General features: G+C 34.8%; 48 protein-coding genes, 3 pseudogenes and 2 CRISPR repeat arrays (1 of these 53 cut by a window edge). Of the genes and pseudogenes, 44 read left to right on the forward strand and 7 right to left on the reverse strand.

Annotated elements, in window-relative coordinates; all coding sequences use genetic code 11:
- Position 1, forward strand: a 1-nt sliver of a protein-coding gene (locus BMW29_RS14095) for a hypothetical protein (protein WP_245706203.1). 167 nt of this gene lie to the left of the window's left edge; a 1-nt sliver of its 168-nt coding sequence is all that appears in the window; its start codon lies beyond the left edge, outside the window; its stop codon straddles the left edge of the window (only 1 of its three bases is visible, at position 1).
- Positions 2 to 25: 24 nt separating this feature from the next.
- Entirely contained in the window at positions 26 to 289 is a 264-nt protein-coding gene (locus BMW29_RS14100) for a GNAT family N-acetyltransferase (protein ID WP_281241486.1), read from the forward strand.
- 194 nt (positions 290 to 483) lie between these two features.
- On the opposite strand, the pseudogene BMW29_RS01435 reads toward BMW29_RS14100, so the two are convergent.
- Positions 484 to 579 (reverse strand): annotated as a pseudogene (locus BMW29_RS01435) (CHAP domain-containing protein); the annotation flags it as partial.
- 333 nt (positions 580 to 912) lie between these two features.
- On the opposite strand from BMW29_RS01435, the gene BMW29_RS01440 reads away from it, so the two are divergent.
- The 4 genes and pseudogenes from BMW29_RS01440 to BMW29_RS01460 all read left to right on the forward strand — a co-directional run.
- Positions 913 to 4326, forward strand: coding sequence for an AAA domain-containing protein (locus BMW29_RS01440; RefSeq protein WP_177165632.1), 3414 nt, complete (start codon positions 913 to 915; stop codon positions 4324 to 4326).
- Between the two features lie 116 nt (positions 4327 to 4442).
- The gene (locus BMW29_RS01445) at positions 4443 to 4631 is read left to right on the forward strand and encodes a hypothetical protein (RefSeq protein ID WP_092649517.1); all 189 of its coding nucleotides are present in this window, start codon (positions 4443 to 4445) and stop codon (positions 4629 to 4631) included.
- Between the two features lie 582 nt (positions 4632 to 5213).
- Positions 5214 to 5639, forward strand: a complete 426-nt coding sequence (locus BMW29_RS01455; protein ID WP_092649522.1) for a hypothetical protein — start codon at positions 5214 to 5216, stop codon at positions 5637 to 5639.
- Positions 5640 to 5885: 246 nt separating this feature from the next.
- Positions 5886 to 6386: pseudogene (locus BMW29_RS01460) on the forward strand (AAA family ATPase); the annotation flags it as partial.
- A gap of 475 nt (positions 6387 to 6861) precedes the next feature.
- On the opposite strand, the gene BMW29_RS01465 reads toward BMW29_RS01460, so the two are convergent.
- The gene (locus BMW29_RS01465; RefSeq protein ID WP_092649526.1) at positions 6862 to 7779 is read right to left on the reverse strand and encodes a hypothetical protein; all 918 of its coding nucleotides are present in this window, start codon (positions 7777 to 7779) and stop codon (positions 6862 to 6864) included.
- Positions 7780 to 8125: 346 nt separating this feature from the next.
- On the opposite strand from BMW29_RS01465, the gene lepB reads away from it, so the two are divergent.
- The 5 genes from lepB to BMW29_RS01490 are packed head-to-tail and all read left to right on the forward strand — an operon-like array spanning position 8126 to position 14084.
- Positions 8126 to 8593: a signal peptidase I gene (lepB, locus tag BMW29_RS01470; RefSeq protein ID WP_245706204.1), complete on the forward strand. Its 468-nt coding sequence runs from the start codon at positions 8126 to 8128 to the stop codon at positions 8591 to 8593.
- A 40-nt stretch (positions 8594 to 8633) separates the two neighbouring features.
- Positions 8634 to 11276 carry a leucine-rich repeat domain-containing protein gene (locus BMW29_RS01475; RefSeq protein ID WP_177165634.1) on the forward strand — a complete coding sequence of 881 codons (2643 nt, stop codon included), beginning with the start codon at positions 8634 to 8636 and terminating at the stop codon, positions 11274 to 11276.
- A gap of 54 nt (positions 11277 to 11330) precedes the next feature.
- Positions 11331 to 12497: a DUF7601 domain-containing protein gene (locus tag BMW29_RS01480; RefSeq protein ID WP_092649534.1), complete on the forward strand. Its 1167-nt coding sequence runs from the start codon at positions 11331 to 11333 to the stop codon at positions 12495 to 12497.
- A 32-nt stretch (positions 12498 to 12529) separates the two neighbouring features.
- Positions 12530 to 13453 (forward strand): class B sortase, encoded by a 924-nt coding sequence (gene srtB, locus BMW29_RS01485; RefSeq protein ID WP_092649536.1) that lies wholly within the window; start codon positions 12530 to 12532, stop codon positions 13451 to 13453.
- Complete coding sequence (locus BMW29_RS01490) at positions 13446 to 14084, forward strand: Spy0128 family protein (RefSeq protein ID WP_177165635.1); 639 nt, start codon at positions 13446 to 13448, stop codon at positions 14082 to 14084. Before srtB ends, BMW29_RS01490 begins: the two co-directional genes overlap by 8 nt.
- Before the next feature lie 136 nt (positions 14085 to 14220).
- Here BMW29_RS01490 and BMW29_RS01495 read toward each other — a convergent pair whose 3' ends face one another.
- The gene (locus BMW29_RS01495; RefSeq protein ID WP_092649540.1) at positions 14221 to 16659 is read right to left on the reverse strand and encodes a tetratricopeptide repeat protein; all 2439 of its coding nucleotides are present in this window, start codon (positions 16657 to 16659) and stop codon (positions 14221 to 14223) included.
- A gap of 309 nt (positions 16660 to 16968) precedes the next feature.
- Between BMW29_RS01495 and BMW29_RS01500 the strand changes: the two genes are divergently transcribed.
- From BMW29_RS01500 to BMW29_RS01580, 17 genes are all read left to right on the forward strand, one after another.
- Positions 16969 to 17262: a hypothetical protein gene (locus tag BMW29_RS01500; protein WP_092649542.1), complete on the forward strand. Its 294-nt coding sequence runs from the start codon at positions 16969 to 16971 to the stop codon at positions 17260 to 17262.
- A gap of 28 nt (positions 17263 to 17290) precedes the next feature.
- Positions 17291 to 19291 carry a WG repeat-containing protein gene (locus BMW29_RS01505; RefSeq protein WP_177165636.1) on the forward strand — a complete coding sequence of 667 codons (2001 nt, stop codon included), beginning with the start codon at positions 17291 to 17293 and terminating at the stop codon, positions 19289 to 19291.
- Between the two features lie 231 nt (positions 19292 to 19522).
- Entirely contained in the window at positions 19523 to 20035 is a 513-nt protein-coding gene (locus BMW29_RS01510; RefSeq protein ID WP_092649546.1) for a MarR family transcriptional regulator, read from the forward strand.
- Positions 20036 to 20222: 187 nt separating this feature from the next.
- Complete coding sequence (locus BMW29_RS01515) at positions 20223 to 21023, forward strand: MurR/RpiR family transcriptional regulator (protein ID WP_177165637.1); 801 nt, start codon at positions 20223 to 20225, stop codon at positions 21021 to 21023.
- A 211-nt stretch (positions 21024 to 21234) separates the two neighbouring features.
- A complete protein-coding gene (locus BMW29_RS01520) occupies positions 21235 to 22320 on the forward strand; it encodes a tyrosine-protein phosphatase (protein WP_092649550.1) in 1086 nt (361 codons plus the stop codon).
- Entirely contained in the window at positions 22317 to 22751 is a 435-nt protein-coding gene (locus BMW29_RS01525) for a PTS sugar transporter subunit IIA (RefSeq protein ID WP_092649552.1), read from the forward strand. Before BMW29_RS01520 ends, BMW29_RS01525 begins: the two co-directional genes overlap by 4 nt.
- Positions 22732 to 23202 carry a PTS sugar transporter subunit IIB gene (locus BMW29_RS01530; protein ID WP_092649554.1) on the forward strand — a complete coding sequence of 157 codons (471 nt, stop codon included), beginning with the start codon at positions 22732 to 22734 and terminating at the stop codon, positions 23200 to 23202. Before BMW29_RS01525 ends, BMW29_RS01530 begins: the two co-directional genes overlap by 20 nt.
- Positions 23203 to 23991, forward strand: a complete 789-nt coding sequence (locus BMW29_RS01535) for a PTS mannose/fructose/sorbose/N-acetylgalactosamine transporter subunit IIC (RefSeq protein WP_092649556.1) — start codon at positions 23203 to 23205, stop codon at positions 23989 to 23991.
- Positions 23991 to 24815, forward strand: a complete 825-nt coding sequence (locus tag BMW29_RS01540) for a PTS system mannose/fructose/sorbose family transporter subunit IID (protein ID WP_092649558.1) — start codon at positions 23991 to 23993, stop codon at positions 24813 to 24815. Before BMW29_RS01535 ends, BMW29_RS01540 begins: the two co-directional genes overlap by 1 nt.
- Positions 24816 to 25101: 286 nt before the next feature.
- Entirely contained in the window at positions 25102 to 26037 is a 936-nt protein-coding gene (locus BMW29_RS01545) for an ROK family protein (protein ID WP_092649560.1), read from the forward strand.
- A 116-nt stretch (positions 26038 to 26153) separates the two neighbouring features.
- Positions 26154 to 27260 (forward strand): alpha/beta hydrolase, encoded by a 1107-nt coding sequence (locus BMW29_RS01550; RefSeq protein ID WP_092649562.1) that lies wholly within the window; start codon positions 26154 to 26156, stop codon positions 27258 to 27260.
- 5 nt (positions 27261 to 27265) lie between these two features.
- Positions 27266 to 28090, forward strand: coding sequence for a phosphatase PAP2 family protein (locus tag BMW29_RS01555; protein ID WP_092649563.1), 825 nt, complete (start codon positions 27266 to 27268; stop codon positions 28088 to 28090).
- 39 nt (positions 28091 to 28129) lie between these two features.
- Complete coding sequence (locus tag BMW29_RS01560; protein WP_092649565.1) at positions 28130 to 29044, forward strand: AraC family transcriptional regulator; 915 nt, start codon at positions 28130 to 28132, stop codon at positions 29042 to 29044.
- A gap of 133 nt (positions 29045 to 29177) precedes the next feature.
- The gene (locus BMW29_RS01565) at positions 29178 to 29687 is read left to right on the forward strand and encodes a hypothetical protein (protein ID WP_092649567.1); all 510 of its coding nucleotides are present in this window, start codon (positions 29178 to 29180) and stop codon (positions 29685 to 29687) included.
- 79 nt (positions 29688 to 29766) lie between these two features.
- On the forward strand, positions 29767 to 30114 hold the full coding sequence (locus BMW29_RS01570; protein ID WP_092649570.1) for a winged helix-turn-helix transcriptional regulator: 348 nt from the start codon (positions 29767 to 29769) through the stop codon (positions 30112 to 30114).
- A gap of 136 nt (positions 30115 to 30250) precedes the next feature.
- Positions 30251 to 31516 carry an alkyl/aryl-sulfatase gene (locus tag BMW29_RS01575; protein ID WP_092649572.1) on the forward strand — a complete coding sequence of 422 codons (1266 nt, stop codon included), beginning with the start codon at positions 30251 to 30253 and terminating at the stop codon, positions 31514 to 31516.
- A gap of 197 nt (positions 31517 to 31713) precedes the next feature.
- Positions 31714 to 32586, forward strand: coding sequence for a DUF5131 family protein (locus BMW29_RS01580; RefSeq protein ID WP_092649574.1), 873 nt, complete (start codon positions 31714 to 31716; stop codon positions 32584 to 32586).
- Between the two features lie 233 nt (positions 32587 to 32819).
- Here the strand turns inward: BMW29_RS01580 and BMW29_RS01585 are convergent, their stop codons facing one another.
- Together BMW29_RS01585 and BMW29_RS01590 are read right to left on the reverse strand one after the other, a co-directional pair.
- Positions 32820 to 33341, reverse strand: a complete 522-nt coding sequence (locus BMW29_RS01585) for a PadR family transcriptional regulator (RefSeq protein WP_092649576.1) — start codon at positions 33339 to 33341, stop codon at positions 32820 to 32822.
- Between the two features lie 14 nt (positions 33342 to 33355).
- Complete coding sequence (locus BMW29_RS01590) at positions 33356 to 34204, reverse strand: sialate O-acetylesterase (protein WP_092649578.1); 849 nt, start codon at positions 34202 to 34204, stop codon at positions 33356 to 33358.
- A gap of 206 nt (positions 34205 to 34410) precedes the next feature.
- Here BMW29_RS01590 and BMW29_RS01595 point away from each other — a divergent pair, with 206 nt between their 5' ends.
- The 3 genes from BMW29_RS01595 (at position 34411) to BMW29_RS14060 (ending at position 35958) form a co-directional block, all read left to right on the forward strand.
- Positions 34411 to 34785, forward strand: a complete 375-nt coding sequence (locus tag BMW29_RS01595; RefSeq protein WP_092649580.1) for a hypothetical protein — start codon at positions 34411 to 34413, stop codon at positions 34783 to 34785.
- 472 nt (positions 34786 to 35257) lie between these two features.
- A complete protein-coding gene (locus tag BMW29_RS14055) occupies positions 35258 to 35419 on the forward strand; it encodes a hypothetical protein (RefSeq protein ID WP_218139623.1) in 162 nt (53 codons plus the stop codon).
- An 80-nt stretch (positions 35420 to 35499) separates the two neighbouring features.
- On the forward strand, positions 35500 to 35958 hold the full coding sequence (locus BMW29_RS14060) for a hypothetical protein (RefSeq protein WP_218139624.1): 459 nt from the start codon (positions 35500 to 35502) through the stop codon (positions 35956 to 35958).
- An 82-nt stretch (positions 35959 to 36040) separates the two neighbouring features.
- Here the strand turns inward: BMW29_RS14060 and BMW29_RS01605 are convergent, their stop codons facing one another.
- Positions 36041 to 36793: a MurR/RpiR family transcriptional regulator gene (locus BMW29_RS01605; protein ID WP_092649582.1), complete on the reverse strand. Its 753-nt coding sequence runs from the start codon at positions 36791 to 36793 to the stop codon at positions 36041 to 36043.
- Between the two features lie 136 nt (positions 36794 to 36929).
- Between BMW29_RS01605 and BMW29_RS01610 the strand changes: the two genes are divergently transcribed.
- From BMW29_RS01610 to BMW29_RS01630, 5 genes are all read left to right on the forward strand, one after another.
- On the forward strand, positions 36930 to 38915 hold the full coding sequence (locus tag BMW29_RS01610) for a fructose-specific PTS transporter subunit EIIC (protein WP_092649584.1): 1986 nt from the start codon (positions 36930 to 36932) through the stop codon (positions 38913 to 38915).
- A gap of 124 nt (positions 38916 to 39039) precedes the next feature.
- Positions 39040 to 41637 carry a glycoside hydrolase family 38 N-terminal domain-containing protein gene (locus BMW29_RS01615; RefSeq protein ID WP_092649586.1) on the forward strand — a complete coding sequence of 866 codons (2598 nt, stop codon included), beginning with the start codon at positions 39040 to 39042 and terminating at the stop codon, positions 41635 to 41637.
- A complete protein-coding gene (locus BMW29_RS01620) occupies positions 41638 to 43317 on the forward strand; it encodes a sugar phosphorylase (RefSeq protein WP_092649588.1) in 1680 nt (559 codons plus the stop codon).
- The gene (locus tag BMW29_RS01625; RefSeq protein WP_092649590.1) at positions 43314 to 44441 is read left to right on the forward strand and encodes a glycerate kinase family protein; all 1128 of its coding nucleotides are present in this window, start codon (positions 43314 to 43316) and stop codon (positions 44439 to 44441) included. Before BMW29_RS01620 ends, BMW29_RS01625 begins: the two co-directional genes overlap by 4 nt.
- Before the next feature lie 212 nt (positions 44442 to 44653).
- Positions 44654 to 45085: a hypothetical protein gene (locus BMW29_RS01630; RefSeq protein ID WP_092649592.1), complete on the forward strand. Its 432-nt coding sequence runs from the start codon at positions 44654 to 44656 to the stop codon at positions 45083 to 45085.
- A 69-nt stretch (positions 45086 to 45154) separates the two neighbouring features.
- On the opposite strand, the gene BMW29_RS01635 is transcribed toward BMW29_RS01630, so the two are convergent.
- Entirely contained in the window at positions 45155 to 46834 is a 1680-nt protein-coding gene (locus tag BMW29_RS01635) for a MucBP domain-containing protein (RefSeq protein ID WP_092649594.1), read from the reverse strand.
- A 654-nt stretch (positions 46835 to 47488) separates the two neighbouring features.
- Here BMW29_RS01635 and BMW29_RS01640 point away from each other — a divergent pair.
- The 8 genes and pseudogenes from BMW29_RS01640 to cas2 all read left to right on the forward strand — a co-directional run bounded on the left by BMW29_RS01640 (position 47489) and on the right by cas2 (position 56514).
- The gene (locus BMW29_RS01640) at positions 47489 to 47689 is read left to right on the forward strand and encodes a hypothetical protein (protein WP_092649596.1); all 201 of its coding nucleotides are present in this window, start codon (positions 47489 to 47491) and stop codon (positions 47687 to 47689) included.
- Between the two features lie 166 nt (positions 47690 to 47855).
- Positions 47856 to 48363: direct repeats of the CRISPR family, unit length 33 nt; unit sequence GTCTAGCTCTATTTAGAGCTAGTGGATTGAAAT.
- 242 nt (positions 48364 to 48605) lie between these two features.
- The gene (locus tag BMW29_RS01645; protein ID WP_092649598.1) at positions 48606 to 51020 is read left to right on the forward strand and encodes a CRISPR-associated helicase/endonuclease Cas3; all 2415 of its coding nucleotides are present in this window, start codon (positions 48606 to 48608) and stop codon (positions 51018 to 51020) included.
- Positions 51021 to 51035: 15 nt separating this feature from the next.
- Positions 51036 to 51770: a type I-C CRISPR-associated protein Cas5c gene (gene cas5c / locus BMW29_RS01650; protein ID WP_092649600.1), complete on the forward strand. Its 735-nt coding sequence runs from the start codon at positions 51036 to 51038 to the stop codon at positions 51768 to 51770.
- Positions 51767 to 53662: a type I-C CRISPR-associated protein Cas8c/Csd1 gene (gene cas8c / locus BMW29_RS01655; RefSeq protein WP_092649602.1), complete on the forward strand. Its 1896-nt coding sequence runs from the start codon at positions 51767 to 51769 to the stop codon at positions 53660 to 53662. Before cas5c ends, cas8c begins: the two co-directional genes overlap by 4 nt.
- Before the next feature lie 4 nt (positions 53663 to 53666).
- Positions 53667 to 54530, forward strand: coding sequence for a type I-C CRISPR-associated protein Cas7/Csd2 (gene cas7c / locus BMW29_RS01660; RefSeq protein WP_092649604.1), 864 nt, complete (start codon positions 53667 to 53669; stop codon positions 54528 to 54530).
- Position 54531: 1 nt separating this feature from the next.
- Positions 54532 to 55185, forward strand: a pseudogene (gene cas4 / locus BMW29_RS01665) (CRISPR-associated protein Cas4).
- Positions 55182 to 56213: a type I-C CRISPR-associated endonuclease Cas1c gene (cas1c, locus tag BMW29_RS01670; protein WP_092649606.1), complete on the forward strand. Its 1032-nt coding sequence runs from the start codon at positions 55182 to 55184 to the stop codon at positions 56211 to 56213. Before cas4 ends, cas1c begins: the two are co-directional and overlap by 4 nt.
- A 10-nt stretch (positions 56214 to 56223) precedes the next feature.
- Positions 56224 to 56514 carry a CRISPR-associated endonuclease Cas2 gene (cas2, locus tag BMW29_RS01675; protein ID WP_092649608.1) on the forward strand — a complete coding sequence of 97 codons (291 nt, stop codon included), beginning with the start codon at positions 56224 to 56226 and terminating at the stop codon, positions 56512 to 56514.
- Between the two features lie 169 nt (positions 56515 to 56683).
- Positions 56684 to 57661: a CRISPR direct-repeat array (repeat unit 33 nt; unit sequence GTCTAACTCTATTTAGAGTTAGTGGATTGAAAT).
- Positions 57662 to 57671: the final 10 nt, after the last annotated feature.

Here is a 57671-nt window from a genome sequence, read left to right on the forward strand (position 1 = left end):
AGGTGTAATAATTGAAAATGAAATCATTGCTTCAAGTTCCTTATGTTTATTTAATCGCATTCCATATCAAGAAAATTTAACAGGAAAAGAAGGCTATATTTTAAATATCTATACTTGTCCAAATTATCGAAAGCAAGGTATTGCGTCACAACTTTTAAATGAGATGAAGACATATGCCAAACAAAATCAAATTAATAGATTATGGTTAAGTAGTAGTGAGAATGGACTAGCATTATACAAAGAACATGGATTTATTGAAAAGAGTAATGAGATGGAGATATTTTTGTAAGGGTGAACATTGTTGAAGAATTTATAAAGTTTAAACTGAATAAAAAAGTAAAATCAAAAATCCCCTAGTTGTGTAATGACAGATCCCAAAAAGTATATCTAAGGGGATTTTGATTTTATTGATATTTTATTATTTTCATTGAAATGAGTAATTTCTCTTCAATTGAATATTTCTACAAAACTATTAGCAATAAGTTAAGGTGCTCCATAGCCCATTATATAAGGGCTATTTTTTTCGTAATTTTGTTTTGCAATTTTATCTCCTGAATTACCTTCGATTGTGTAAATTATCCTTTGAGATAATAGTCTTAAAATGTTATATTTTCCTGCTGAGATTTAGTTTTTACTAACATTATATGATATATCTAAGTATAATTCATTTCGAGTATTTGTGAATAACATTGTTTGTTTGTATTTTACTTTGCTAAAATGTCAGTGTATTGATTATATCTTAGCGTTAGAGTTTAGTACATAAAAGAATATCATTCATTAAAAAAATTCTATTCCCAAAAATCTAAGAATAAATCGTCATTTCCTATATTATTATCTCTCAATCTGTTATATGATTTAATTGGAGATGATTCAACAAGATATTTACTACATATTGATAGGATGAAAATAAAAATGAAAAAAATTATTGAGTATTATACAACAAGTTTAGAACAAGCTTCTTTATCAGAGGTAAAACCAACAAAAAATAAATCACTTCAAATTTCTTTTCAAGACTATCTAAATGGAGAAGTCAAAGGACTGGATACCAAGATAATGAATCGTTTGTTTGAAGAGGATGAAGAAGAAATCGAGGTGTTTCTTTTTCCAATTCAAATGCAATCTGGATCCGGTAGAACTGAGAAAAGGCTATATCCTTTAATTGTACCAGCATGTCTTTCAAAGAATGGTGAGTTGAAGCATGTTGCATACGGAGTTCCTTGGATTCCCAGAACATTACTTGCACCAGTTGAAAATTCAAAACTAGATGTGATTGGGGAAAATGATGACTATCTTCAGTTTATAGAAAGTCATTCATTTCGTGAATTAGCTTGGGATGAATATGTTCAATTGACAAGCGAACTATTTGAATATGTAACCAATCAAAAAATAACTGAGTTAAAAAAGATTTCATGGTTTAAAAAAGTAGATAATCATACTTTAGTATTTAAAGGAACCTCGAATGGTGGAGCAGCTCAAAGAATTGTAAAGCTCTATGATTCAATAGCTAAGTATAATGGTGATTTACCACTATTAGAAAATTTTTTAAGTGAGATGGATAATGCAACAGAGCCTAATCTGTTGGCAGAAGATAAACAAATAGAAATGGATAAATTTCATTTTGGTCAAATGAAGCCAACATTTGGTCTCTCAATTAGTCAACGAGAAGTCGTTCGCCATATGAATACATTAAATACAGGGGAAATGATAGGTGTGACTGGCCCTCCTGGAACAGGAAAGACTACGTTACTACAAAGTATTATTGCCACAAATTGGATTAAAGCGGCTATTGAGGGGAAACAACCACCAATCTGTGTTGTTTCCTCAACTAATAATCAAGCTGTAACCAATGTCATTGAAAGTTTTCAAATGGATGGAAGCCAAGGAACGAGCTTTGACTTAAATCAACTCCCAAATTTTCCAGAGTTTCATCCATTGAAAGAAAATTTTTGCTTGTTTGAAGAGCGATGGATCCCTACATTAGACAGTTATGGATTATATATTGTCAATAAAAAGAAATATTCTGAGGAATCACTAGCTTCAATGCATGCCAAAATTAGTAGTGAGAATACTGAATACTTAGATAGAATTGAATCAATAGAATTTTTTGAAAATGCAAAAGCTCATTTTTTGTCATGTTTTGAAGATACCTTTAATAAAAAAGGGTGTACTGTTCAACAAGTAAAAGAAGAAATGCATTCTTGGTTAGTAAGGTTAGCTAATGATTTGCAAAAACTTGTTGCATGCAACCCCAAAAAAGGAACATATAACAAGTCATTAGAAGAAATAAATAATCAGTTACAGAAGGAAGAGCAATTAATAAGTAGGAGTCATCAAAATATTGATACATTAAAAGCGATTTGCACTGAATGGGAAGTATTTAATTCTAAATCAGGTAGTATTTTAGATATCATTCCATACTTGAAACAAAAACGTGAAAAAGAAAGAAAACAGAAATTCTGCCAGTTAAATGAACTTGAATCAATCGAGGAGTTAGAAAACTTATTAGAAAAAGAAAGACAAATAATAGATGCTTCACTAACTAAAAGAAATCAGTTGAAAAAAGGCTATGAAGATTTAAAAATAGAAAAACAACACTATCAAAAATTGTTAGGAGAATATCATATAGCAACAGCTATGGATGACATTGAATTTAATGAACAATTAGATAAAACAATTCGGTATTTGTTGTTTGTATTCACAACGCATTATTGGGAAGCAGAATGGCTTATATCTATCGGAAAGTTAAAAGAAAAGGGAAAATTGTCTAATTCTATCCAAAATATGAATGAATATCAACAAAGATGGGTAAGAAGCGCTATGTTAACCCCTTGTATTGTTGGTACACTTTATCAAGTACCAGTATTTTTTTCTTATGACAACAAACCAATGTTTAATTTTATTGATTTATTCATTACAGATGAATCAGGGCAAGTCAGTCCGGAAATAAGTACGGCTAGTCTTTCTTTAGCAAAGAAATATTTAGCTGTTGGTGATACGAAGCAAATTGAACCTATTTGGAATATGACGAAAGAGGTAGATAAGGGGAATATCCTTAACTTGCTTACTGCTAGTCAAGAAGGAATGTCTCAATTCATAAATAGTGGATTATCTACATCTTGTGGTAATTTGATGGAAGTTGCCCAAAGAAGAAGCAAGTTTCATAAATATGCACACTTAAATGGCGGCTTATTTCTAAGTGAACATCGGAGATGCTTACCTGAAATTATTGCTTACTGTAACACTCTAGCTTATGATGGGAAATTAGAACCAAAACGTGAAGAAAAAGAAGCCTATTATGACGGGAAATTGCCACCAATGGGTTATGGGCACATTGGTGGAAAAATGATACGAAAAGATAATAGCATGGCGAACATAATCGAGGCAAAAGCAATTGCCAGTTGGATTAAAGACGAGAAAGACAACTTATTGAAAATGTATCATAAGCATACAATTGGGGATGTTGTAGCAGTTGTTACACCTTTTAAAGCACAGAAAAATATAATAAGCAGTGAACTAAAAAAATTGGGTTTTAAAGAAGATGAGATTGTTGTTGGAACAGTCCATGCTTTACAAGGTGCTGAAAAATCTGTGGTGATTTTTTCAACAGTTTATGATATTGCTTATAAAGGTACTTACTTTTTTGATCGTAGTGTTCATATGTTGAATGTTGCTGTGTCTCGTGCGAAAGATAGCTTTTTAATTTTTGGAGATACAAATATCTTTAATTTAGAAGGGAATCTACCTTCCACTCAATTAGCAAAAATTATTTTTTCTTCAGAAAATAATGCGATTCATGGGTTAGAAAAATACACTAGAATATCAGAAGGGAACATTCAAAGAATAGAAGGTGTTCCTGCTCATGATAAGTATTTAGTGCAGTTATTAAATAGAACAGAAGAAATTATCCATATCGTTTCACCTTACATCTCTTATTATACTTTAGACAATTACTGTCAAAAGTTACTAAATTTGATGAAACAAAAAGTTAATGCAGGAAAAGAGATTTTTATCTACACTACTCCAGCAATTAATCAAAGTAGAAAATCAAGTTACACGGCAGGTAGAAAGTTATTGGAGGAAACAGGTGCTCGGTTAATTGATTTGAATCGTGTGCATAGTAAAATGATTATTATTGATAAGCTTGCTTTAGTGGATGGCTCATTCAATTGGTTTTCTGCTAGTAGAGAAGAAGATTATCCGTATTATAATTGGGATACTTCTATTGCTTTTTATGGTGAGGATATTGGTGAAATGATTGAGAATAGACTTGGGTTATTAGAAGAAAGAGTGATTAATAAAAGTTCTCTGAAATCTACTATAGATTGAAGTTTGATTATTAAATGAATATATAATTAGTTTTGCAATCAAGGGCGTATCTACTGAAAATTCACTCAAAATCTAGTATAAAAGAAATTAACTACTAATCAAAGGATGTATGTGCTATGTCATTAAATAAAGATAAATCAAATTTAACAATTATGGGTGTGCAATTTGATTCTCAAAAAGATTTTAAAGGCGTCTGGTATGCTTTGAGTACTAATATGATTGAAGGCTGGAAACCTAAAAAAGACGATGTAGAAGAGATGAAACAATATATTGACAGAAAAAATAAAGAGCAACTCCATGAATAAATTTCCTGTATATAACACGTATTAATATGTTGATCTTGATTCTTCTATTCTAAAAAAAGTTGAATATAGAAAATGTTAATGAGCTGATAGAAAAGGAATATCAGTTAGTAAAATTAAGACGATTGACCACTTTCCTTCGCCAATTATGGTTCATTCAATGAAAGAGGTTTGTAAAATTCATCGTGAATTATTTTCAGAATGATATATTTGGGCTGGAAACTACAGAAAAGTAAATATCTCAAAGTAAGGAAAAGCTTTTATGACGATGTAATCTTTAGGTGCTGGAGAGCAGTATATAGATTCTTTGATTGAAGAATATCATAAGAATGCGCAAAGAAAAGAACAAATCGCAAGTCAGTTAGCAAATATTTTGGATAATCTTAATTATATGCATCCGTTCAGAGATGAAAATGCACATTAGAGCATCTATTAAAATACAGAAAATAGTAGTAAATGGTTTTATAAAAGGTTAATAATAATTCAATGTATATTTATAGTACCCATTTTCAAATTATTTTATATTACTTTGTATTATGAAAAAAAACTGTGTTGCTATGATGATAAAAAAGGAGATATTATTTTATGACAATAGATGAAGCAAAATACTTTTTATCATTTCACTCTTCGAGAAATGAAAATATTGAAAATCCATTATGGGATAGGGGCTTTGTTCGTTTATTAAGACCATTTAAAGATTATAAAAGTTTAGAAAGAGCTTTTCACGAAATAATGCAAATTATTTTTGTTTTATCAAGTTATTTAGAAGAAAATATGTTAGAGAAAGAAGTTGTATCAGACATTTTCGGAATTATTCATTTGGGAAAGATGTGGGGATATTCCAATGATGACGTTTTTAATAATGAAGAAAGAAAACAATTGGAACACATTGTAGACCATATATCATATGCCTTTTTTTGTCTGCTAGATGGAACAGGGATAGATGTAGCCTTTGAAATGTATTATCATGATTATCCTGATTTTAATTTTGAAAATCGAAAGTCGCATTAAAATTCTAGAATGATCTTAGTCAAATATTATCAGAAGGAGACAGTAGAGCACAACGTGAAGTCATTTGCGCGAGGTGTTGATTAATGTTGATGGTCAAGATGAAGTTTATAAATAATACATGGATGGAACTGTATACTTAAACGTGAAACTCTTGGTATAGGCTGATGTTTTAATCTATCATAATCAAAAATCAGCATTAAAAGGTCGGTTGTGTACTAATAAAAAAGAAGCTATAAATGCTGTAGTATTGTAGGCTCTTTTCTAGATAGTTGCCAGCCAAATCCTTCACGGACAGGTTTAGGTCATCTCAGATGGATTGGATTAGCTTGTGGTGCTAACAAGAGAAGATGTTTAGATTGTCTAGAGATAGTTGGTTTGACTGGAGTAGGAAATAAAAGAATTAAAAACTATTCTTTGGGAATGAAGCAAAGATTAGGGCTGGCTACAGCTATTTTGGCAGATCCGCAAATATTAGTTTTAGATGAGCCCATTAATGGATTGGATCCAGAAGGAATAAAATGGGTTAGAGGCTTTCTAAGAGGGTTTGTTGACCAAGGAAAACAGGTTTTGATATCTAGTCATTATATGGGTGAACTAGGGTTAACGGTGGATAAAGTAGTTGCCTTATCTCAGGGAAAAATTGTCTTACATTCCGATAGGGATACGGTTATTTCCGAATATGGTTCCTTTGAAAAGGCCTATTTTGAATGTACAAAAATGCAGAAAGAGGAGGGGGCTAAATATTGAGTAAAATCATAAAAAGTGAGTGTTATAAAGTTCTCTGTAGGGATATTATTGCTTTTTCCATTAATCATCATTCCTTATTTAGAAAGGATGTTCCCAAATGTAGTACCTATTATTGCCTATAGTACTGTTGCTGATAGTATAAATAATTCAGTATTTTGCATGGCGCATTTGTATTTATTTTTTTGATTATTGCTTGTCATGGTGCTAACTTATTTACAAATTAGAAAGCAGGCTTGAAAATCAAAAAAACTAAATTAGCTTAATTGCCTCTGCCAAAATGTGCCCAGCAGTATATAATCATTCAATCTTTTTTTATTTGAAAAAAGATTAAAAAATGTTCACTAACTAAATAGAAATAGTTCGTCTTAATGAATCTAAAAAAGCATAACAAGCTGTAACTCACCGATAAAATATCGGAAATTTACAGCCTATTATGCTTTTTTAATGATGCCTTATGACATTAAGTCAGTTCTGTTTAATCGATTAAATAGCTTTCTATCAGGTTAAGTTGGTTTTGTATATGATTTATTTGTGTAAGTGGCACGAATATGCTAAGAGATGAAAGGATATCTTGCTTAAATGAATGCCATTTTGAGGGAGTCAGCTCTTTTTGCTGCATCCCTTTTTTGATATAGTCTGCAATTTTTTTCCACATGAACATGTACCAATTGTGATCAGAAATGACATAGCTTTCAAATAGTTGAACGGTTAATAAAACATTCGAATATTTTTTTGTTCGAATAGAATTAAGGAGCATGTTAATCAATGCGCGTTCAACAATTTGATTGCTTTGGACATCAGTCAAGGGTGTTGTATTGACCATTTTTAATACTTTCAGAAATAATCTTGGTGAAACTTGATTGATTCCATTAAGCTGCTGATAAGAAAGAAAATCTAAGTCATAAAGTGTGTACACTGTAGCATTTTGCAATCTTTTCAGAATACGGTGTTCTAAAACAGTTATTTCGTTCTCGCTTACTTCTGAGCGTGGGTTAAGTAAAAAATCAGAACTCAGAATTTTGTATAGGGCTTCCTCTTTGCCTAATGTGAAGGGTGTCTGTTGGATGTATTCTTTAAATTCTTTAATTAATTGTGTGCTGCGTTGAAAATCTTTTTGATAGATTACGGATAGGCATTCTATTTTATGTGTAACAGTTGTTGAGAGTCCCATTAGTTTTTCTGTGCACTCAAAAGGAGAGATGGAAAGGATTTCTACAAGAAGTGCAAGATCCGTAATTCTAATATCACTTTCTCCCTTAACAAAACGTTGAAAGGTTCTGCTAGAGAGACCATGCTCATCAAATACACGTAGTGATATTTTCTTTCCACGTCTAATTTCTTCTAAATATGTACCAAATAAGTTGTATTCATCGATAGTTTTTTGCGTTTGCATACTAGCCCTCCATTTTACTTTACGCCAGTTTGTCGTGAAGTAAACATTTATTCATAAACTTGATGTTAATATTACATTAAGTGATAGTTGTAAGCAATGATGAAAAAATAAAAAACGTCACTTTTTGCTTTTATACGGTTCTTTTTATTATTCGAGGAAAACAAAAGGCGAGAGATCGTTATTTTAAGTTTAAGGAGGAGAAATAAAATAAGCTGAGCATGATAGCTATTTTATCATTTTTTTCAGAAAGAGAATGGAGACAGATGATGTGGTAAAATTCCCTCAAAAAAAAAACCTGAATACAAAAAAAGAGCTTTCACTAATGGATGATTTGGTGTACTTACTTGTGAAGATAGTAGCTCTCATTCTTTTATTTGTGCTACTTTTTACCTTTGTTTTTGGTATTCATCGTGTGGGAAATGCCAGCATGAACCCGTCTGTTAAAGAAGGCGATATTCTTTTATTTTATCGACTTGATCATAACTATCACTCTGGAGATATTGTTGTCTTAGAAAAAAATAAGAAAAAACAAGTCATGCGTATTGTTGCTGTCTCTGGAGACGAAGTAGATATCACTAAGGATGGTCTTAAAGTTAATGGACATCCGCAGTATGGCTTAGAAAAGAGCTATATTATGGAGAATACGGAACAGTTTGTTGAAGGAATCACATTCCCTATTATTTTGAAAAAAAATGAATTTTTTGTACTGGGAGATAGTCGAGAGCACGCAGAGGATAGTCGGATTTATGGTCCCGTAAGTACAGAGGAGATGCTAGGAAAAATAATGACTGTAATACGTAGAAGAAATTTTTAGACGGATAGGCAATCTATTGATGAAGGAAGGAGATAAAACGATGAAAAAACTAAGGATAGTTGTTGTGTGTATGCTGCTATTCTCGCTACTGGTTCATACGGAAATTCCGACACAAGCGGTTACTGAGACAGTGGCAACGGAAGAACTTAAAAGAAATAATGAAGATGATTTAGTAGAGGATGATACAAAGACAACGGATGATCCAATTGAAAAAGACAATACAGAGCAAGCGATAGACTCGAATCAGTTTTTTTCTACGTTAGACTCAACCACAAAAAGGATAGAATCTGAAGAAGTAAAAAAAGAGGAAGCATCACCAGAAGTTATAACAACCCCAGATGAGCTAAATCTCTATTCAACGATTACAGGTAGTAAGAGAATAGATGCTATCTTTCCAGATGCTAATTTGGCAAGGGTTGTTGCTCAAACGCTAGGTTATGGCACCGATACAACGCGAACAGTTAGGCAAACAACACTGAATACAATCACTATTTTGTCTGCGGATTCTATTGAAGTTTCTTCGATAGAGGGGATTCAGTACTTAAATGGTGCGACCAAAATATCGTTTGAAAATTCTTTAAATATTACGGATTTAAGTCCTTTAAAAGGAGCAAGCTTAACTAAGCTAAAGCAATTGTATTTAAAAAATAATCATGTTACAGATTTAACGCCTTTGGCTACTGCTGGCTTAACAAGTCTTGAAGAACTCTATGTAGAAGACAATCAGCTCACAAATCTAACAGGAATTGAAAATATCCTGAGCTTAAAATCCCTAAGTTTTCAAAATACAGGGGATACAGGTAATGCCATTACCTCGCTAGAACCAGTGTCTAAATTAATCAATTTACAAAAAATTTGGGGGAAAAGTAATCTGGTTACCAGTTTACAGCCCTTGGGAAATTTATCAGGACTAACAGATGTTTTCATGGAGAGCAATGAGTTAACGAGTATTTCTGGAATGGAGAACAAACCGCATTTAGCTAATTTCAGTATGATGTATCAGCATGTGGAAGACTTGACGCCCTTAGTGAATTCAACAGCTCTAGTGAATCTATACATTCGAGACAATCAAATTTCCAGTGTAGAACCGCTTAGAAATATGGTGAAGCTGAACACCTTATTAATGGAAGATAATCATGTTGTTGATATTAGTCCTTTAAATCATTTGACCAACTTAACTTTATTTTTGGCAACGAACCAAACCTATACGTTGCCCAAAGTAGCCTATTCTAGCCTTATTCCTTTTGAGTTAAACAATATTGTCAAAACGAGAAATGGTGATTTGGTTAATCCGTTAGGTATTTCAGATAATGGTGTGTACAAGAATCCACTCATTCAATGGGATTTACCAGAGGAACAGACAGAAGTTTCTTATACTTGGCAGACTACAAGCCCAGCTCCAGGTGAATTTAGTGGAATGGTTATTCAGCCAGTTGAAGAGCAAAAAAGTATTGATTTCACGATTACAAATACAATTTTAAATCATCCGAATGCTAGTGAGGTCACTGAGTATACGATTAAAATGATGACTGAGGATGGAAACATCATTCTTCCATCAAAAAATAACCTTACGGCATTACCAAGCGATAGCACAACTGGAACTTTTTCACTAAAAAGTGGAGAGTCAATCACATTGAAGGGGCTTCTGGGAGCAACCTATACGGTGGTCGAAAAGATAGACACTACTTATTATCGTGCGCAATATAGTTCTATTCACGATACAGAAAACTTGACGAACCAACCGCTTCCTAGTAACAAGACGATTAGCAATCGTCTCTCAGCAACAGAAAATCGGTTAGACTTCATAAATAAGTACAAGTCAAAAATGATGATTGAAAATCGCTTTTTGCCATCTGAAGCGACCAACTCAGCAGTATATGATATTTTCTTTACTTATCCAGATGGTTCAACCAGTGAAGTGCATTATACAGATATCACTTTAATAGAAGGACAGCTTTTTGAAGAAATGGTTGAAGTGGGGACATCCTATCAAGTCATTCAACGGAAAATTGATGGGTATGAGCCCTCAGTTGAAGTAACTGAAGATGGGCAAATGCAAACAAGAAAATTTGGGGAGATAGGGAAGGTACTATTAGTATCAGGAATCGTTGGTGTAGAAGAGAACAAACTAGTATTTGAAAATGTAAAAACAGAGCAGATGGAAATCACAACAAAGGATACAAGTAAATATCCGAATATTAATCAGCTGTTTGATTATACGATGACATTTTCTAAACCTGATCAATCTGTGGGCGCTAAATATCAGGTTGATAAGTATATTGGTGATTCGTTTGTTGAGACGTATGAGATAACGTTAGGTCAAACTTCATTAGATGTTCATTTGAAGGCTGGGGAACGATTGGTTTTTCCAACGCTTCCAATTGATCTTCAATTTTCAATAGAACAAAAAGGTGTCACTGGTTATCTAACGACAATTGATGATTCAACGAACAGTGGCATCATCACTGGAGGTGAGCTTAGTAATGGCATTAAAATTGATGGGAATATGGCAATAGGAGGGAATCAACTCACTTTTACGAATCATTCAGATGCTATTCCGCCATCAACAGGAATTAGCCAAAATGGATTTGCGTCATGGCTAATCATTTTGATTGTCATTGTGTGTCTAGCTAGTTATCTTTTTCAAAAGCAAATCCGATATGTAATCAATAAAAATAAATAGACTATGATGGTGTCAAATAGACATCAATCTAAAAAAATTTAAGGAGAGAATATAATGAATAAAAGGTTAGGGAAAATTTTAACATTTGCAGTAGTACTAGGATTAGGAGTGTTATCGTCGATACCAGTATTTGCAGCAGATCCAGCAACACCAGAACCAAGCGTAGTATTAACAAAGACATTAGTGACACCAGATAAAACGGTTGTAACAGCACCTAATGTATTTAATTTTGAATTCGAAGTGGTGGAAGATTCATTTACCCCTCATGGCGCAACAACGCCAGATACATCAGTTACAGTACCAGATATTACGGATCAAGTCGTATCCTTTACACCTGCAACAGATTTAGGCACGACAGTTGATGGAACAACTACAACTTACAAACAAACTGGAAACTTATTGGAAGGAATCACCTTCCCAGAAGCAGGCGTTTACAAGTATCTGATTACAGAAAAAACAGGAACCTATGTTGTAGATCCTGCAACTGAAGAACTAGTCTACAGCACAGCAAGTTATACGTTATATGTTTATGTTAGTCGTGATGCAGATGGCAATTCTATTGTCGATGGCGGTACAGTTGAAGATGAAGATGGTAAGAAGGTCGATCCAGCACCAACAACGCCATTACCTGGTGGAGGAAGTAATGAAGTAGAAGCAGCAAATGGATTTAATTTCACGAATATCTATCGAAAACAAGCAGGAAGTATTACACCGCCAGATCCAAATAATCCAGAGGCAGGATTGGTTATTTCAAAAACAATTACTGGGGATTTATCAAATACAGCAGATGAATTTACGTATTCATTTTTATTAGCAGATACACCGCTAGTTTCTGGTGAAACGTATATCCTTTCAACACCAACAGGAGATATAACAATCACACCAGGAACTGCTGCGACATTCACTCTAAAAGGTGGAGAACAGGCTCTTCTTTTAAATGCCCCTGCCGGATTAAGCTTTCGTGTAGTGGAAACTGATTTTGGGTATTATACACCATCAAATGCGCTAGAACTAAATGGTGTGACAACAACTGCTGAAAGTAATGTCATAGCAGGCGGAATTTTAGGAGAGAATAGTAACAGAACAGATTATACAAACAATTGGGAAACCACAACACCAACAGGGATTATATTAAATAACTTACCATATGTGATTCTTATTGCAGTAGCAATGACTGGATTTGGAGCATATATCGTCAATAAACGTCGTCATAGAGCTTAAGAAATTAGAAAAGAAATGGCTGTGAAGAGACCATGGGGAACAAGCATAAAAAAATGTCCATTCGCCTACTAGATAGTAGCATTAATTTCTGTGTTTTTCTTTTTCTGCTATTATTACTGTCGTATGGCTGCTATGCAATATGGGATTCTGAACAAATTTATGCTGCAGGGGATGCAGCAAACTATCAAGTTTATAAGCCCAGCGAGGAAAGTGAATTATCTTTTAAAGACTTAAAAGATCAAAACTCGGATGTGCTGGGCTGGATAAGTGTCTATGGAACAAAAATTGATTATCCTCTTCTTCAAGGAGAGGATAATCAAAAATATATCTCTATGAATGCTCAAGGAGATTATAGCTTGGCAGGAAGTATTTTTTTAGATTACCGAAATGCACCTGACTTTACGGATTTTAATACGATTATTTTTGGGCATCATATGGAAAAATCAGCGATGTTTGGTGATTTAGAACGATTTTTTGAGCAGGATTTTTTTGAGCAGCATAAATATGGCAACCTTTATTATCAAGATAAAGACCATGGAATAGAATTTTTTGCATTTATGGAAGTGGATGCATTTGATTCTAGTATATATACAACACCTGTAAGTCAAGCACAGGCAAAACAAAAGTATTTAGACAGCATAAAAAATCAATCAAAATATTATCGAGCGATCGATGTTTCAATAGAGGATTATCTAGTCCTGTTAAGTACATGTACAGAAAATACGACAAATGGACGTCATATATTAGTAGGACGTGTTACGGACAAAGTATTTCCAGAACCCAAAGAAGCAAATCAGCAAGTTGATAAAAAAGAATTTTTTCAATCAGGAACGTTTTTAGAGAAACTGAAAGAAAATGCGATAATTGTCTGTTTATTTAGTTTGCTTGTGATTGCTTTGTTTATCCTTTATTTAAATAAAAAACGAAAGTTAAAAAAGGATGGTGAAAATGAATAAAAAGAAATTGGTGAAAGTACTTATTCTCATCATCGGATTATTGGCTAGCTCAGCATACTCACAAACGGTGTATGCAGATACTTTTGCAGAGGTAACTACTAGTATTCCAATTCAACAACAATTTGAATCGAATAAAAGAGAGATGGATAGCTTGTTTACCTATCAGTTACAAGCAGTAAATGACGCATCACCGATGCCAACCAATCAATCAGTTTATGAATTTACAATAAAAGAATCAGAAACACATACGATTCCATTAACTTTTGCTCAGCCTGGAGTCTATCGCTATCAAGTGAAACAAGTTTTTCCTAATGGGACAATCCCGGGATATTCCTATGATTCTCGAAATTTAACAATTGAAGTTTATGTGGACTATGCTCAAAATCAACAGTTATCAGCTATTTTACTTGTAAAAAATGAACAAGGGCAGAAAGTAGGTTCACTCACTTTTGAAAATTCATTTTTTGACCCTGAAATAGTTGATTATCAAGAAGATAAAGGAACATTGCCTCAGACTGGAGAAGAGGATAGTTTCTTGGTTTCGACTATTGGAATAGGCTGTATTTGGTTATTATTTTCATTCTTAATTTATAGAGACAAATTAGACAATAAAAATGCAAAAAAGAACTAACGTAAAAAAATAATTGATGATATTTATCTAAACAACCAGCCTCTTTTTGCCTCTTTGTCAAATGAGATTGATGAGCTGAATTGAAGTGAATCCAGAATCAGAAGAATCTTCTTTTGATTCTGGATTTTTTGTTATTTTAGTTCAAAAGAGCATGAAGCGCATCAAAAGCAAGCTTCGTTTCCGGATGCTCTTTCCCAAAACATTCCACTCGAGTTAAGTAAGCTTTTTGATAATACTGAGTGGCTAATTCCAGCTGCTTCATTTTTTGATAAACAATTCCTAAATCCATATAAGCAACGGCCATACTAGGATGATTTTCAGCAAGAACATCCTTTTTTTCAGAGAGAGCTTTTAATAACAAGGCTTCACTGGCTTCATAATCGCCTTCCTCTATATAAAGGTCACTTAAATTGCCATACACTACCGCAAGAATAAAGGCTTCTTTTTTAGGTAAGTGCATTAACATATCAATCGCAATCGTATAATATTCTTTGGCGCTATCAAATTTTCCTTGTTTAGTGAAAATTAAGGCTAAATCTTGATAGGACTTGGCCGTTAAAACATGATTCCCTAATAGCTCGATTTTGATTTTTAAAGCCTGTTGATAATGCTGTTCTGCTTCATTTAAATGCCCCTTCGCTAAACTTAAAGCCCCTAAATTATGGACAGTTTTAGCGAGGTCAAGCTGTCTTGTTTCTAAGGCCTTATTAAGGTGCTGCTCAGCTAATTCAACGGCTCCCATTCGATAATAAAGTGTGCCTAAACGATGCTCTAAGCCACCAATAAATAATTCCTCATGCTGAAAATAGTCCTGATAAATCGCACTGGCTTGCTCCAAATATTGAGCCGCTAAAGGATGATTTCCTGTTAATTCACTCAGATAAAAACTTAATTTTTCTAGAAAAATAACGGTTCGAATATCCTTGAAATAGCTTGTAAAGCAAAGCACAAATCGTTCTAAATAATGAACAATTTCTCTGCCTTCAAATGAGCTGATACCATCCCTTGAATAAGTTAGCTTTTGGAAAAAAGTAGCTAGCTGATTGAGCACAACGGTTAAATCCAATTGGTTACGAATGGTTAAAGCAGGTGTTTCTAATAAAGTATATAACTTTCTAGCGGAATGATCCGGTTCCAGAATATGCTCTACTTTGATCCAACTTTTGTCAATTAAAGCTTGTACAACGCTCGCATCCGTCTCAAACATTTCTGCTAGTAATTCCCAAGAAAAAGGGAGGTTTGGAAAAACTGAAAGATAAGCTAATAGCTCTTTTTCTTTTTCAGGGAAATCAGGCGTCACAACAGAGAAGAGCGTGTTCATATGAATGGCTAGTGTTTCCTTTGAAAGCAGTTTTTCATGTGCTGCATTGACCGGTATTCTTGGCGCAAATTGAATCATTCCAGCCTTTAATTGTCCTAATACTTCTTGAAAATCCAGGGCATTTAAACGAATGGTTTTAGCCAAAAGCTCAATCATTAAGGTATGATAGCCAATTTCACTTAAAATATCCTGCACGATTCTTTCTTGCTTGATTGCAATCGGCTCAACAAAATGATAAGTAAAAAGCTGGTAGGCCTGATCTGCGGGTAAACTTTCTAGCTTGATTTCTTTAAAGTAATCATAATCAACAGGTTCTTTTGTTGTGAGGAGAATAGAACAGCCATAAGAAACTAATTCTTGTAGAAAGGCTAAATTTGTTCCATCAAATAAAAAATTATCAATCACAATAAAGAGATTATTTTTGGTACTTCTTAAACATTTTCGCAATAATTGGAGCTTCTCGTTATAACTTTTTGTTGTATCAATATCAATAAAGCTATCCACTAGTGAAGTAGGAAGATCCGTTCCAAAGTTTACCCAAGCCATATGCGCAAAGAGCGTCTCTTCCTTTACCATTTCCCAAATCGTTTTCGCTAGCTGTGTCTTCCCAATTCCTGGAATACCACTTAAAGCAATGGGTTGATTGGCATAAATACAATCATTAAAAATCGCTGTAATCACTTCATTCCTTCCTAGAAAATGAGGGACAGGTCTAGCAGGAGGTGGTGTTAAGAAGCTAGCAAATTCACTTGCTACCTGATATTGGGAAGAGAAGAGGTCAAGATAGGTCGCCTGCTTATTATTTTTAACCTCTAATCCATAAAATAACAATTCAGCGAGTAGTAGATAAGGTTGGCTACTGCTTTTTCTTCTCCGCATGCCTTTTAAGCCATCCTTAATCCGCAAAGGAACAGCTGCGTCTTGTTCTAATATAACGAAAAGTTCTTGAATGGTTGCATCTAAATCAAAATAAGCATTCCCTTGATTCTTTTCAGCTAATTGCGCTGCGCTAGCTTGAAGATAGGCTGCATAACCCTCTTTTTTTATTTGTTCTTTTACATTTGCATAAATGCCACTTGTGCCACGCTGGTTTTTATAAATTCTAAGAAACATCGTGCGATGAACATGACAATATTCAGGTGCTAGAATCATCAATAAATCCTCTACAACAGCCTTTTCATTCTCCCATAAAAAGCTGCGATTCTTATGGAAAACTTGCAGAATGGTACTAAAAATAAAGGCCTTTTCTTCCATTTACTTCTCCTCCTAAATTGACCATTTAAAGTAGGCACAGATTGGCTCACTAGTTGGCACCACAATTTATTTAAAATCGGTTATCTTATGTATATCAGATATTTCCTCATAATGTCTTCATTATAACAAAAGAAATAGGACTTCTAAACTGATTCAACGATATTTTATCTTTTCGATTTTAAACGAAAAAAAAATGGCAAAAATAATGGTAAATTGCCAGGAAAAATGATTGGTCATTGCTGTTTGAAAGACTTAATCAACAACTATACAATTTAGCATAAAGGACAATTGCAGAATGGAGTGGAAAAAGTGGAACTACATAAGGAGGATTTAAGCCCAGAAAATTTTACAAGTGGCTATCGGCAAATCGTGACAATTGCAGAAATTCCGATAGAAGTGATTACAGAATTACATAATCAATTGGCAGGGACATCCGTCAATTTTAGTTCAAAAATATTTAAGCCAGAATTTGTTAAAAGCTTAATTAAAAAACACCGTTTTGAGTTAAGTGTCAATCAATTAGCCAAAAGAACAGGCTATTCTGAAAGAAGTATTCGCCGATTTATCTATGAAATCAATCAAACAGAAGAGACAAAAAAATAAAGATGCAACAAGAAAAGGAGTGCAAAAAATGAAAAAGCAGCTGTTGAAAATCATGATTGTTTTTAGTGCCATTTTTTTATTAACAGGTTGTAAACAGAATAAGCCTGCGAGTATTTTACCGCAATTAGAAAGTGCTTATAATGAAAAGGATTTATCTGCCATTGTCAGTTGCTTTGAACCAAGCGCACAGAAAATGATGAATGGGATGCTTGATTTAGTAGGTGGGGCTGTAGGTATTGATTCATTAAAAGATATGATGCCATTTTTTTCACAAGTTGCTGGACAATCCGATTTATTCAATAGTGAAGATAGTGACAATTGGGGAACTTGTAAGCTAAAAGAAATCAATACGGAAATGGAAAGTGATGATAAAGCGATTTTAACCTATGAAGTCACCCTTTCCTATAAGGATAAAGAAACAACCTCTTTTGAAACGGCTATGACAATGAAAAAGGTCGAGGATAAATGGTATATCGCCAATATACAAGAAAAGACAGAAGCTCAAGCTTCAAGCGAATCTGATGAAGTGGATGAAGCTGAAGCCGAGGCTGAAGAGAAAGCAAAGAAAAGTGAAAGTATTAAACCTTCTATCTCTAAAGCAACCATTATTAAAGAACCCTTTGCCGAAGAGGTAGATCCTTATAATGAGCAGAATCAAGCTTGGTATCAAGAGCTTAATAGTGACAGCTGGAGTTTAATTGCTGCTGATGGAACCATTTTACAAAAGAATATTGCTTCAGAGTTTAAAAGCAGTGGTATTGAAGGCCTCTCTTGGTTTAAAGAAATAGCTGAAGAGTCTTCAGCTTATTGGGGCTTAATTGATTCAAAGGGGAGCATTATTCAACAGCCTTTCATCTATAATACATGTCCATTAGAAGCGCAAAGACCTGTTATTATTCATGGAATCAAGGATAGTGGTGGCTACGAAATACTAACTGATAATGGAACAAAACGAATCAAGATACCTGAAAATCTATATAGACATCCATTTACAGATTCTGGGTATACTTGGTATCAAGAAAACAATCAGTCTGCATATGGCATTCTAGATAAGAATGGAACGATGATTAAAGAGCCTTTTATCTATGACATTTCTGGTGGTAATGAAGATGTTTATACATTTGAAGAGCCAGATAGTGATAAAAGAGGCATGGTAAATAGTAAGGATGGTTCTATTATTAAGCCTCCTTTTGCGAATAAAATTGAAGATTTTGAGTTAGGAGTCGCATGGTATAGTGAATATAATGATGTTTATGGGCTGATTGATCAGACAGGGAAAGTCTTGTTCCCACCTAAAGCAACAGGATATTCAGGCTTTAATGCCTCAGGTATTGCCTGGTTTCAAGAAGGCAGTTCTAAAGGCTTATGGGGGCTAGTCAATCTTCAAGGAAAAGTGATTAAAGAGCCTTTTGCTCAAAAGGTTGAAGATTTTTCAGAATTTGGTTATGGCATTTTTAAAGGTGAAAATGATTTATATGGGTTTATTGATGATCAAGGTGAAATTGTGAAAGAACCATTTGCCAAGGAATTAAGCTTTATATCTGAAAATTATGTGTTAGCAGATAATTATTTATATGCAATTGATGGGGAAAAATTGAGTGAGACCATCATGAAAGAGGTTCAAGAAATAGGTAATAGTGATTTGTTATGGTACCGGGAATATCAAGAGTGGGGCTTGGTCAACAATGAAGGTGACATTGTCGCATTACCTTTTGCCAATGCTATTCCAGCAGAACAAAAAGATATTTTTCAAACATTTGAAACGATCCCCTTTAAAGGGGAAAATGGTTGGGGAGTTGTCTCTAAATATGGACATGTTTTCTCAGAGAACTTTTCAAGGGAAGAGCTGATCTTTTCAGAAAATGGGGCGGCTTGGTGTCATGATGAACAAGAAGGCTTATATGGCATTATGAATAATTTAGGCGAGTATGTGAAGGAGCCATTTGCAGAACAGGTAACACCATTTAATCGCTATGGCATTGCTTGGTACTACAAGGATGGCTTATGGGGCATTATCAAAGCTGAATAGAACTAAATCAGCAAATGAGCCTAACAGTTTAAGCAAAAATAGCAAATATCGATAGCTCAAAACGTTAATGATTCAGCGTTTTGAGCTTTAATTTATTCAGCAGCAATTAATTATTACATTTCAGTAAACCTAAAAACATATTTCGATAAAATAAATCCCTTTATTTATGCTTTAATTAATAATAGTAAATAACTATTTTAATGCTTTACATAAAAGAAGAAGGAAGGGATTATGATGAATAGAAGTTCAAGCGATTTAATGGAAGAAACAAAGGTGAAGGAATATTATTATCTCTATTACTTAAGTAAATGCTTTACTGATTTGATGGCTGAAGGATTTGAAAAGATTAGTGAACGAAACGGTATCACATTAAAAGCTTTTGATGTTCTGACCATTCTCAATCAAAAGGACATCTGTACAATTACAGAAATTTCGAAAACTGGAAGAATGCATATTTCATCTGCGCTCAATATTTGTAAGCTATTAGAACAAAAAGGACTTCTTGAATTAAGTAAAAGTAAACAGGATACACGGGTAACCCTTGCAACGTTAACCAATCAAGGAATTGAATTTATCAATGAATCAATGAAATGCTTTTATAAAGAGGATTTTTCAATCACAGAAGTGTTGGGGAAAATAGAACAGCAATCAGGTATTTATCCGTCTTTCAGTGATCTACACCTTGTGATTTATGAAAAATATGATGCCTATACATTAGAATCTCTTAGTCAATTAAAAAAATAGAGATTAACGATTAAGAGAAAAAAGTAAGGCGATACCATTAAAAATAGTTGAATCAATCTAGCTAGGAAGGTGATAGTAAATGCCCTCCTAGTTTTTTTATTTGATAAAAAAGTTGAAATTTTTATTTTTAATGAGAGAATAAAAGAGAAGTCACATGACTAAAAAGATTAAAAAGGAGGCAAAACACTTGAATATCCTGATGACCATGCAAAAAGAATACATGGAATTTTCAAAGCAAGAGAGAAAAATTGCGGATTATATCCTACGTTTTAGCCATCAAATTAAAAATATGAATATTGCTGAGTTAGCAGAAAAAACAGGAACGTCCAACGCTTCGATTACACGCTTTGTAAAAAAAGTTGGTTGCAAAAATTATATGGATATGAAGATTTTAATCATTGCTCAAAATGAGCCAGAGGAAGTCGCACAAACGGATAGCATTGCAGATGAAGTCTTTTTATATTATCAAAATGTGATTAAGAATACACAGCGCTTAATTGATATTAACAAAATTGAGCAATTTTCTGAGCTACTAAAAAAAGCAAAGCGAATTATTTTAATCGGTGCAAGTAACTCAGGTGTAACAGCAGAAATCTTTGGTATTAGGCTAATGCGGATGGGCCTTCCTGTAACTAGCTATTGTGATCCTCTATGGATGCAAATGCAAGCCAGTATTGCCATGCCTGATGATTTATATATCGCCATCTCTAATTCTGGGGTGACACTCCCCATTATTGAAACGCTAGAAAGAGCTAAAGAACGGGGCGCAACGATTGTTTCGATTACGAGCTATTCAGAGAACCCTGTTGCCAAATTAAGTGACTTGATTTTTCATGTGTATAATACGCGCTTTGTTGACAATGAAAAGTTTGCGAATTCTCAATTTTCAAATGTGTATCTGATTGATGTGATTACAACTTATTTAATGAACAATGAGCATTTTAGAGATTCAACCTTTGCGACAAGGGAAGCGATTGGAGATTTATAAAAAAAGTTTTTTAAGAAGTCTTGGAAAAGGAAAATTATTTTCAGGCTTCTTTTTTGTGGTCTGCTTAAGAAGTTAGGGGCTCATTAGATTAAAAGCTGATTTCTCCTTTTGAAAACGATTCTTTATGGTAATTATTATCGAAAATAATTATTGTGATAATTATTATTCGTGGTTATAATGAGGATGAAAAAACAAAAGAAAGGGGAAAAATATGAAAGCTTATACACAGCCCTATACGATTCCACAAATAGCGATTCAAAGAGAGGGGGATAAAATTCGGATTGCGCATGAGCACTCAGAAGGGCAAACATTACAACTTTACATGGGAGCAAAGCCAAACTTAGAAGCGATTCAAAAATGTCTTGCTGAAATTGAGACAGGAGACTTTACAGTAAAGCTACCTGTTGCTGAAGGACCATATTATTTCATTATTAAGGGAGAAAATTTCCAGACCAATATATTTAGTGAACGTGTGCTTCAGCTAAATCAAGCCATTAATGTGAGAGATATGGGTGGCTATGAAACTGAGGATGGCAAATTTACTAAATGGGGTTTGCTTTATCGAGGCGATCAGCTGTCTAAGCTAGATCAAGAGGATATTGCTCTTTTAGAAAAAATGAATATCAAAACAATTGTTGATTACCGTTCAAATCATGAGCGCAACATTAATCCTAATCGAGAAATTGAAACCGTTAACAAAACCGTTCATTGTGATCCACAATCTAGTTTTTCAGAAGCAGCAGCAAATGCTGTTGATTTAAATGAAGAAAATGTCAAGTTGGTAAGACAGCTTGAAGAAGGCAAAGTCGATCCTAAATATATCAATGGAAAGGGAGAAAATGTCATTAACGATTATCGTTCTCTGATTACTTCAGAAGCAGCGAAAATTGCTTACAGTAAATTTCTTAAGACGTGTGCAGATACGGAAAATCCTCCACTCATTCATCATTGTCGTGGTGGCAAGGATCGCACGGGAATGGGTTCCTTATTCCTATTGATGCTACTAGGAGTGAAAGAGGAGGAAATTATTGAAGATTATATTTTAACCGGCATTATTCGGAAAGAAAGAAATCAATTAAAATATGAGCTTTATCAAGAATTAACAGATAATGAAAATTACTTAGCCTACCTGATGGCGATGATTGAAACAAGAAAAGAATTCATTCAAGCTGCCATTGACCGCATTAAAGAGTTATACCCAGCAACAGATGATTATTTTATTCAACATTTTGATTTGACTGCAGCAGAGATTCAAAAAATGCGAGATTTTTATTTAGAGGAAGGAGCAAAAAAATGAGTGAAGTTGCTTTAATAGTGGCCAGTCATGGCGAATTTGCAAAAGCTGCCCTTGAAAGTGCAGAGATGATTGTTGGAAAGCAAACAAATTGTGGTGTTTTGACTGTCGAAATGGCTTTTACCTTAGATGATGCGATTCAAGCGATGGAAGAGCAATATCAGCAGTTAGACCATAGTAGCGGGACTGTAATACTGGTTGATATTTTAGGAGGAACCCCTTCTAATGTGAGTGGAAGGTTCGTTTTAAGTAAGGAAAATGTCTTAGTGATGAGTGGCTTAAACTTACCATTGCTTTTAGACCTCTTAACAAACAGAAATCGCACCCTAGATGAAATTGCAGCATCTTTAGAAGAATCATATAAAGCAGGCTTTAACAATGTAACGAAGCTATTTGAAAAAGGAGAAGATGAAGATGAGTGTGAACTTTTGTAGAATTGATGACCGTTTAATTCATGGGCAAGTTGTCACAACTTGGGTAAATGTGCACAAAATTGAGCAGGTAATTATTATTAATGAGGCTGTAGCAAATGATAAAATCCAGTCGAATGTCTTAAAAATGAGTGTACCAGCAACTATTAAGCTGCATATTTTTCCACCTGAAAAATTTTTACAAGTTATTCAAAAGAACCCGATTTCAAGACCAACGATGCTCCTGTTTTCTTCACCATTTGATGTTGAAACCCTGGTTGATGCAGGCTATGAAATTCCTAAATTAAATGTTGGTGGTATGCGTGGAAATGCACAGCGTAAACAATTAACCAAAGCTGTTTCCTTAACACCAGAAGAAAGAACATCCTTTGAAAGACTGATGAATCATGGAATGGATGTTGAAATTCAAATGGTACCTAGTGAGAGCATGGTTAAAATGAAGGAGGTCTTGTAGATGACTGTCTTACTGATTACAATCTTAGCTTTCTTTATTGGAATTGATGATGTTAGTACGAAGTTATTTAGAAGACCCCTATTGATTGCCCCACTAGTTGGCATCATCCTTGGCGATTTACAAGCAGGATTAGCCATTGGTGCAACATTGGAAATTATGTGGATGGGTATTGGTAATGTAGGTGCCTATATGGCGCCAGATATTGTAACGGGCTCATTGATTAGTACAGCCTTAGCCATTATGAGTCGTAATGGTGCTTCTCTGGAAGCAACGGTTGCAACAGCTGTGACATTAGCCGTACCGACAGCTTTATTAGCGCAACAATTATTGGTATTAATCGAAACAGTTAATGTCTCATTAAACTCATGGGCACATCGTTTAGCAGAAAATGCGGATGTCAAAGGAACCAAATGGTTGATTTATCCACCTGCAATTATGACCGGTTTGGCAAGAGCGTTACCAACCTTTATTGCCTTGCAATTTGGTGCAGGAGCGATTCAAACATTAGTTGATTCTCTGCCTACCTTTGTGATTGAAGGGCTCTCAACAGCAGGGAAAATCATTCCAGCAGTGGGGATTGCCTTATTGATGATGTCGATGATTAAAAGAGTGGAGATGTGGATGTTCCTTGTGTTAGGTTTTGTTTTAGCATCTTATCTTCAATTAGCAGTCTTACCTGTCACATTAATCGCTTTAGTGATTGCTTATCTTTATGATTTGGCCACACAAAAAAATGAAGTGGTTCAGGTTGCTGCAACCGATATTGATGGAGAGGAGTATGATCTATAATGGAACAAAAGCTGACTAAAAGAGATCTTTGGACGTTATTTATGAGAGTCAATACCATGCGTATTACATTGAATTATGAAACTTTGCAAGGTGTTGGATTTATGCGCGCAGTAGCACCAGCTTTAGAAAAGATTTATCCAGATAAGGAAGATTTGCGTGAAGCGATGCTTCGTCATACTGTCTTCTATAATTCACATGTCAATGGAGATGCAGCCATTGCAGGCTTAACAGTTGCGATGGAGGAATCAACAGGTCCAAATGAAAAAGAGGGGATTAATCCACTGAAAACTGGACTAATGGGTCCTTTAGCAGGACTTGGTGATAGCCTAGTTAAATTTACTTGGGTACCGATTGTCGGAAGTATTGGGGCATCTTTTGCTCTTAGTGGTAGTATTGTTGGGCCAATTTTTATGTTTATTATGTACAACATTGTGAATATGGTTGGCAGATATTATGCCGTTGTTTATGGTTATAAAAAAGGCATTGAATTTTTAAATGGAAATCAAAATAGCAATATTATTCAACGTATTTCTACAATGGCCAATGTTGTTGGATTGATGGTTGTAGGGTCCTTGATTGCAAGTGTCATTAAAATTTCAACCCCGCTAGAGATCTCTGTTAATTCTAATGTAACGGGTGAAGTGGGCGGAAATGTAATTGCTGTTCAAGAAATGCTGGACAAGATTATGCCTTCATTCCTTAGTTTATTTGTTACCTTTATTGTTTATCGTATTTTGAAGAAAAATCAAGGAAAGCATGTGGCATGGTTAATTTTAGCCATCATGATCCTGACAATTATTCTTAAATATTTTGGTATTTTATAGAAAAATAGCGAGAGCTTCTTAAAAAGGTCTGCATATTGCTTCGTCCATATGCAGGCCTTTTTTACTTTACTCTTTAAATGACACTTTGAGAAAAATTGTCTCATATTGATTTTATGAGATCACATTTACACGATTCATAAAGTATATTCTCAATAAATAACCATAAAATTCATAAATAACGACAACAAAGAACCGTTGGAAAATGCTAAACTACAACTATAATCCTTCAAAGGAAGCTTTAGAGCCGTTGGAGAATTTATCAAATAAGTGTAGGAGTTGAATTTAAATGAAAGCGGTTAACGAAAAGCATTATGTCAGTTTAGATGTTGGCGGAACCTTTATTAAGCATGCAGCAATTGATAAAAGTGGTCAGATGATTCATTCATCAAAAGTTCCGACTCCCGATAATTTAACTGATTTTATTGCAGCAATTAACGAGATTGTCCGCTCTTATCTACCAAATATCAGAGCGATTTGCTTTAGTTGTCCAGGGAAAATTGATACACAATCTGGCACCGTTTATTTTGGTGGTGCATTGGTTTATTTAGATAAGTTTTCAATTAAAAAGCATATTGAGCAGGAATTTGAGATTCCTTGTACGGTAATCAATGATGGGAAAGCAGCAGCTCTTGCTGAATTATGGCAAGGTCAACTAAAAGAAATTAAAAATGGTGGTGTGCTGACTTTAGGAACTGGCGTCGGATGTGGCTTGGTCATTAATGGTGCATTACTTGAAGGAAATCATTTCCAAGCAGGCGAAGTGAGCTTTATGTTGCTGTCGACTAAGGAACCCTTTGAATTTACCGAAATTGCAGGTGCTAAAGGCTCAGCGGTTCTATTTATTGAACGAGCTTCTCAATTATTAGGCTTGTCAGAAAATGATGGGAAAACAGTTTTTAAAGAATTAGAAAAGAAAAATCCTTTGATTCAACCAGTCTTTGAAGAATATTGTCGAAATATCGCATTGATTATCACAAATATTCAAACCGTTGTTGATATGGAACGCATTGCAATTGGTGGTGGCATCAGTGAACAGCCTTTAATGATTGAAGAAATTCGCAGACAATACCAATTATTACGCGATACTTCAATGGGGTTTTTAGAAATGTTAACACCAATCAAAATTGTCGCTTGTGCCTTTCGTAATGAAGCTGGGCTATTAGGTGCACTCTATCATTTACTGACTCAGATTGAGACGCATCAAATAGAACAAGAAATTTAAAAGAATGATCGAATAAGAATGGTACGATAAACAATGAGATGATTTATGAATAAGTATTATGTAATCGCTTTCTAAAAAATAGCAGGTATGAAAAAATGAGTGAAGGAGAATGAATGATGACAAGAAAATATGATAAACAACTACTAAATGAGATTGTTGAAAAGCAAACAACAGCAACTGTGGATGGTGTGGAGGTGCTATTTAAGCCTATACCTGATTGTGATATTAAAGGCGCAATGGATCCACGCCTATATAAAGAAATGAAAAAAATTGCTTTTCTGACACGCTTTATGCCGAAAAGTATGATGAGTATGAAAATGGATATGAAATCATTACCAAAATTAAGAAAGATGTTCAATAGTGTGGATAGTACGCCAATTATTGAATCAGGCGTTGAGAAAGTAGAAGATTTTGTCACCGCAGCAGATGGCACAAAGCTACCTATTTACGCATTCAAATCTGAAAAGACTTTACCTAATGCACCTATTTTATATTTCATTCATGGGGGTGGCTTTTTTGGCGGAAGCACAGATGTTGTGACGGATGCCTTAAAATTGATTGTTGCAAATACGGGGATTATTGCTTTTTCAATGGATTATCGTTTAGCACCAGAGTATCCTTATCCAACCAGCCATGAAGATTGTTATACCGGACTGAAGTGGGTAGCTGAAAATGCAAGTCGCTTTGGGGGAGATGCGCAAAATATTTTTGTAGCAGGTGATAGTGCCGGTGGAAACTTAACGTTATACTGTACCAACAAATCTTTAGAAGAAGGGCTGAACCTTGTTAAAGGCCAATTAATCTTATACCCAACTGTAAATATGGGGGGGGTTGACGATGAGCATGTTCGATTCACTAAAGATAAATTTGATGTGTATCAAAAACAAGCACGCGCCATTAATTTGTCATTAGATATGTTAAGTGGTGCAACGGATGGCTTAGGCACTTATTTGGGAACACAAGAGTTAATGACAAAATATTTAACACCTTATATGGATGTGAGTGATCAGATGCCACCAACCTTTGTGACCGTTGGGGAACATGATTTTCTAAAAGTAGAAACATTGGCCTATGCAAGAAAATTAGTACTGGCTGGAGTGGATACAGAAACAATTGTTTATAAAGGGTTAGGACATGCTTATATTGATCGAATTGGTTATTTACCACAAAGTGAAGATTGTGCCATTGAAATGGGCCGTTTCATATTAAAACATAGGAGCTGAAAGAAATGAAAAAGGGGAATATCATTTTTATAGTGGGGGTAGTCTTACTATTACTTGTTTGCACATTTTATGATTTACAGATTTCCATGACACTGTTTAATAATCAATCAATTTATGGCAAGTTTTTTGAGGCAGCTGGCGAATTGCCTATGACATATATTGGGTGTTTTTCAGCCGCTGCTCTGTTCCTGACAATGAAAAATACAGGACGTTGGACATTTTATTTAGGAAAAATTGGCTTTGTTTTATTAGTCCTTTTTTTCTCTCTGACTTCAATTATTATGATCAATACACATCTTCCTTTATCAATTGGGTTAAAGATTGGGTTACTCATTTTAACAAGTCTAGTCTTTTATTTATTAGCAAAAGCAGTACCAGCAAAGCACTATTTAGCCTTAAAACAAGCAGCAAAAGTTGGGCTTATCCTAGCTGTTTTAGCCATTTTAGTGGTAACCATTCTAAAAATGTTCTGGGGCCGTATGCGTTTTAGAGAAATGACGGATCCGATTCATCAATTTACAAGATGGTATCTACCACAAGGCTGGACAATCAATAATGAGTTGATGTCATTCCCATCAGGACATGCAGCCAATTCTTCAGTTATCCTATGGCTCAGCTTATTGCCAACTTTTGTGAGTCGTTTAGCTGGAAAAGAACGTTTGTTAGAAGGCTTAGCAGCTGTTTGGATTGTTTTGGTAATGGTTAGCCGCGTTGTAATGGGGGCACATTTTGCGACAGATGTAACCGTTGGTATGTTGCTTTCAATCAGTTTATTCTTTTGGCTTAAAAAAAGGTTTATCACAAAAAATAATCAGTTAAATGTGCTATGATAAAGAGAGCGTGAATTTCGAATAAGGGATGGGGAAATAATGAGTCGGACAATTTATGAATCTGTTCAAATGGATAATAATTTACCAATGCGTATTTTGCATTTTTCTCATGAGAAGGCCTTAGTTTCACCAGGTGGCAATACCTATCATTTTGATACAGCAACACTTCAATTTGTTCCGCCACATTGGCATCGTAGCATTGAATTAACTTATGTTGTGAATGGCACACTTCAGGTACGGCAAAGTGAACAAGAGCAAACCTATCAGGATGATTCCTTTTTTATCATCAATTCTGGTGATATTCATGAATTAAGTAGTGTGCCGACTGATAATTTTGAGCTGATTTGCTTTATTATTTCATATGATTTTATTCAACAATTTATTCCAAATATTGAAAAAATTCGTTTTGATATGGCAACGACACAGGAAACTGCTGCTGAACTGTCAGGTTTATTTTATGATATATTAACACTTTATAATGAAAATCAGGAATTTGGTCATTTAAAAATTCAAGCGAGACTCATTGAGATCCTCTATTTATTGTGTCAGTATCATCAGGTTGAAAATCATTTACCCGCTAGTAGAAAATATTTGCGTAGCCAACAATTAAATAAGCAAATTCTTGAATATATTCATGTGCACTATATGGAAAATCTAACCTTAGAGCGCTTAGCTAAAACCTTTAATTTTTCCCGTGAGCATTTTTCTCGTTTATTTAAAGAGACCTTTGGAAAAACTTTCTTGGTTTATTTAAATGATTACCGTTTATACTGTGCCTTTCCAGAAATTGTGAATAGTCGTAAAACAATAGAAGCCATTAGTATTGCTCATGGCTTTCCAAGCTCAAAAGCATTAATTAAACAATTTAAAGAGGTCTATCATGAAACACCTATGCAATTTCGAAAAAATAGAAAGGTTTCAATTTTGGACCATAATGATGACAAGAAACGCTAATCTCAGCGTTTCTTTTTTTTGGACATAAAGCATCAATAATTAGCTATTTAGTTGCTACTAAAAAACACCAATGAAACCGCTTTCTTTGTTATAGTAATGATAGAAATTACTACTAATAAAGGGAGCGGTATAAATGAATATGAAAAAATATATTAGCAAGAAAATTATAAAGGATTTTGTGATTATTAATGTGATTATTAATGGTATTTTTTATATCATTGGCTTTAAAAATTTTTCAGGACAACTCACATTTAATGATATCACAACCGATTTATTTATTGGCTTGATGCTTTTAGGTGCAGCAGGCTCATGGATTGGTTTTGTGAATATGCGAAAAGAGTTACAAAAAGGAAAAACAGATGTATCTAATTTTCAGAAGAGTCATTTCTATCACCTTTTACCAAAAGCAACAGGCTTACGCATCTTATTTCTGATGGCAATCACAGCATTGATTACACTGATCTTCTTTATTTTATTACCAAGCTTATTAGGGCTAGATAAAATCAATCATGTCATCGGCTTTGGCTTCAAAACAATTACAGCTGGGCTAATGGCTTGTGTGATTGGCTATATCGTCATTGATTTATCGATTAGTGATTATCAGCATCAACCAATGCCTACAAAAGATACAACTGTTGTTTAAAAAGCAATTGACAAGCCATTTCACTCTTTTGTATGATAGGTAGGTAACGTACTTTTTGAAACAATAGAGGAGTGATTGCTTGTTAACAAAGGATGAGCTTCCTTTTTGTCCAGTTGCAACAACCGTTGATTTAATTGGCAATAAATGGACATTATTAATTATGCGAGAATTATTAACAGGAACCAAGCGTTTTAGTGAATTGCATAAAGCAATTGTTGGGATTAGCCAAAAGGTATTAACACAAAATTTGCGAAAAATGGAAGAAGATGGCATTGTCACTCGGGAAGTATTTGCTGAGGTGCCACCAAAAGTCGAGTATTCTTTAAGTGAGCTAGGGGATAGCCTACGTCCGATTATTGATTCAATGATTACTTGGGGAACAGATTATATTCAACAGCATTTACAAGCTGAACAGCAAGATTCTTAATTGAATCTTGTTTTTTTATTCCCTCATCCGCTATTTGTTACTAAAAGGTAACTAACCTATAAAAAAGTGCCTTCTTTAATATTTTCAAAATATCATGCATACTAGACCTATCAGAACAATAAAGGGGCTATTTAAAATGATTAAAAAAGGCGAAGAAGCGTTAGAAAAATTTTCAACTACTGCCTATCCAAAAGCAATCAATCAAGTTGCAAAAGGGATTTATCATGTAACAGGGTATGGGCATAGTAATGCGATTGTGATTGAAGGGGAGCGCTCATTGATTTTAATTGATACCCTTGACTCAAATGAGCGGGCAAAAAAAATGATGACAGCCATGAGGAAATATACAGATAAACCAGTTAAAACCATTATTTTTACCCATGGACATCCAGATCATCGTGGTGGATCAGGTGCATTTAAAGAGACCGTGACGGAGATTATTGCCTTTAGTAATAAGCAGCCAGTTCTCAAGCATACAGCACTACTTGCCGATGTTTTTGAAGTCAGAGGCAAGCGCCAATTTGGTTATGCATTGAATGATGAAGAAGCACTTTTACAAGGGATTGGCATTCGTGAAGGAAAAGCAGTTAATGATGGCAAATATGATTTTTTAGCCCCTACTGAAGTATTAACAGCTGATCAAACAGAAAGGGTGATTGATGGGATTCACTTAACCCTTGTTGCAGCGCCAGGAGAAACTGGGGATACTGGCTTTATTTGGTTAAAGGAGCAAGGAATTTTATGTTGTGGAGATAATTATTATGGTTGCTGGCCAAATCTATCCGCTATTCGCGGCGGTCAATATCGTGATGTGGCAGAATGGGTGGATAGCCTCGATAAAATCATGAGCTATGATGCAGAAATTGTTTTACCAGGGCATACAAAAGCTTTAATTGGTAAAGCACAAGTAACAGAAGTCTTAGGCAATTTTAGAAATGCCATCAATGAAGTACTGCTTCAAACACTTCAGGGAATGAATGAAGGTAAAGCAGTGGATGAAGTGGTTGCATGTGTACAATTACCTGCACATTTGCAGCATTTACCTTATTTAGGTGAATATTATGGCACCATTGAATGGACTGTCAAAGCAATTTATTATGCTTATTTAGGCTGGTATGATGGCAATCCCACCAATTTACACCGCTTAAATTCTAAAGCGTATGCGCACAAGATGTTAGCGCTAATTGGAAGCAAAGAAAAGGTTTATCAAGAAATAGAACAAGCATTAGCAAGTGGCACCTATCAATGGGCATTAGAATTAAGTGATTTACTCATTCAAGTAGAGGATAAAAAAGGCGATCTTTCAAAGATTGCAGCTTTAAGAAAACAAGCGCCACTTGAAACCAGTGCAAATAGCCGGCATTATTATCTTGCTTATGCAAATGATCTGGAAAAAAATTAATCCTATACAAATAAAAAAACGTATATGGAATCAATTGTTAGGTTGATTCCATATACATTTTTTGAAATGAAGCTGATTCATACTTTAATTGCTAAGCCAAACCATAATAATAAAACAACTATGATAATAATCATGTCTTTATACGCTATTCACAAAATTGAGGCGTTCAAAAAAAAGGGAAGAAAGTGTGTGGGAAAATGAGTGATATTTGGAATCCTTGGCATGGCTGTAAAAAAATCAGTCCAGGATGTCAAAATTGTTACATGTATGCGCTAGATGCGCAAAGAGATAAAAAGGGCTCCGATATTTATCAAGTGAAGCAAATGTTTGATTGGCCTTTAAAGAAGGATCGCTCAGGGCAATATCTTGTTCCTAGTGGTTCAACGATACGAGTTTGTATGACATCAGATTTTTTTCTTGAGGAAGCTGATTGCTGGAGAGATGAAGTTTGGGATATCATTAGAAAGCGTTCAGATGTTTTCTTTTTCATTTTAACCAAAAGAATCCATCGTGCGAAAGCTTGCTTTCCAAAGGATTGGGGAGCTGGCTGGGAAAATGTTTGGTTAAATGTTTCTGTTGAGAATCAACGAACAGCTGAGCAAAGAATTCCGTTGTTATTAGCAACACCTGCGAAACATAAAGGCATCATGCTCGCACCATTGTTAGAAGCTGTGACAATCAATGAGTATTTAGAAAATGGTCAAATCGCTCATGTGATTGTTGGAGGAGAAAATTATCATGGCGCACGTCCACTTCATTATGAATGGGTTGAGGCACTTTATTTAAGCTGTGCGAACCAAAATGTGAATTTTGAATTTATTGAAACTGGGAACCATTTTATTAAAGCTGGAAAGGATTATCATCTACCTAAGTGGTTGCAAGCGGAGCAAGCAAAAAAATCTGGTCTTGAGTACCGAGGAAGAAAGGTAGAAGTGGCTCTAACCGCTGCTCCTTTAAATGAGAGTTTGCCTTTATTTGAAATGAAAGCAAAAAGCTTATGTGATAGTTGCACTTATAAAAATAAGTGTTCAACAGTTGAAAAAAGCAAAGGGTGTCAGTTGAAGATTTGATGGGTGTCAGGGTATTTGTAGATTTGCTTTTCAAAATAGGTGTAGGGTAAGCTGTAAACAGAATTTAGTGCCAAGTAAAAGGTCATGTGTGCTGGGCTTTATCTTCACGCTTGTGATAGGGTTTGATGAAGATTAATATAAAAAAAGAAATGTGATCAAATAAAAATAGAGCTCATCAATACTTGAACTATTGATGGCTCTATTTTTGCAGTTTTTAAAGAAATGTATTGGTGCTACTCTTTGATCTCTGCTAAAAGACTTTCAAACCAATTCACATTGACCAAATGATGTGCACGTGAGTTTTCTAGCATTTTTATAAAAGGAGCAGAAAGTTCCTCATTGTGTTCAATAGAATGCTCTAATAATGCAATTTTCTGCTTTGATTCGGCAATTTGTTCTTGAATCAACTGCTGAAATTGTTCGGCGGGATATTCTGCTTCAAAGAGCATAGCCGCATAAAAAGATAGTTTCACATATTCGGTTTTAGCGCCATATTTGTGCATCAACTCTTCGAACTTTTGTTGACCAAGCTCAGTAATCACATAATGGTGAGCCTCTCTATTGTGCTGATTGTGCGCCATCTCAACTTTTTCAATCCACAACTTTTCCTCCATTTGTTGCAAATGATAATAGAAAGAGCCTTTTGTAAAATTCACAATATATTGATAATGACGTTCCTCCATTAAAGCGAGCAATTCATAGCCATGTGCACCGGGATGTTGTTTTAGCAAACCTAAGATAATTAAAGGAATCAAAGTAGTGCCTCCTATTATTTTTGGAGAAGTTGTCCAATTTTTGCTTCAAATTCTGGGTAAGTGATTTTTCCTAAAGCCATATTCATACTGGCAAGATAGATATTTTCCCCTTGCGTATAAGGCCTTTTAGTAAGCTGAGTTAGAAATTCTTCTTCATTTTTTAAAGGTTCTAATACATGCTGTTTCGTCAAAAAAGCTTCAAAATAACGTAAACCAAAACGACGTTGAGAAAGTGCATCAATATGAATCCCATCAGGATTAGCTGTTAACTCAGCGGCAGTCACAAAGTAACAATTGTCTTTTTCAAAAGCATATTTTTGAAGAGCTTGATTAACCGCTTGATATTCTGTACAACCAGCACCAAACCCTGTCTGGCCTAAGAAAGCAGGCAGTTCTCCGATAATTAATGGAAGGAAAGGTGCATGTAGCTCTTTTCTAACGGCTTCAAGGATAAAAGCTAATTTTTCATAGTAGCCTGCAGAACGACCTTCCATGCCGTCACTTTCCCCTTGATGCCAAAGTACACCAGTTAACTCACTGTTTTCCATTGCAAACTTAGCTTGACTGATGGCGTGACGGAAGAGCAAACCATCTGGATGCCATTCATCAATCGTACTTCCTCCTTCAGCACATGGGATCAACCCAATTTCATCTTCTGGAAATTGGGCACACCAAGCATCTGCAAAAGAAGAGACAAGACTAACGCCAGCAACAGGACGGTCATAGTTAATCGGCTCCGTCATCATTTGCCAACGACCGTTTCGCAGCATTTGAATTCTTTCATTATAGATAGGAGGCACATCCGTCAAGAAGCCTCTGCCTGCCATATTAGATTGACCGAGCATTAAAAATGAATGTATCATGTTCTTTCCTTCTTTCAGATGTCTATTTTCCAACGATAGTCTAATTAGACTATTTTCGTTTTTTATTATGATCCAATTAGACTATTTGTCAAATTTTAAAAGAAATGATGGTTGTGACGAATCGTTCTCTTAATTCAATAAATTTTTTTAATTTTCCATGATATAATTGTAAGGCATCGATAAAAGAAATCAAAGGAGTATGCTTGATGACTTATAGAGAAAGAAAAGATTATGTATTTTATGCGTCAATGGCCTTGATTCCAGGTGTATTTTTATTTGGACTCATGCCACTCATTGCCATGCTGATGACGCCAGCATTTGAAGGACCATTTAAATCAGTGCCGATAGATGTTTTATTTTTCGCCATTCTCGGTGCCTGTATGACCCTATCAATGATTAGTGGATTCCTATTGTTTACTAGATTTATCTCGTCGAAAAGTAAAACATTTAAAGCATTAAACATTGTGTTTTTCTTTATTATTCCGTTTTTTACTTATTATTTTTTCTTTCTAATTTCAGTACCTTATTACATTTATAGCTTGGTGAAAATAAGAGACAGACGTTATCTGAAAGAAATGTAAAAAAGTCATCCTACTCTTTAGTTAGAGCGAGGATGACTTTTAGGTCTCGTTTAATGTGAAGAATGATTTTTCTTAAGTCTCAAAACAATATAATAGATCAACAATGTAAACAGAATGGCACTACTAGCAAAAATTTTCCAATTTTGATAGAAAAAAGCAGTAATCCCAAGAATAGAAATAACAATTAAATAGAGAATGATTGTTATATTTAGCTGTTTCTTACTCATATTTTTCACTCCTAGCTAGGATGACATATGTAGAGGTGATGGGTTACTGATTTAAGTATACGCTTCTTTTGATTGAATAATCAACAGAGTTTTAATAGGTCTGTGATGAGAAGAATTTAGTATAATATTAAACATCTACATCTTGGGATACGATATAATGAATGGTGAAAGATTTAGGCTACATATGAGGAAATGGGCTGCATCCGTTTAAAAAAAGTGTATAAATGTTGAGGGGGTTGTGTGAAGTGAAGAAACAAGCGCTAGCAATTAATGGCATTCCTGCAATTGTATGGGAAGAAGATAGTCAGAAAGTTTTGATAGCAATCCATGGCAATATGTCTCATAAAGAGGATACTGTGATTGAACTATTAGAAATGAAGCAGTGGCAAAAGGATATCAGGTATTGAGCTTTGATTTGCCTGGGCATGGTGGGTGAAGTGGAGAAACATTACCAAATAATGTTACCCCTTATTTGGCTGATTTGAAAATGATCATAAATGAAAGCAAGAAGAGATGGGAAAAGCGCCAGCTTTTCGCATGTAGTATTGGCGCTTATTTTAGTTTAAGGGCTTATCAAAATGAAGCGTTTGAGCAAGTATTCTTTTTATCTCCTGTAGTGAATATGCTCCGATTACTCGAAAATATGATGTTATGGTTTAATATTACACCAGCGATGTTGCAGCAAGAAAAAGAGATTGCAACGCCGATTGGAGAAAAGTTATATTGGGATTACTATTGTGATGTGAAAGCCAATCCTATTTGTCATTGGGAGAATCAGACTAATATTTTATATGGATCTGATGATGATTTATGTGAATTAGATACTATTAATCATTTTGTGAAAACTTTTGATGCGCAATTACAAATTGTAGAGAATGGTACGCATTTTTTTCATTCAGAAGAGCAGTTAGGTATCTATCAAGACTGTTTGAAATCTTTATTATAAGTGCTGAAATAACTTCTATTTGATGATACTCAGTAGATAGAAAAAATAATTTTTTAAACAGTACCACTATTAAGAGTGCTACTTACTCGACAGTATATTTCTTTAAAAAGAGTTCTAATATTAAATCAATATGAATCATTAAGAAAGACCTAGAAGTAATATCATAATTATGAAAAGTATTTGTTGGAATCCCTGCACTAATACTTTTTAGAGAAAGACTATTCAGTGAATTGTATTGCGAATTTGTAATCGACAAAATCGCAATATTTTTTTGCTTTACTTTTTTTGCAGAGGTTAGCAGGCTACCTGTTTCACCACTCATACTAATAAAAATGACCAAATCATTTTGCTTACAAAATTGTGGTAGTAAATCTAACATATGAGATTCGTAAATATACATAGATGGACAATTTAGCTGATAGAGACGCTTACACATATATTCTGCAATTGGTTTAGTTAGCCCCACCCCAACAATAAAGAGGTTTTCAGCTTGCTTCATTCTTTTGGCAAAGTATTCTAGAGACTCAAGTGTTAAAGAATGAAGTGATTGCTCAAAAAAATGACGATATTGTGTGACTAAATCTTTTTCCTCAATATAAATTGTTTGACTTAATAAGCGAGATAATTCATATTTGAATTGAGAAAAGCCTTGAAATCCAAGGCGCTGTGCTAATCTAATAATGGTTGAATTAGATGAAGCTAAATGGTGAGCCAAGTCTGTGAGGTTCATTTGATTGATTAATTCTGGATGATTGTCCAATTCGAAAAAAACATTTTTTTCAGAATCACTTAAATCATCTAGCTTATTTCCATAAAAATCGATTAAAACACCCATTTAATTTCTTCCTTTCTACTATTCATTCTGGCATCTATTATATCTTATTGTTGGATAATTATCCAGAAATTGAATGAAAAGGATTACATTTTATTGCTATAGTTACTTTATTAAATTGAAAAGGGGAAGATATCTGATGAACATAGCTTCAATGACAAAGCCAACGCTGATTCAAATAAATAGAACGTTGACTTCTAGAAACGAAATTTTAACAGAGCTTGCTAAACAATTGTATGAAAGTGGTTACATTACCGATATTGAAGAATTTATAGAGGATGTTCAAAAAAGAGAAAAGCATTCAGAGACCGGTATGGAAAATGGCTTAGCGATTCCACATGGTAAAAGTAAAGCTGTTAAAAAAGCTGGTTTTGCAGTCATGACTTTAGAGTCACCTTTAGCTGAGAATGAATGGCCATCAATAGATGCTAGTAACAAAGTTGAACTGATTTTTCTTTTAGCCATACCAGACGATGAAGCTGGTACAACCCATTTGCAATTATTAGCTGAATTAAGTAGTCGCTTAATGAATCAAGATTTTGTTTCTGCTTTAAAAAATGCACAAACTTCACAAGCATTATATGAGCTCCTTTCCCAAGAAAAAGAGGGGACAGCCGTTCAAAACATTGATTCTGATAAATTCGTATTGGCAGTAACTGCATGTGCAACTGGTATTGCTCATACCTATATGGCAGCTGAGGCTTTAGAGCAAAAAGGTGCTGAAATGGGGATTAAAGTTCACGTTGAAAAGCAAGGTGCCAATGGGATAGAAGATAGGATTACCCCAGAAATGATTGCCAAAGCAGATGGCGTTATTTTTGCAGTAGATACAAAGGTAAAAGAAAAAGAACGATTTGCTGGGAAAGCATTTGTTGAAACAAAAGTTGCTGAACCATTGAAAAATAGTGAGAAAATCATTCAAGCAGTTCTTGAAGCACCACAGGGAATTGTAAAAGAAGGCCAGGGAGAAAATCAGGTTGAACAATCTGGTAAGAAAAAAGGCTTAAAAGACGAGTTAATGGCAGCTGTTATGACAGGTATCTCTTATATGATTCCTTTACTTGTTGCTGCTGGTTTGATGTTAGGGATAGCTAAGTTGATTTGGATTTTAGCATTAGGAATGGATCCTGTTACAATCGGTGATGCTGCCTATAATGATGCAGGTGGAATAACTGGATTCTTACATTTCTTAGATGCTTTTGGTAATATGCTATTTAAATTTATTTATCCAGTTTTTGCAATGTTTGCAGCCTATTCAATCGCTGATCGTACAGGATTGATTGCAGGTTTTGCAGGTGGGATTTTTGCAGGTGGTTTACACTATACTTTTTGGGGAATTGAAGGTGGTATTCCTAGTGGCTTCCTAGGTGCTTTAGTTCTTGGTTTAGCTGCTGGTTATAGCTCTCGTTTCTTGAATGAAAAAATTCGTTTAAGTAAAAATTTTAGTGCAATGAAACCAATGTTTCTCATACCAGGTTTATCTGTATTATTTATTTTCATTTTGAATTTATATGTAGTTGACCCAGTTTTTGGTGGCTTAAATCAATTGATTGCAAAAGGCATTGAAAGTATGAGTGGTTCAGGGCAATTAGGTCTATCAGCAATTATTGCTTCTGCAACAGCTTTTGATTTAGGTGGTCCAGTCAATAAGGCAGCAGGAGCGATTGCAATTGGTTTGTCGACTGATGGTATTTTTCCTTTAACACCACGTGTACTGGCAATTGTTATTCCACCACTTGGCTTAGGATTGTCAACTATGATTGACCGTTATGTTGTAGGAAGACGTGTTTATCCGCAGGACTTAAGAGTAGCAGGTGGCACATCATTCTTATTAGGATTCTTAGCGATTTCAGAAGGTGCAATTCCATTTATGTTAAGAAACCCATTGATTACAATTCCAATTAATATTATTGGTGCCATTGTCGGTAGTTGCACAGCGGTTGCTTTAGGTGCCGTTCAGTGGTTACCATTACCAGCTATTTGGGGTTGGCCTTTAGTAACGAACTTACCAGCCTATTTGATTGGTTTGGTTGCAGGTGTACTTGTAATCGCTTTTGGTAATATATTAGTTCGCTACATGATTATTAAACGTAAAGAAGCAAATGGTGAAAAAATAGACATGTAATCGTAGAGGCTGAGATTGAACTTATTTAATAGGTTTATCTTAGCCTCTAAAGTCAATCAATAATGAAACAGGCGCTTAGCGTCAATTCTCATAAGAGGAAATTTTTAGAATAGGTGATCAAATCATGAAAAAGCAAGTTTTTGTTGTCCCGCATAGTCATTGGGACCGAGAGTGGTACTTCTCAATAGAAGATTCAAACACAATATTAAGTGAAAATATGGCAGAATTATTAACCTTTTTAGAACAAACACCAAATTTTCCAACGTATACATTTGATGGACAGCTATCCGTCATCGAAGATTACCTAAAGCATGCTCCGGAAGATGTTGAACGACTTAAAAAATTGATTAAGAATGGTCGTTTACACATTGGACCATGGTATACACAAGGAGATACATTACTCTTACAAACAGAGTCAATTATTCGTAATTTATTGATAGGTAAGCAAGGTGCAGAAGCCTTTGGACACTCAATGGATATTGGCTATTTACCAGATATTTTTGGACAAAATGCTTACTTACCAAGCATATTTAAGCGTTTTGGCATCACTCACAGCATCCTACAAAGAGGACTTTATCATGAACAAGTAAACAAAGATTTAAACTTTCAATGGATAGCACCAAATGGAGAAGCCATTCCAACGAATAATATTTATTTTGGCTATGGACCAGGGAAATTTTTAGCTAGTGATGAACAGTATGTTACACAGACTCTATTACCGATTTTAGAAGCATTGGAAAAAATGAATCCCAAAGATGCACCACTGCTTTTACCTGCTGGCGGGGACCAAGTTTTTGTACGAAAAAATTTCCCAAAGGTTATCGAAGAATTAAATCAGCGTGATTGGCCATATGAATTTATTTTATCTGACTATGAAAGTTATATGGAAAAAGCATGGATGACTCCTCATGAAACCAAGATTAATGGAGAGCTGATTGCTTGCCAAAAATCAAGAATTCACAATACAATTCGTTCACAGAGAATGGATATTAAGCAAAAAAATGCGCAGATAGAAGAAAAAATCTATCAACAATTAGAACCATTAGGCGTTTTAAGCCAAGAATTAGGCGGAAATTATCCTCAAAATTGGATGAATAGTTGCCTAAAATTATTATTTGACGTTCACGCTCATGATTCGATTGGTGGCTGTAATTCTGATGAAACAAATCGTGAAATTATGAATCGCTTGTATAAAATAGAGCGGATTGTAGATGGCTATCTGAATATTTTGAAGAAACAAATTAGTCGAGGCATATTAGCAGAGGAAGAAGGAGTTGTTGCATTCAATTTGCTTCCTAAAAAAGTGAACAAACAACTTTCTTTTATTATTTTTACCAAAGAATCCTCCATTCAATTAACTGATCTTTTAGGGAAAGCTTTACCTCAAGTGATTCGTAACCAAGAATATATCTCAGGAGGAACACAGGTAAAAGTAACTGCTGAAGGTGAAGTCCAAGTAGAATTACCAGGGTATTATCGAACCGAAATTGCAGCAGAAGTACCCTTTGAAGGCTTTGGTTATCGAAAATTGTTGATTCAAAATAGTTTAAATGAAAGACTAGCTTCTGTTGAAAATACCAAAATTAAGAATGAATTTTATGAGTTAGAAGTTGTAGACGGTATGCTAGAAGTAAGAAGATATGATGGGGCTGTAAAAAAACAATTATTTGATTTTGAAAATATGGCGGATGCTGGAGATTCCTATGATTTTTCCCCTGTTGAGAATGGTTTAGCAAATTATTCAACAAAGTTTAAGCTCATTGATATCAAAACATCTTCTCAAGAAAGTGAAATGATTCTTGAAACAACCGTAGCTGTTGCTAAAGAATTAGCTAACTGGAATCAATTAACAGAAGAAATGACAATCCAAACGACGATTCGATTAGTTAAGGGCTCTGATATGATCTATCTACAGCATCAAATGGAAAATCGTACCAATGACCACCGTGTTCGTTTGCGCTTTCTTGGTGAAAATACGGAAGGCTTAAGCTATGGTGACCAAGGTTACTCATTGCTGGAAAGGAAAAATCATAATCCTTATTTAGCAAATTGGCGAGAGGAAGGCTTTGCAGAAGCACCGCAAGCTATTTTTCCTTTAGAAAGATTTGTCACAATCAATGAAAAAGAAGGCAATGTAGCGCTTTTTACAAAAGGATTAAAAGAATACGAAGCTACGGATGATGCGTTGTATCTGACCTTATTCAGAGGTGTAGGCTTACTTGGAAAAGATGATTTGGCTTGGCGACCAGGAAGAGCTTCCGGCATTAATAATAAAGTCGTAGCAACACCAGATGCTCAAATGCATGGTACGTTAACCTTTGATCTAGCTTATCGCTGGGTGAATGAAGAACTACATCCTCAAAAACTCTATGCAGCTGCAGAAAAATTTGCAACGCAGCAATTAAGCTACCAATTACAAACATTGAATAGTTTTGAAGAAAGACTTGATCGTTTTGAATTGCCGCAACCAGCAGGTTTAAGCAATTTACCAACAGAAAAAATTGGCCCTAGCTTGCCAGAAAATCTATTTGTCAGTGGGATGAAAAAAGCAGAAAAAAGTGACAAAATCATTTTAAGAGTGTTTAATCCTCAAATAGCGCCAGTTGAGATACCAGCACATTTAAGTCAAACAGGTACCCTAGATGAAAAAGAATTAGGAACGATTAAAGAACTACCAGGTAAAGATTTCGTGACAATTATTATGGATAAAGCAGGTGAGTAAATGAAAATTGAAGAACAAGTTTTAGAGCAGTTAGTCAAAATATATGGTCATAAAGCCGACGAAATGATGCATGAGTTAAGCCCAACCCTCGAAAAATTTGCTAAAGCAAAATTTCCAGAGAAGGCAGCAATTAATCAAAAAAATGTGTATCTGATTGCTTATGGAGATAGTATTCAAAAAGCTGGAGAAGTTCCCTTACAAACTTTAAGAAATACATTAAATCAAGTAGCTAAAAATTTGATTACAGATGTCCATTTATTACCGATGTTTCCTTATACATCAGATGATGGCTTTTCGGTAGTAGATTACTATGAAATAGATCCAACTTTAGGAACATGGCAAGATATTGCACTTTTAGAAGAAGATTATCGCTTAATGTTCGATTTTGTAGCCAATCATATGTCAAAATCAAGTGAATGGTTTCAAAAATTCTTATCCCGTGAAGCAGGATTTGAACAGGCCTTTATTCAACAAGATGAAGCATTTGATGCAACAAAAGTTGTCCGTCCTAGAACATCTCCATTATTTCATCATTATCCAACAGCTGATGGAAGTCTGTCTGCATGGACAACCTTTAGCGAAGATCAAGTAGATATGAATGTTCAGGATGGTAAAATGCTTGCGCGTTTGACAGATGTACTGTTAACCTATGCACAAGCAGGCGCTTCATCCATTCGTTTAGATGCAATTGGTTTTTTATGGAAAGAATCTGGAACAACCTCGATGCATTTAAAACAGACCCATGAGATCATTAAATTATGGCGCATACTATTAGATTATTTTTCACCCTATACGCAAATTATCACAGAAACCAATGTTCCTCATAAAGAAAATATTAGTTATTTTGGCAATAAGGATGATGAAGCCAATATGGTTTATCAATTTCCATTACCGCCACTTGTCTTAAATGCCTTCACTAAAAATGATAGCCAAACATTGACAAAATGGGCAAAAGACATTCATTGCGTTTCAGAAACGGCCACCTATTTTAATTTTCTTGCTTCTCATGATGGCATAGGCATGCGCCCAACTGAAGGGATTTTAACAGAAGAAGAAAGAAATCATTTAGTTGAAAAGGTTCAAAAAAATGGTGGGAAAATTTCCTATAAATCTAACCCTGATGGCTCACAAACCGTTTATGAATTAAATATAAATTACGCAGAAGCTTTACGAAATCCGGGAGAAGATGATCAAACAGCTATCAAAAAAATGCTGGCTGCACATCATATTTTGCTGTCTATGGTAGGGGTTCCTGCAATTTATTATCATTCACTTTTCGGATCAAAAAATGATTTGGCAGGTTTTGAGAAGTCTGGGATTAATCGTCGCATTAACCGGGAAAAATTAGATGCAGACAAGTTACTTATGGCGTTAAAAGAGGATCATTACCGCCAGGAAATTTTTGATGGCATTCTTCATTTAATCCATCTTCGTCAAAAAAGTGAACACTTTAGTCCCTATGCGAATCAAGAGGTCTTAGATTATGGGCACAACGTCTTTGCATTAAGACGACAAAAGAAAGACAGCTCATCTGCCATTATCTCAATCACTAACGTCAGTCCTGAACCAGTTGTATTACAAAATATCGTTGGAAAAGAAATGATTTTACAACAAAATCTTCACGGAGAACTACAGTTGGAACCATATGGCATCGCATGGATTGAGGTTGAAAATCAATGAAAGTCGTGGTAGCTGTTGATTCATTTAAAGGAAGCTTAACTAGCTCAGAAGCAGGATTAGCGATAAAAAAAGGGCTATTACAAGTAAATCCAAATTTATTAGTTTCTGTTCACGAAGTCGCTGATGGTGGAGAAGGAAGCTTACAAGTTATTAAAAAAAGGATGACCCATTTAGAAGAAATAAAACTTTGTGTCTTTAACACTTTACATGAGAAAATAACAACCAGTTACTTGATAACGAACTGGGAAGGCAAAAAAACAGCGATCATCGAAAGTGCGATGGTTGTTGGAATTGAGGCAATTAACCCTAGTGAACACTCAACAAAATTAGGAAGTAGCTACGGTTTAGGGGAAATGATTTTAGATGCTAAGAATCGTGGTTGTCAGCGTGTGATTGTCTTTTTAGGAGGGACTGCAACTTCTGATGGTGGCTTAGGGATGCTTGGAGCTTGGTCAGCAAATGCCTCAGACTATGAAGCTGGAAACTTGTTGTATGAAAATCAATTGCATTTTGATTTAACAAAAATGCAAGAAGAATTTTCAGAGATAGAGATTCTTATTGGAAGCGATGTAACAAATCCATTTTCTGGTATGAAAGGATTTGCCCAGGTTTTTGCACCACAAAAAGGTGCCACACCAGAGCAGGTACAGTTTTTAGATAAGCAAGCAGAAAAATTCATGAAACAAGTTCAGGATAAAGTGAAAATCAATTTGAATGCATTTGAGGGCTCGGGAGCAGCTGGTGGCATTGCTGGAAGCTTACTGATTCTTGGGGGACGTATCCAGTCAGGGTTTGATATGATTGCTAAAATGATTGACCTAGAGCATGAAATCCAAGATGCTGATTTAATTTATACAGGAGAAGGTCGTTTAGATGCACAGTCAGTTCAAGGAAAATTACCAATGAAAATCTGTCAACTTGCTGGAAAATATGATGTTCCTGTCATTGCCTTAACAGGTAGCCGTGATCAACAATTAGGAGCATTGGATGATAACTTATTAGGTGCATTTTCAATCCAGCAAGGCCCAACTCCTATAGAAAAAGCATTAGAGAAAGAAGTAGCTGAAGACAATTTAGAAATCACTGCGAGAGAAACCTTTAAATTGTTTCAGTACAATTCTTAATAATAGAATGGATTATGGTATTGTGTATGGTTTGTTAAATTCTTTTTAGTTGAATTTAATAAATCATACTTTTTTTATTTTGCCTATTTGATTGGTATGAAACCTTAAGATTAACTTAGGAAAAAAGTCCATCTTCATATAAATAAAATAGGATATAATAATCATGGAGTGTGTATTACATATATGAGTGTTAAAAGGAAATAGGTGAATAGATGAAGAAACACTGGAAATGGATTGTGGCTGTTGGGATTTTTTGTATGATTGGTTTTTATTTTTTTAAAGCCACACATGTTAAGACACAAGAATTTGGGTATGTCGCATTAGTGAAAATTGATTTTAGACTTACAAAGGTTGAAAAGAATGAGGAAGATATTGTTTATGAAAGATATTTTTCAGCTTATGACATCAGTGAAGCTGAAATTGTGGATTATTTTTATGCATTAAAGAATGGTAAAGGTTATGGCTATAGTATGAAGTCAACTAAAGCTGAAATTAGTGGAGAGCTGAAGAATGAGGGCAGAGTGGGTGTTTACTCCGAAGTAGCCAATGATTTCTTGGCTAAAAATCTTTATGGGCTGAGTATTATGATAGAGAAACAGGCAAATGGGTATTATTTTATCATCAAGGAATTTCCAATGCGTTAGTGGAAAGCGTTCATCGTTTATGAGAATGAAATAAAAGGAACGAATGAATTTTTTTCATTCGTTCCTTTTTTACTGTACCTCACCTAAATTTTGTTCTTGGTAATTTTGAGAATAAGGTTTAGGTGAATCAGTGATTGGTTCTAGGTAAAATGTAATCCAATATTCTCTTTTAAGATTGCTATCAATCGTTGGAAAACCTTCCATTCTTTTCTCTTGATTATGAGGGATGTCTTGGTCAGTGATAACGTAGCCTAGAGAGTGATAATAGCTAGGAATCATTCCTTCGATTTGATAATATTTTCCAGCAAGATTTCTGGTTAATGTTGAGGTTAGATAGTTGTTGCCATCCTCAGTAAGAGAGCGTCCATAAACCTTTGCTTTTTCAAAGATGGAGGAGACATCTTTCGGTTCAATGGCATCAACATTTCTGATTTCTGCATAACCCTTACTAGGAATGGTTAAATGCTCGTTTGAGTTTAGAATAACTTGTTGAATATGAAAAGAAAGCTGGTGCTTAGTATAGTAATAAGTGATTGTTTGTGGCGTGCCTGTATAGGAGCCAGTTTCTGTTGGGTCAATTCTGAGATAGCCTTCAATATCTTCTCTGAAAGCACTTGTATTAAAGGGACTACCTAGTGAAAAAGTATCACTAATGGACTCTTTTTTAGACAGTAAAGGTAAATTTGTTTCTTGATCAATATATGCGACACTAACACGTTGTGGTAATGCAACAATGTGTTCATTTTCTCCTTCTTTTTCTTCTTGCTTGCCATACTGACTAAATTCAACATAATAGCCTTGGTTAAAAATCGTATCTATTCTATCATTATCGACATCATTCCACCATTTTTGCCCATTTTTAGCAAATTGCACAACATATTCTGAAGCCTCACCAAAGTTGTTAGGTTCATTTTTTGCCCAGCCACTGTAAACAGTCAGTGGTCTTGAACCAGTGGCATAGTGTTTTCCAGTAAAAAAGATTTTTCCAGCTTCAGGTCCACTAGCCCAATACCAACTATCTGTTGTCGTATCAAAGTTGGACAGCTGATTAGACAAAACAGCTTCATCATTAATTTTTAGCCCATTCTTATGAGACATTCTAGTGCCTCCTAGCATACCAGGTGCGGAAGCAATGGTATCAAAAATATAATCATGTTCCTCTTCACTAGTAATGGTTGCCAGATAGCCTTGTAATCCTTTATACCGCTCTGTTTTTGCTGCATTATATGAGTCCAACCAAGAAAGAGGAATTGGCACAAATTTGTAGTAGTGCTTTTTACGATAGGGATCGTTAGGATCTATCCAAGCAGAAATGTCATCTGGGTCAACTGAAATAGACACATTACCTGTTGCTTCTTTTTCATTTGTTATAACCAAGCTCAGTTTTTCTAAAACTTTTTGAATATCAGCAGGTTTGTTATTTTTTTTTAGCTGGTAACTAATCAATGTATCAGTTAAATCACTAGAAGTTGTCCAACCTGTAGGAACGGCCATTGACAATTGCACACCTTTTGGGATAGAAATTGTAACCGATTTAAATTCGGTAAATGTGTTTTCGATTTTTAAATTTTCCAGCGAAAATTTATTTCCTTCTCGTTTTAGATTAAAATCGATTGTTTTTACAGGATCCGCAGCTTTTGACTCAATATTTTCTGCGATTACTGTTGCATTACTTCTTTGTGTAGAAATAAGAAATAATAAAAGACAGCTAATAATTATCAGCCATTTATAGGGGTTTATTTTCCGCATGTTGCATCACTCTTTTCTATTTTTATTAAATTTTTTGTGAAAAAAACATCTGTTTTTTTCATTTTTTGATAGAGGATAACAAAAAACTTCAAAACATTGCTTTTGCAACATTTTGAAGAACGGATATACATATTTAAAGAATAGAAAATGGTGGGTGCAAGTAACAGATGTTACTTGCATATCCATTATATCGGTTTCTTGGTAGCTGTCAATGCGACAAAATGGAGAAAAAAATAAAAAATAGGTTTTTAGTTTTATCTGAAAATAATAATGGGTTGTAACTGTTTTTTTTATCCTTTTTTAGAATGTTTTAATAATAAAAGTAAAAGGAGGAAAAATGGAGGATTTTCAGCTTTTAACGAATGAGTGTCCCTTTCCTAGCATTAGGAAAGAGAAATAAATGCATCTAATTTATTCTCTTTTTATGATAGGCTTATCAAAAGAATATGAGAAGGGATTTTGATGACTGAAAAAATTTAATTAGTAAGTGACTCAGATGCTTCAGCAGGTTTTATACCAGACACTTATAGCTTGGGAGTACTCTTATATTGAGTACTTCTTTTTTTATTATGTGAATATATTACACATAATGAATTCTTAAACAAGCAATATGATATATTATAGGGATATTGCACCTATAGGATGGGCTCAGAATTGGAAAATGCTCTTAATGAGTTGGGAAAATCAAAACAATTTGATGCATCTACTGGAACTTATCTTTTTCATGATTATAGCACTAGCCCATGGTATAATAAATTAAAAGAATATAATGATTCTAGCACATCACAGTGCTTTGAACTTGTTGCTGCGGATAATAAGTTTTTATGTAGAGTATGTATTGATTTTTTAGGATGAAAATTGAGTGCGAACCTTAAGTGTACATGAAATTACTAGGGGATTCGCACCAAAATTTCGAGAAAAATTCTTTGAAAACGAGGGTTTTCTCATTAAAATTTAATTTTTTTGTTAGTTTTTAGGTGAAATAGTGAAAGTATGTTCGTATATTTTGACTGATTTCACAGTCTAGCTCTATTTAGAGCTAGTGGATTGAAATAGCTTACCAGAATTTAGTGAGTTGTTTGAACAAAGTCTAGCTCTATTTAGAGCTAGTGGATTGAAATAGTGATAAGTTTTGGAGTTTCATCATAATTCAACGTCTAGCTCTATTTAGAGCTAGTGGATTGAAATAGCTCTTTATCACGTTTACTTCTTGATGCAAATAGCGTCTAGCTCTATTTAGAGCTAGTGGATTGAAATGCTCATTTTAAGACCGCCATTCTTTTGTATCTCCCTGTCTAGCTCTATTTAGAGCTAGTGGATTGAAATGCTCATAATTAAGCCTTAACAGGTTTCTTTGATACGTCTAGCTCTATTTAGAGCTAGTGGATTGAAATACATATTATAAGTATTTTTGGCGGTTGGATTATTGTCTAGCTCTATTTAGAGCTAGTGGATTGAAATCATTTGCACCAGCTGCTCCTCTTGGTCCCGTATCGGTCTAGCTCTATTTAGAGCTAGTGGATTGAAATTAGATGTAAGTGAGCACCAGTGCTATTTCCTGTGCGTCTAGCTCTGTTTAGAGTGCTCAATATTGAGTACTCTTTTTTTATGTGAATATATTATACAAAATATATTTTTTCACAAATTATGTGATATATTAAAAGCAGTATGGGAAAATTTTTACTTATATGAAAATAAGTGAGTAACTAAATCTTGTCTTAAATCTATAATAAATGAAAATTAAAGTAAAAAAGAAGAATAGAGGTATTCTATGTTTATAGCTCATATCAGAAAAGAAGATGGGAAGAAGCAACTCTTAAAAGACCATTTAAAAGAAAGCGCTATCTTAAGCGGAAACTGGGGTAGAAAAATTGGCTTAGAGAAAACATGTTATTTAGCAGGTTTATTACATGACTTAGGGAAATACTCAGATGCATTTCAAATCTATTTAAAACAAGCTGTTGCTGCTCCAACTAGTGTGGTTAGAGGAAGTGTAGATCATTCAACGGCAGGTGGCAAATTGCTCTTTGATATTTGTCATAAAGATAGTCATGATCCATTTTCCTTAATTCTTGCGGAACTAGTCGGCAATGCAATTATTTCTCATCATAGTAGCCGTGGATTGCAAGATTTCTTCGTACCAGAAGGTGAAGCCAAATCAGATTATTTAGACCGGGTACAAGAAAAAGAAGTGGAAGAGTATGACATAATTAAAAATCGTTTTTTTGAGGAAGTTTTACCGGAATCAGAATTCAAACTGAAGATTAATCAAGCTAAAGAAGAATTGAAAAGACTTTATCAAACAGATGGAAAAATTACGATAACATCAAATACGACATTTTTTATTCTAAAATTTGTATATAGCAGTCTTTTAGATGCTGATCGAACAAATACCATGCTATTTGAAGAAAAACGAGAACATGAGCTTGTTATCAATAAAGAATTGCTCAAGGCTTATAATCAACGCCTGGAAGAAAAAGTTTCTTTATTTACAGCAGATACGCCAATCAATCAGCTCCGAGGTCAAATGTCTGAACAGTGTAAAAAATTTTCAGAAAGAGACACAGGTATTTATACATTATCAATTCCAACTGGCGGAGGTAAAACACTCGCCTCTCTGCGCTTTGGCCTAAATCATGCCATTAAGCATAGCAAGGAACGAATAATTTATGTAGTGCCATTCACTACAATCATCGAACAGAATGCGACAATAGTTCGAGAAATTTTACAAGATGAAGTGAACATTTTGGAGCATCATTCTAATGTATTTAAAGAAACAGAAATATTTGAGCATACAGCAGAACAGGAAGAAGCAGAACGAAAACAAGCCTTGCTGAAAGATAATTGGGAGGCACCAATTATTTTTACAACGATGGTTCAGTTTTTGAATACGATTTATAGTAAAGGAACCCGTAATCCACGTCGTTTTCACAATTTAACAAATGCGGTCATTATTTTTGATGAAACTCAAGGTGTACCAACGAATTGTACATACTTATTCAATGAAACCCTTAACTTCCTGAAAGAATATGGGGATACCACTAGTGTTTTATGTACAGCTACACAACCGTCTTTGGAATATGTGAGGAAGGAGTTGAAGAAGGATGAAGATGGTGAAATGATTGCTAATTTATCTGAGGTAGAGCGCCATTTTAAACGTGTAGATGTGATTGATAAAACGAAGCTAGAGTCATGGTCAGTCGAAGCGTTAGCGGACTTTAGCCAAGATATTTTAGAAGAAAAAGATAGTCTACTGGTTATATTAAATACAAAATCAGCTGTTCGACGGCTTTATCAGTATATAAAAGAAAAATGTGTAACAGATGTAAAGCTATATCATTTGAGTACGTCAATGTGTGCAGCTCATCGCAAAAAGTTGCTGGATGAAATTAAAGAAAAACTTGAGAATAAAGAACGGATTTTATGCATTACGACCCAGTTAATTGAAGCAGGGGTTGATATTAGTTTTCAGTCTGTTATTCGTGCAGTTGCAGGGCTGGATTCTATTGCTCAAGCTGCAGGTCGTTGCAACCGCAATGGAGAAGAAAAAAAGCAATCAGTTTATTTAGTCAATCTTTCAGAGGAGCTGGAAAAATTGGATAAACTGCCAGAAATTGCACAAGGGAAAGAAATTACGATGCAATTGCTTCGTGAATACAGAGAAAGAGGAGAAAATTCAGCAGATTTGCTATCTTATGCTACTCAAAAAAATTATTTTCAGCGTTATTATAAGCAGTTTGAGCATACTTTAGGTTATCCAGTAAAGGGAAATAGTCTGATTCTTTTTGATTTACTTGGTAATAATGAAAATGCTGTGTTGCATTTTAAACGCTCATATGGTTTTGTGCCAACGTTAGCATTTAAAAGCAGTCCGAAAACGATTGGAAAGTATTTTAAAGTCATTGATAGTCCAACAAGAACGGTTTTAGTTCCATATAAAGAAGGAAAAGAGTTAATTGCAGATTTAAATGGTGAGTTGAGACCAGAAGAATATGCGCCAAACTTGAAGAAATCACAACAATACACAGTGAATTTATTCCGTTATGAATTGGATGAACTTCAAAAAAACGGTGCGATTTATCCTTTATTGAATGGCGATATTTACGCATTAGAAGAGAGTGCTTATTCAAACGAGTTTGGTGTCGACTTATCTGTATTGGCTGAAAGTACGACATTAATTATATAAAAGGAGGAATTATTTGTGAAATGGAAAAATCAGCTTTCGTTTAAAGTTTATGGTGAGTATGCTTTGTTTACTGACCCATTGACTAAAATGGGTGGTGAAAAAATGACGTATCAGGTGCCAACTTATCAAGCTTTGAAGGGAATTACAGAGTCAATTTATTGGAAACCTTCAATTGTCTATTATATAGATGAAGTTCGTGTAATGAATCCAATTCAAATGGAATCAAAGGGTATTCGACCAATGAAATATAATGACAGCAGTGCCAGCGATTTAGCCTACTATACTTATTTGAAGAGACCGTGCTACGAAGTAAAGGTTCACTTTGAATTTAATCCGAATCGTCCAGATTTAAAAGGGGATTGGAATGAAGATAAGCATTATCAAATATTAAAACGATCAATCAAAGCGGGTGGCAGAAGAGATATTTTCTTAGGAACAAGAGAATGTCAAGGTTACGTAGAATCTGTCGTTTTTGGCGAAAAAAAAGGTCACTATGATGATTATGAGGGCGAATTACATTTTGGTACAATGTTGCACGGTTTATCTTATCCCGATGAAACCGGAAAAGATGAGCTAGTGGCTCGTTTATGGCAGCCAATTATGAAAAATGGAGTTATCGAATTCAAGCGTCCAGAAGACTGTACCCTTGTCCGTTCATTGCGGACGATGCAGGCGAAAACCTTTGAACTGTCAGAGCTTGAAACGGCAGAGCGTTTATTTGAAACCTTAGAAAAGGAGGACAAATCATGAGTTGGTTGAATGATCTGTATGAAACTTATGAGGAAAATGCGGAGCAAGCAGGCAAAATACAACGGACAAACTATGGTAAAGAAATCGTTTTATTACCAGTCTCTCATGCTTACCAAAATGCTCAAATTGAAGTAACGATTACAACAAAGGGAGATTTTTATTCGGCTAAGGTGATTCCAAAAGAGGAAGCGCCGACTGTTATTCCAGTAACAATTTCTTCAGCTGGAAGAACCAGTAAGCCAGCACCACACGGCTTACATGATGGTTTGCAATATGTTGCAGGTGATTATGAAGCATATGGTGGTGTCTATAAACAAGCCAATTCTTATCAACAATATATAGCGCAATTAGAAAAATGGTGTCAATCTGATTTTGCTCATCCATCAGTTCAAAGCATTTTGATTTATCTAAAAAAAGGCAATCTGATTGAAGATTTAGTTCAAGAAAGAATCATGTTTGAAAAAGATCATCAACTCATACCAAAGTGGTCTAAAGAGTTGGAATCAGAATTTGGAGAAAAGCCACCATTATTCAACGTTTTAAGTGGCGATCAAACAACAGCGTTTATCCGTTTTTCCATTCATGAACCTGGAAAATCTAATCGTCCACTATGGGGAGATATAGAAATTATTGATTCATTTGTGAATTATTATAGCGATGAATTACCAAAAGCAGGACTAGATTATGTCACTGGAAGAATTCTTCCTCTAACGGAAAATCATCCTTCTAAAGTTCGTTATGGTGGAGATATGGCAAAAATTATTTCTGGAAATGATACAGTAAATTTTACGTATAGAGGGCGCTTTTCTGATAAAAATCAAGTAGCTTCAATTAGTTATGAAGCCTCACAAAAAGGACATAATGCATTAAAATGGTTAATTGCTAAACAAGGCTATATCATCGATGGACGAGTGTTTTTAACTTGGGGAAAAGCTGAAGTTCCTAGTCCACAAGCGTCTAGTTATGATTTGTTTGCTGGATTTTATGCTGAGGATGAAGGAGCTGAGAGCTTAGTCACAAATGATACAACCCATCAACAATTTTCAGAACTATTAAAAAAAGCGCTTAAGGGTTATAGTGTGAACCTTGCTTACCATGCACCTGTTCACATCATGATTCTAGACGCAGCAACACCTGGTAGAATGGGGATTTTATATCATCGCTCAATTGAAAAAGAACAATATTTTAGGCGAATCGAAGCATGGCATCAGACTTGTTTTTGGCGACATACTTACGGCATGAAAAATAAAGAGCGCTATACTTTTTGGGGTGCACCTTCCTTAAGAGATATTGCTGAATCAGCCTATGGAGCAAGAGCCAATGACACTTTAGTGAAAAATACCATCAATGAATTATTTCCATGTGTAGTTGATGGGAAAAATATTCCAGTAAATATTGTGAGGAGTTTACTTCAAAGAGCTTCAAACCCTGTTAGCATGGAGAATTGGGAATGGCAAAAAACGTTAAGTATTGCCTGTGCAGTCATGAAAAAGCATTTTAACTTTAAAGAGGAGGAAAAAAATGTGGCATTAGATAAAAATGAAACAGACCGAAATTATTTATTTGGAAGAATGTTGGCGGTAGCGGATGTTTTGGAAGAAAGAGCATTGTATAAGGCAGGAATTAAAAGAAGCACAAATGCCATTCGTTATATGAATGCATTTAGTTCACATCCTGTGACAACATGGAAAATCATTCAAGCTAATTTGATTCCTTATCAAGCAAGATTAAGAAATAAGGGTGGCTTTTATCAAATGCTACTGGACGAAATTGGTGCGTCTTTTAAGATTGAAGATTACTCAGATAAAGCTTTAAATGGCAAATATTTATTAGGCTATTATAGCCAAAGAGCAGAATTAAACAAAAAACCAGAAGAGAAAACGGAGGACTAAAAAAATGACAACTTTAACACACAAAATTGATTTCAAAGTAATTGCTTCAGTAACTAACGCTAATCCAAACGGTGATCCACTTAATGGTAACCGCCCACGTCAAAATTTTGAAGGCTATGGAGAAATCTCTGATGTTGCAATTAAACGAAAAATACGTAACCGTCTACAAGATTCAGGTGAACGAATTTTTGTTCAATCTGATGATCGTACTGATGATGGGTTAAGAAGTTTAAAAGATCGTGTTGACTCGATTGAAGAATTAAAAAAAATTGCCAGTGATAAAAAGAAAGCAGATGTTACTCGTTTTAGTGAAATTGCCTGCGAAACATGGATTGATACTCGCAGTTTTGGACAAGTATTTGCCTTTAAAGGTCTTGAATTATCTGTGGGTGTTCGTGGGCCTGTTTCGATTCAAACTGCAATAAGTGTTGATCCAATCGATATTAACAGTATGCAAATCACTAAAAGCGTCAATTCAGTCAGTGAAGGTGGTGGAAAAAGTTCCGACACTATGGGAACTAAGCATTTCGTCGATTTTGGTTTATATGTTTTCAATGGTAGTATCAATGTTCAATTAGCTGAAAAAACTGGTTTCACCGAAGCTGATGCAGAAAAAATCAAGGAAGCATTAATCACATTATTTGAAAATGATGCCTCATCTGCCCGTCCAGACGGTAGTATGGCTATAGAAAAAGTATATTGGTGGACACATCCAAGTAAAATGGGTAAACACTCATCTGCTAAGGTTCATCGTTCAGTAAAAATTGAAAAAATTTCAGAAGTGGATCGTCCAAAATCATTTGAGGATTATCAGGTAACTGTTGAACAATTAGAAGGAATCAAATTGGATGAAATAGAAGGATTATAGCATGTACGAGGAACAAGATTATCTGATGATTTCAGGAATCCAGCATTTTCTATTTTGCCGTCGTCAATGGGCGTTAATCCATATTGAACAGCAGTGGCAGGAAAATGTCCTGACTTTAGAAGGAACTTACCTTCATGAAAAAGCGGATCAGCCAACAATCAGAGAAAAACGCAAGGATCGTTTGATTGTGCGGGCATTACCCATTCATTCACCAACTTTTGGACTCACAGGTATTTGTGATGTTGTTGAATTCATTCAAGATCCCAACGGTGTCCCTTTAAATGGAGAAATAGGAACCTATTCACCAGTTCCTGTTGAGTATAAGCATGGTAAACCTAAGCAAGAGCTTAGTGATGTCCTGCAGTTAACAGCACAAGCTGTTTGCTTGGAAGAAATGTTAGCATGTGATGTCCCAAAAGGTTATTTATATTACCATGAAACAAAACGGCGAGAAGAAGTGGCAATTACCGAAGTTCTTTGAGAAGAATTAAAGAAAAATATTTCAGAAATGCATCAATACTGGTCTAGAAGTTATACGCCAAAAGTGAAAACCGGAAATTTTTGTAAAAAGTGCTCGCTTCAGCAGATTTGTTTACCAAAATTAATGAATGTTCAAACTGTCAAAGGTTATTTGGATCGGAGGTTGTCTGAATGAGAAAACTATTAAACACCCTATTTGTCACGACTCCTGACACCTATTTAGCTTTGGATGGTGAGAATATCGTGGTAAAAAAAGAAGACACGAAATTAGGCAGAGTTCCATTACACAATTTAGAAGGAATTGTTACAACCGGCTATCTGGGTGCTAGTCCAGCGTTAATGCGAAAATGTGCGGAAAAAAATATTGCCTTAACATTTTTGACGAGCAGTGGTAGATTTGGTAGTCGAGTGACAGGAGGAACCACAGGGAATGTTATGTTGCGAAAAAAGCAATATCGAATTTCTGATGTGGAAGAAGAAAGCATTCAAATAGCCCGTCATTTTATTATTGGAAAATTATATAATCAGCGTTGGATGCTGGAACGAATGACGCGAGATAATGGGATGCGAATTGATGTGGAGCAGTTTAAACAAATTTCGGAAGAATTAAAAAAATATATTGAAGCAATCCGTCAATCTACAGAGTTAGAAACACTTATGGGAATTGAAGGACAGGCAGCTAATCGCTATTTTTTGCTTTTCGATCAAATGATTTTACAACAAAAATCAGATTTCGGATTTTACGGTAGAAATCGCAGACCGCCTTTGGATAATGTGAATGCTATGCTTTCTTTGGCGTATACGTTACTAGCACAAGAATGTGCCGCAGCTTTAGAAACTGTGGGGCTGGATCCGTATGTTGGCTTTCTACATCAAGATCGACCGGGTAGAGTTTCTTTGGCATTAGATTTAATGGAAGAATTACGTGGTATTTATGCGGATCGTTTTGTTCTCACTTTGATTAATAAGAAAGTAGTGACTGCCAAAGATTTTATCAAAAAAGAAGGTGGTGCAGTTCTTTTAACAGATGATGGTAGAAAAAAATTCTTTAAAAGTTGGCAAGATAAGAAGCAAGAGCAAATTCAGCACCCATTTTTAGGTGAGAAAATCAATTGGGGTTTGGTTCCTTATGTTCAAGCATTGTTATTGAGCCGTTTTTTAAGGAAGGATTTAGATGGCTATCCACCGTTTTTATGGAAGTAGGTGAGAACGATTGCTAGTGTTGGTTACTTATGATGTTGCGACAACCTCTAAAAATGGCCCGCGCCGTTTAAGAAAAGTTGCAAAAAAATGTCAAGATTATGGACAGCGGGTACAAAACTCTGTTTTTGAGTGTGTGGTTGATGCTGCCGAATTGACTAAGTTAAAAAAAGAATTGATTGATTTAATTGATGAAGAGATGGATAGTTTACGGATTTATCGATTAGGAAATAATTATCAAAATAAAGTAGAGCACATTGGTGCAAAAGAAAGTTTTAATGTGGAAGATCCATTGATATTTTAAACGTATTATTGGTGCGAACCATAAGTGCACATGAAATCACTGGGGGATTCGCACCAAATTATTAATAGTTTTAACGTGAAATTAGGTGTTTTTCTAATTGAAATTTAATTTAACACAAGTTTTAGGTGGAATAGTGAATGTACGTTCGTGTATTTTGACTGATTTCACGGTCTAACTCTATTTAGAGTTAGTGGATTGAAATTCTTCTAAATGTTCCCACACTTCAACCGGAAGCGTCTAACTCTATTTAGAGTTAGTGGATTGAAATATATCTTTAGTAAAGCGAGGATCCTTAGCTAACGTCTAACTCTATTTAGAGTTAGTGGATTGAAATTAGTTACCGAGTATCAGATTGATGAAGAAGGGAACTATGTCTAACTCTATTTAGAGTTAGTGGATTGAAATACAGTGAAATGTGAATGATATGTTAGAAATATCGAGTCTAACTCTATTTAGAGTTAGTGGATTGAAATATTTGGAGAGATTGATTGTATTTCTGATAAAGGTAGTCTAACTCTATTTAGAGTTAGTGGATTGAAATACAGTGAAATGTGAATGATATGTTAGAAATATCGAGTCTAACTCTATTTAGAGTTAGTGGATTGAAATATTTGGAGAGATTGATTGTATTTCTGATAAAGGTAGTCTAACTCTATTTAGAGTTAGTGGATTGAAATTTTAAGATGATGCACCATCTCAACTACATGATAGTGTCTAACTCTATTTAGAGTTAGTGGATTGAAATTAGCGTCTATGCTCGTGAGAATGACGATAACGGCGTCTAACTCTATTTAGAGTTAGTGGATTGAAATGGTTTACAAATCACTTAGTGATAATCAAAAGATGTCTAACTCTATTTAGAGTTAGTGGATTGAAATAATCTCGTGGTCAAACTGATCCACTGTTTTATTTGTCTAACTCTATTTAGAGTTAGTGGATTGAAATAGTGTGAAACTCACAATTTTAACGTGTTTTGTGAAAGTCTAACTCTATTTAGAGTTAGTGGATTGAAATACAATATGCACAATGATATGGTTACCACCGTAAGTCTAACTCTATTTAGAGTTAGTGGATTGAAATCCAATCAACAATGGCTAATAGAAGAGCTACAGCCGTCTAACTCTATTTAGAGTTAGTGGATTGAAATAGAAAATCAA

The organism is Isobaculum melis, from assembly GCF_900111355.1.
In the GTDB taxonomy this organism is placed as follows: domain Bacteria; phylum Bacillota; class Bacilli; order Lactobacillales; family Carnobacteriaceae; genus Isobaculum; species Isobaculum melis.

Bases quoted from the DNA above. Each gene is read 5' to 3' on its own strand.
- BMW29_RS01580 (WP_092649574.1), top strand. From the start codon at position 31,714: ATGAGTGATATTTGGAATCCTTGGCATGGCTGTAAAAAAATCAGTCCA.
- cas7c (WP_092649604.1), top strand. From the start codon at position 53,667: ATGACAACTTTAACACACAAAATTGATTTCAAAGTAATTGCTTCAGTA.
- BMW29_RS01465 (WP_092649526.1), bottom strand. From the start codon at position 7,779: ATGCAAACGCAAAAAACTATCGATGAATACAACTTATTTGGTACATAT.
- BMW29_RS01475 (WP_177165634.1), top strand. From the start codon at position 8,634: ATGAAAAAACTAAGGATAGTTGTTGTGTGTATGCTGCTATTCTCGCTA.
- BMW29_RS01535 (WP_092649556.1), top strand. From the start codon at position 23,203: ATGACTGTCTTACTGATTACAATCTTAGCTTTCTTTATTGGAATTGAT.
- BMW29_RS01645 (WP_092649598.1), top strand. From the start codon at position 48,606: ATGTTTATAGCTCATATCAGAAAAGAAGATGGGAAGAAGCAACTCTTA.
- BMW29_RS01555 (WP_092649563.1), top strand. From the start codon at position 27,266: ATGAAAAAGGGGAATATCATTTTTATAGTGGGGGTAGTCTTACTATTA.
- BMW29_RS01440 (WP_177165632.1), top strand. From the start codon at position 913: ATGAAAAAAATTATTGAGTATTATACAACAAGTTTAGAACAAGCTTCT.
- BMW29_RS01510 (WP_092649546.1), top strand. From the start codon at position 19,523: ATGATGAATAGAAGTTCAAGCGATTTAATGGAAGAAACAAAGGTGAAG.
- BMW29_RS01480 (WP_092649534.1), top strand. From the start codon at position 11,331: ATGAATAAAAGGTTAGGGAAAATTTTAACATTTGCAGTAGTACTAGGA.
- BMW29_RS01605 (WP_092649582.1), bottom strand. From the start codon at position 36,793: ATGGGTGTTTTAATCGATTTTTATGGAAATAAGCTAGATGATTTAAGT.
- BMW29_RS14060 (WP_218139624.1), top strand. From the start codon at position 35,500: ATGATCATAAATGAAAGCAAGAAGAGATGGGAAAAGCGCCAGCTTTTC.
- BMW29_RS01495 (WP_092649540.1), bottom strand. From the start codon at position 16,659: ATGGAAGAAAAGGCCTTTATTTTTAGTACCATTCTGCAAGTTTTCCAT.
- BMW29_RS01610 (WP_092649584.1), top strand. From the start codon at position 36,930: ATGAACATAGCTTCAATGACAAAGCCAACGCTGATTCAAATAAATAGA.
- BMW29_RS01455 (WP_092649522.1), top strand. From the start codon at position 5,214: ATGACAATAGATGAAGCAAAATACTTTTTATCATTTCACTCTTCGAGA.
- BMW29_RS01545 (WP_092649560.1), top strand. From the start codon at position 25,102: ATGAAAGCGGTTAACGAAAAGCATTATGTCAGTTTAGATGTTGGCGGA.
- srtB (WP_092649536.1), top strand. From the start codon at position 12,530: ATGGGGAACAAGCATAAAAAAATGTCCATTCGCCTACTAGATAGTAGC.
- BMW29_RS01560 (WP_092649565.1), top strand. From the start codon at position 28,130: ATGAGTCGGACAATTTATGAATCTGTTCAAATGGATAATAATTTACCA.
- BMW29_RS01490 (WP_177165635.1), top strand. From the start codon at position 13,446: ATGAATAAAAAGAAATTGGTGAAAGTACTTATTCTCATCATCGGATTA.
- cas1c (WP_092649606.1), top strand. From the start codon at position 55,182: ATGAGAAAACTATTAAACACCCTATTTGTCACGACTCCTGACACCTAT.
- BMW29_RS01620 (WP_092649588.1), top strand. From the start codon at position 41,638: ATGAAAATTGAAGAACAAGTTTTAGAGCAGTTAGTCAAAATATATGGT.
- BMW29_RS01530 (WP_092649554.1), top strand. From the start codon at position 22,732: ATGAGTGTGAACTTTTGTAGAATTGATGACCGTTTAATTCATGGGCAA.
- BMW29_RS01525 (WP_092649552.1), top strand. From the start codon at position 22,317: ATGAGTGAAGTTGCTTTAATAGTGGCCAGTCATGGCGAATTTGCAAAA.
- BMW29_RS01540 (WP_092649558.1), top strand. From the start codon at position 23,991: ATGGAACAAAAGCTGACTAAAAGAGATCTTTGGACGTTATTTATGAGA.
- cas8c (WP_092649602.1), top strand. From the start codon at position 51,767: ATGAGTTGGTTGAATGATCTGTATGAAACTTATGAGGAAAATGCGGAG.
- BMW29_RS01505 (WP_177165636.1), top strand. From the start codon at position 17,291: ATGAAAAAGCAGCTGTTGAAAATCATGATTGTTTTTAGTGCCATTTTT.
- BMW29_RS01565 (WP_092649567.1), top strand. From the start codon at position 29,178: ATGAATATGAAAAAATATATTAGCAAGAAAATTATAAAGGATTTTGTG.
- BMW29_RS01635 (WP_092649594.1), bottom strand. From the start codon at position 46,834: ATGCGGAAAATAAACCCCTATAAATGGCTGATAATTATTAGCTGTCTT.
- BMW29_RS01595 (WP_092649580.1), top strand. From the start codon at position 34,411: ATGACTTATAGAGAAAGAAAAGATTATGTATTTTATGCGTCAATGGCC.
- BMW29_RS01550 (WP_092649562.1), top strand. From the start codon at position 26,154: ATGACAAGAAAATATGATAAACAACTACTAAATGAGATTGTTGAAAAG.
- BMW29_RS01575 (WP_092649572.1), top strand. From the start codon at position 30,251: ATGATTAAAAAAGGCGAAGAAGCGTTAGAAAAATTTTCAACTACTGCC.
- BMW29_RS01445 (WP_092649517.1), top strand. From the start codon at position 4,443: ATGTCATTAAATAAAGATAAATCAAATTTAACAATTATGGGTGTGCAA.
- BMW29_RS01630 (WP_092649592.1), top strand. From the start codon at position 44,654: ATGAAGAAACACTGGAAATGGATTGTGGCTGTTGGGATTTTTTGTATG.
- BMW29_RS01625 (WP_092649590.1), top strand. From the start codon at position 43,314: ATGAAAGTCGTGGTAGCTGTTGATTCATTTAAAGGAAGCTTAACTAGC.
- BMW29_RS01520 (WP_092649550.1), top strand. From the start codon at position 21,235: ATGAAAGCTTATACACAGCCCTATACGATTCCACAAATAGCGATTCAA.
- BMW29_RS01590 (WP_092649578.1), bottom strand. From the start codon at position 34,204: ATGATACATTCATTTTTAATGCTCGGTCAATCTAATATGGCAGGCAGA.
- BMW29_RS01615 (WP_092649586.1), top strand. From the start codon at position 39,040: ATGAAAAAGCAAGTTTTTGTTGTCCCGCATAGTCATTGGGACCGAGAG.